50 protein-coding genes, 2 pseudogenes and 1 riboswitch are annotated in these 56405 nt (G+C 70.2%); of the genes and pseudogenes, 23 read left to right on the top strand and 29 right to left on the bottom strand.

What is annotated here, in order from left to right:
• Positions 1-107 precede the first annotated feature (107 nt).
• On the bottom strand, positions 108-1067 hold the full coding sequence (locus STSP_RS21070; protein ID WP_067280341.1) for an NADPH:quinone oxidoreductase family protein: 960 nt from the start codon (positions 1065-1067) through the stop codon (positions 108-110).
• A gap of 169 nt (positions 1068-1236) precedes the next feature.
• Entirely contained in the window at positions 1237-1947 is a 711-nt protein-coding gene (locus STSP_RS21075) for a PIG-L deacetylase family protein (RefSeq protein WP_067280518.1), read from the bottom strand.
• A gap of 195 nt (positions 1948-2142) precedes the next feature.
• Between STSP_RS21075 and STSP_RS21080 the strand changes: the two genes are divergently transcribed.
• The gene (locus STSP_RS21080; RefSeq protein ID WP_067280342.1) at positions 2143-2712 is read left to right on the top strand and encodes a cupin domain-containing protein; all 570 of its coding nucleotides are present in this window, start codon (positions 2143-2145) and stop codon (positions 2710-2712) included.
• A 68-nt stretch (positions 2713-2780) separates the two neighbouring features.
• Here the strand turns inward: STSP_RS21080 and STSP_RS21085 are convergent, their stop codons facing one another.
• The 7 genes from STSP_RS21085 to STSP_RS21115 all read right to left on the bottom strand — a co-directional run bounded on the left by STSP_RS21085 (position 2781) and on the right by STSP_RS21115 (position 10467).
• Positions 2781-3806: a LacI family DNA-binding transcriptional regulator gene (locus STSP_RS21085; protein WP_067280344.1), complete on the bottom strand. Its 1026-nt coding sequence runs from the start codon at positions 3804-3806 to the stop codon at positions 2781-2783.
• A gap of 112 nt (positions 3807-3918) precedes the next feature.
• Positions 3919-5346 carry a BNR repeat-containing protein gene (locus STSP_RS21090; protein ID WP_067280346.1) on the bottom strand — a complete coding sequence of 476 codons (1428 nt, stop codon included), beginning with the start codon at positions 5344-5346 and terminating at the stop codon, positions 3919-3921.
• Positions 5347-5375: 29 nt separating this feature from the next.
• Positions 5376-5696 (bottom strand): L-rhamnose mutarotase, encoded by a 321-nt coding sequence (locus STSP_RS21095; RefSeq protein ID WP_067280349.1) that lies wholly within the window; start codon positions 5694-5696, stop codon positions 5376-5378.
• A gap of 45 nt (positions 5697-5741) precedes the next feature.
• Complete coding sequence (gene rhaS / locus STSP_RS21100; RefSeq protein WP_067280352.1) at positions 5742-6824, bottom strand: rhamnose ABC transporter substrate-binding protein; 1083 nt, start codon at positions 6822-6824, stop codon at positions 5742-5744.
• A 118-nt stretch (positions 6825-6942) separates the two neighbouring features.
• Complete coding sequence (locus STSP_RS21105; RefSeq protein ID WP_067280355.1) at positions 6943-7920, bottom strand: ABC transporter permease; 978 nt, start codon at positions 7918-7920, stop codon at positions 6943-6945.
• On the bottom strand, positions 7913-8953 hold the full coding sequence (locus tag STSP_RS21110) for an ABC transporter permease (RefSeq protein ID WP_067280358.1): 1041 nt from the start codon (positions 8951-8953) through the stop codon (positions 7913-7915). The genes STSP_RS21105 and STSP_RS21110 overlap by 8 nt, the downstream gene beginning before the upstream one ends.
• Positions 8950-10467: a sugar ABC transporter ATP-binding protein gene (locus STSP_RS21115; RefSeq protein WP_067280359.1), complete on the bottom strand. Its 1518-nt coding sequence runs from the start codon at positions 10465-10467 to the stop codon at positions 8950-8952. The genes STSP_RS21110 and STSP_RS21115 overlap by 4 nt, the downstream gene beginning before the upstream one ends.
• Before the next feature lie 268 nt (positions 10468-10735).
• On the opposite strand from STSP_RS21115, the gene rhaI reads away from it, so the two are divergent.
• The 7 genes from rhaI to STSP_RS21150 all read left to right on the top strand — a co-directional run bounded on the left by rhaI (position 10736) and on the right by STSP_RS21150 (position 19773).
• Positions 10736-11896, top strand: a complete 1161-nt coding sequence (rhaI, locus tag STSP_RS21120; protein ID WP_067280362.1) for an L-rhamnose isomerase — start codon at positions 10736-10738, stop codon at positions 11894-11896.
• Positions 11897-12040: 144 nt separating this feature from the next.
• Positions 12041-14080, top strand: a complete 2040-nt coding sequence (locus STSP_RS21125; protein WP_067280366.1) for a bifunctional rhamnulose-1-phosphate aldolase/short-chain dehydrogenase — start codon at positions 12041-12043, stop codon at positions 14078-14080.
• A complete protein-coding gene (locus STSP_RS21130) occupies positions 14077-15528 on the top strand; it encodes a rhamnulokinase (protein ID WP_067280369.1) in 1452 nt (483 codons plus the stop codon). The genes STSP_RS21125 and STSP_RS21130 overlap by 4 nt, the downstream gene beginning before the upstream one ends.
• A gap of 118 nt (positions 15529-15646) precedes the next feature.
• A complete protein-coding gene (locus tag STSP_RS21135) occupies positions 15647-16402 on the top strand; it encodes a (Fe-S)-binding protein (RefSeq protein WP_067280372.1) in 756 nt (251 codons plus the stop codon).
• On the top strand, positions 16399-17877 hold the full coding sequence (locus STSP_RS21140) for a LutB/LldF family L-lactate oxidation iron-sulfur protein (protein ID WP_067280373.1): 1479 nt from the start codon (positions 16399-16401) through the stop codon (positions 17875-17877). Before STSP_RS21135 ends, STSP_RS21140 begins: the two co-directional genes overlap by 4 nt.
• Positions 17874-18524: a LutC/YkgG family protein gene (locus tag STSP_RS21145; protein ID WP_067280376.1), complete on the top strand. Its 651-nt coding sequence runs from the start codon at positions 17874-17876 to the stop codon at positions 18522-18524. Before STSP_RS21140 ends, STSP_RS21145 begins: the two co-directional genes overlap by 4 nt.
• 169 nt (positions 18525-18693) lie before the next feature.
• Complete coding sequence (locus STSP_RS21150; protein ID WP_067280377.1) at positions 18694-19773, top strand: sugar ABC transporter substrate-binding protein; 1080 nt, start codon at positions 18694-18696, stop codon at positions 19771-19773.
• Positions 19774-19804: 31 nt separating this feature from the next.
• Here STSP_RS21150 and STSP_RS21155 read toward each other — a convergent pair whose 3' ends face one another.
• Entirely contained in the window at positions 19805-20824 is a 1020-nt protein-coding gene (locus STSP_RS21155) for an LLM class flavin-dependent oxidoreductase (RefSeq protein WP_067280521.1), read from the bottom strand.
• A gap of 224 nt (positions 20825-21048) precedes the next feature.
• On the opposite strand from STSP_RS21155, the gene STSP_RS21160 reads away from it, so the two are divergent.
• Positions 21049-21495: a hypothetical protein gene (locus STSP_RS21160; RefSeq protein ID WP_067280379.1), complete on the top strand. Its 447-nt coding sequence runs from the start codon at positions 21049-21051 to the stop codon at positions 21493-21495.
• A 9-nt stretch (positions 21496-21504) separates the two neighbouring features.
• On the opposite strand, the gene STSP_RS21165 is transcribed toward STSP_RS21160, so the two are convergent.
• Positions 21505-22527: a GlxA family transcriptional regulator gene (locus STSP_RS21165; protein WP_107441363.1), complete on the bottom strand. Its 1023-nt coding sequence runs from the start codon at positions 22525-22527 to the stop codon at positions 21505-21507.
• A 72-nt stretch (positions 22528-22599) separates the two neighbouring features.
• On the opposite strand from STSP_RS21165, the gene STSP_RS21170 reads away from it, so the two are divergent.
• Positions 22600-23973, top strand: coding sequence for an APC family permease (locus tag STSP_RS21170; protein WP_078067379.1), 1374 nt, complete (start codon positions 22600-22602; stop codon positions 23971-23973).
• Positions 23974-23986: 13 nt separating this feature from the next.
• Here STSP_RS21170 and STSP_RS21175 read toward each other — a convergent pair whose 3' ends face one another.
• Both STSP_RS21175 and STSP_RS21180 read right to left on the bottom strand, forming a co-directional pair.
• Complete coding sequence (locus STSP_RS21175; RefSeq protein WP_067280381.1) at positions 23987-24751, bottom strand: ABC transporter ATP-binding protein; 765 nt, start codon at positions 24749-24751, stop codon at positions 23987-23989.
• Positions 24748-25401 carry an ATP-binding cassette domain-containing protein gene (locus STSP_RS21180; protein WP_232789737.1) on the bottom strand — a complete coding sequence of 218 codons (654 nt, stop codon included), beginning with the start codon at positions 25399-25401 and terminating at the stop codon, positions 24748-24750. Before STSP_RS21180 ends, STSP_RS21175 begins: the two co-directional genes overlap by 4 nt.
• A 98-nt stretch (positions 25402-25499) precedes the next feature.
• Here STSP_RS21180 and STSP_RS39725 point away from each other — a divergent pair, with 98 nt between their 5' ends.
• Positions 25500-25697, top strand: coding sequence for a hypothetical protein (locus STSP_RS39725; protein ID WP_067280383.1), 198 nt, complete (start codon positions 25500-25502; stop codon positions 25695-25697).
• A 15-nt stretch (positions 25698-25712) separates the two neighbouring features.
• Here STSP_RS39725 and STSP_RS21190 read toward each other — a convergent pair.
• Positions 25713-26153, bottom strand: a pseudogene (locus STSP_RS21190) (DUF1684 domain-containing protein); the annotation flags it as partial.
• A gap of 4 nt (positions 26154-26157) precedes the next feature.
• Here STSP_RS21190 and STSP_RS40350 point away from each other — a divergent pair.
• Positions 26158-26316: pseudogene (locus STSP_RS40350) on the top strand (RNA-guided endonuclease TnpB family protein); the annotation flags it as partial.
• 172 nt (positions 26317-26488) lie between these two features.
• Here the strand turns inward: STSP_RS40350 and STSP_RS21195 are convergent.
• From STSP_RS21195 to STSP_RS21230, 9 genes are all read right to left on the bottom strand, one after another.
• Positions 26489-27874 (bottom strand): NtaA/DmoA family FMN-dependent monooxygenase, encoded by a 1386-nt coding sequence (locus STSP_RS21195; protein WP_067280385.1) that lies wholly within the window; start codon positions 27872-27874, stop codon positions 26489-26491.
• 20 nt (positions 27875-27894) lie between these two features.
• Positions 27895-29139, bottom strand: a complete 1245-nt coding sequence (locus STSP_RS21200; protein WP_232789738.1) for an LLM class flavin-dependent oxidoreductase — start codon at positions 29137-29139, stop codon at positions 27895-27897.
• A gap of 73 nt (positions 29140-29212) precedes the next feature.
• A complete protein-coding gene (locus STSP_RS41010) occupies positions 29213-29365 on the bottom strand; it encodes a putative leader peptide (RefSeq protein ID WP_332835386.1) in 153 nt (50 codons plus the stop codon).
• A 28-nt stretch (positions 29366-29393) separates the two neighbouring features.
• Positions 29394-30131, bottom strand: coding sequence for a GNAT family N-acetyltransferase (locus STSP_RS21205; RefSeq protein WP_067280387.1), 738 nt, complete (start codon positions 30129-30131; stop codon positions 29394-29396).
• A 122-nt stretch (positions 30132-30253) separates the two neighbouring features.
• Positions 30254-31279 (bottom strand): ABC transporter substrate-binding protein, encoded by a 1026-nt coding sequence (locus STSP_RS21210; RefSeq protein WP_067280390.1) that lies wholly within the window; start codon positions 31277-31279, stop codon positions 30254-30256.
• 78 nt (positions 31280-31357) lie between these two features.
• The gene (locus STSP_RS21215) at positions 31358-32152 is read right to left on the bottom strand and encodes an amino acid ABC transporter ATP-binding protein (RefSeq protein WP_067280392.1); all 795 of its coding nucleotides are present in this window, start codon (positions 32150-32152) and stop codon (positions 31358-31360) included.
• Positions 32149-33213: an amino acid ABC transporter permease gene (locus tag STSP_RS21220; protein ID WP_078067370.1), complete on the bottom strand. Its 1065-nt coding sequence runs from the start codon at positions 33211-33213 to the stop codon at positions 32149-32151. The genes STSP_RS21215 and STSP_RS21220 overlap by 4 nt, the downstream gene beginning before the upstream one ends.
• A 362-nt stretch (positions 33214-33575) precedes the next feature.
• Positions 33576-34340 (bottom strand): amino acid ABC transporter ATP-binding protein, encoded by a 765-nt coding sequence (locus STSP_RS21225; RefSeq protein WP_067280399.1) that lies wholly within the window; start codon positions 34338-34340, stop codon positions 33576-33578.
• On the bottom strand, positions 34340-35308 hold the full coding sequence (locus tag STSP_RS21230; RefSeq protein ID WP_067280402.1) for an ABC transporter substrate-binding protein: 969 nt from the start codon (positions 35306-35308) through the stop codon (positions 34340-34342). Before STSP_RS21230 ends, STSP_RS21225 begins: the two co-directional genes overlap by 1 nt.
• Positions 35309-36004: 696 nt before the next feature.
• Here STSP_RS21230 and STSP_RS21235 point away from each other — a divergent pair.
• Together STSP_RS21235 and STSP_RS21240 are read left to right on the top strand one after the other, a co-directional pair.
• The gene (locus STSP_RS21235) at positions 36005-37099 is read left to right on the top strand and encodes an amino acid ABC transporter permease (protein ID WP_067280404.1); all 1095 of its coding nucleotides are present in this window, start codon (positions 36005-36007) and stop codon (positions 37097-37099) included.
• 26 nt (positions 37100-37125) lie between these two features.
• Positions 37126-39156, top strand: a complete 2031-nt coding sequence (locus STSP_RS21240; RefSeq protein WP_232789739.1) for an FAD/NAD(P)-binding protein — start codon at positions 37126-37128, stop codon at positions 39154-39156.
• Between the two features lie 5 nt (positions 39157-39161).
• Here STSP_RS21240 and STSP_RS21245 read toward each other — a convergent pair whose 3' ends face one another.
• From STSP_RS21245 to STSP_RS21260, 4 genes are all read right to left on the bottom strand, one after another.
• On the bottom strand, positions 39162-40334 hold the full coding sequence (locus STSP_RS21245) for a CU044_5270 family protein (RefSeq protein ID WP_067280406.1): 1173 nt from the start codon (positions 40332-40334) through the stop codon (positions 39162-39164).
• Positions 40334-40873 (bottom strand): RNA polymerase sigma factor, encoded by a 540-nt coding sequence (locus STSP_RS21250; RefSeq protein ID WP_067280408.1) that lies wholly within the window; start codon positions 40871-40873, stop codon positions 40334-40336. The genes STSP_RS21245 and STSP_RS21250 overlap by 1 nt, the downstream gene beginning before the upstream one ends.
• 162 nt (positions 40874-41035) lie before the next feature.
• Positions 41036-42193 (bottom strand): phosphoribosylaminoimidazolecarboxamide formyltransferase, encoded by a 1158-nt coding sequence (locus STSP_RS21255; RefSeq protein ID WP_067280410.1) that lies wholly within the window; start codon positions 42191-42193, stop codon positions 41036-41038.
• 29 nt (positions 42194-42222) lie between these two features.
• A riboswitch (ZMP/ZTP riboswitch) is annotated at positions 42223-42306 on the bottom strand.
• 48 nt (positions 42307-42354) lie between these two features.
• Positions 42355-43014, bottom strand: coding sequence for a YceI family protein (locus STSP_RS21260; protein WP_067280412.1), 660 nt, complete (start codon positions 43012-43014; stop codon positions 42355-42357).
• A 517-nt stretch (positions 43015-43531) separates the two neighbouring features.
• On the opposite strand from STSP_RS21260, the gene STSP_RS21265 reads away from it, so the two are divergent.
• Positions 43532-44536 carry a sugar ABC transporter substrate-binding protein gene (locus STSP_RS21265; RefSeq protein WP_067280414.1) on the top strand — a complete coding sequence of 335 codons (1005 nt, stop codon included), beginning with the start codon at positions 43532-43534 and terminating at the stop codon, positions 44534-44536.
• 91 nt (positions 44537-44627) lie between these two features.
• Here the strand turns inward: STSP_RS21265 and STSP_RS21270 are convergent, their stop codons facing one another.
• Positions 44628-45629: a LacI family DNA-binding transcriptional regulator gene (locus tag STSP_RS21270; RefSeq protein WP_067280415.1), complete on the bottom strand. Its 1002-nt coding sequence runs from the start codon at positions 45627-45629 to the stop codon at positions 44628-44630.
• A gap of 215 nt (positions 45630-45844) precedes the next feature.
• Here STSP_RS21270 and iolC point away from each other — a divergent pair, with 215 nt between their 5' ends.
• The 8 genes from iolC to STSP_RS21310 all read left to right on the top strand — a co-directional run bounded on the left by iolC (position 45845) and on the right by STSP_RS21310 (position 55561).
• Entirely contained in the window at positions 45845-46828 is a 984-nt protein-coding gene (gene iolC, locus STSP_RS21275) for a 5-dehydro-2-deoxygluconokinase (protein WP_067280536.1), read from the top strand.
• 4 nt (positions 46829-46832) lie between these two features.
• Entirely contained in the window at positions 46833-47705 is an 873-nt protein-coding gene (locus STSP_RS21280; protein WP_067280417.1) for a Cgl0159 family (beta/alpha)8-fold protein, read from the top strand.
• A gap of 76 nt (positions 47706-47781) precedes the next feature.
• Positions 47782-49671 (top strand): 3D-(3,5/4)-trihydroxycyclohexane-1,2-dione acylhydrolase (decyclizing), encoded by a 1890-nt coding sequence (gene iolD, locus STSP_RS21285; RefSeq protein ID WP_067280419.1) that lies wholly within the window; start codon positions 47782-47784, stop codon positions 49669-49671.
• Between the two features lie 27 nt (positions 49672-49698).
• Positions 49699-51189, top strand: coding sequence for a CoA-acylating methylmalonate-semialdehyde dehydrogenase (locus STSP_RS21290; protein WP_067280421.1), 1491 nt, complete (start codon positions 49699-49701; stop codon positions 51187-51189).
• Between the two features lie 44 nt (positions 51190-51233).
• On the top strand, positions 51234-52184 hold the full coding sequence (locus STSP_RS21295) for a TIM barrel protein (RefSeq protein ID WP_067280431.1): 951 nt from the start codon (positions 51234-51236) through the stop codon (positions 52182-52184).
• 9 nt (positions 52185-52193) lie between these two features.
• On the top strand, positions 52194-53627 hold the full coding sequence (locus tag STSP_RS21300) for a sugar porter family MFS transporter (protein ID WP_067280433.1): 1434 nt from the start codon (positions 52194-52196) through the stop codon (positions 53625-53627).
• Between the two features lie 51 nt (positions 53628-53678).
• A complete protein-coding gene (locus STSP_RS21305; protein WP_067280434.1) occupies positions 53679-54695 on the top strand; it encodes a Gfo/Idh/MocA family oxidoreductase in 1017 nt (338 codons plus the stop codon).
• Positions 54692-55561: a sugar phosphate isomerase/epimerase family protein gene (locus STSP_RS21310; RefSeq protein WP_067280436.1), complete on the top strand. Its 870-nt coding sequence runs from the start codon at positions 54692-54694 to the stop codon at positions 55559-55561. The genes STSP_RS21305 and STSP_RS21310 overlap by 4 nt, the downstream gene beginning before the upstream one ends.
• 93 nt (positions 55562-55654) lie before the next feature.
• Here STSP_RS21310 and STSP_RS21315 read toward each other — a convergent pair whose 3' ends face one another.
• A complete protein-coding gene (locus STSP_RS21315; protein ID WP_067280438.1) occupies positions 55655-56338 on the bottom strand; it encodes a CPBP family intramembrane glutamic endopeptidase in 684 nt (227 codons plus the stop codon).
• Between the last annotated feature and the right edge of the window lie 67 nt (positions 56339-56405).

Raw genomic sequence — 56405 nt, forward strand, 5'->3', positions numbered from 1 at the left:
CGCCCGGGCTCGACCGAGTTCGGAGTGGAGAGGGCGTCAGGCCGCCCGGAGGTCGACCTGCTCAGCCGGCTACTCCCGCTCCCTGCCAGCCGCGCCGAAAGCGGCCCTCAAGACCCCGGGACGACCGCGATACGACCGGTCGTGACGCCGTCGGCGACGCGTTGTACGGCCTCGGCCGCGGCCGTGAGTGGCACGCGGTCGCTGACGAGCGGCTTGATCGCGCCCTTCGCGGCGAGCTCGGTCAGCTGCTCGTCGCAGTGCAGGACCGCTTGCGGGTCCTTCGTGTTGTACAGGCCCCAGTGCAGGCCGAGGATCGAGTAGTTCTTCACGAGCGCGTGGTTGAGCGCGGGTGACGGAATCGTGCCGCTCGCGAAGCCCACGATGACGATCCGGCCTTCGAAGGCCACGCACTTGGCCGACTGCGCGTAGGCGTCGCCGCCCACGGGGTCGTAGATCACGTCCGCGCCCCGGCCACCGGTGGCCTCCTTGACGGCGGCGACGACATCGTCATTGTGCCGGTCGAGCACGAGGTCGCATCCCAGCTCTCGGGCGACCTTCGCCTTCTCCGCGCCGCCCGCGACGCCGATGACGGTGGCACCCGCGGCCTTTCCGAGCTGCACGGCCGCGCTGCCGACGCCGCCCGCGGCCGCGTGCACGAGCAGCGTCTCGCCCGCCTGGATGCGGGCGCGGCGATGCAGGCCGAACCAGCCCGTCTGGTAGCCGATGTGCAGTGCCGCCGCCTCGGCGTCGTCCAGCGCGTCGGGCGCGGGCAGCAGGGCGGCCGCATCGGCGACGGCGTACTCGGCGAAACCGCCGTACGGGAGCACGGGGTTCGCGAGGACGCGGCGGCCGTCCTCGGTCTCGCCGCAGATCTCCACACCGGGCGTGAACGGCAGCGCGGGCCGGATCTGGTACTGCCCGCGGCACAGGAGCGCATCGGGGAAGTTGACGTTCGCGGCCCGCACCCTGAGGAGGACCTGGCCCTCGCCGGGTACCGGTTCGGGCGTCTCCTCGAGGCGCATCACCTCCCGCGGCTCGCCGTTCTCGTGCACGTGCCATGCCTGCATGCGGGGCCTCCACGGGAGTGTTCGCAGAACCGGACTGAGAACCGCATACTAAGCAGTTGCTTGGACATGTGGGAACCGTCGCGTCCGTCACTGGGCGCGAGAGCTGCAGGATCCGAGGATCCGAGGGGGCCCATGGCGGCGCGAGCGCCGCCCACCCCGGGCCCGGGCCTCAACGGCTGAACAGCTCGAACGCCACCGCGGGCTTTCCGCCGAAGCGCCGGCCCGTGGCCTCGGCGTTGCCGAGGAGGAAGGTGCGGCAGTACGTCTCCGGGTCCTCGTCCGTGAGCGCCTCGATGTAGGTGCGGTGTTCGAGCAGGGAGCGGACCGACCGCTCGAGACCGGGCGTGGCGTCCACGGCGTGGGTCGGCTGGGCGGATCCGGCGACGGCCACCCAGCGCACACCGTTCCACGGTTCGAGGCCCTGGTCGGCCAGCTCCGGGAAGATCCAGCGGTTGCCGGCGTCCGAAGCGGCGTCGAGCGTGGCGCGCCCGACGGCGACATGGTCCGGCGTGTTCCAGGCGACGCCGCCCCAGGTGTCGCGGTGGTTGAGGGTGATGACCAGCTCGGGCCGGTGGCGCCGGATGGCCGCGGCGATGTCCCGGCGCAGCCGGAGCCCGTACTCGATCACGCCGTCCTTGTGGTCGAGGAACTCCACACTCGACACCCCGACGACGGCGGCACTCGCCCGCTGCTCCTGTTCCCGCAGGGGGCCGCATGTGGCGGGCTCCAGCGTGTCGATGCCCGCCTCGCCGCGAGTGGCCAGGACGTACGTGATCTCGCGTCCGGCGTCGGTCCATCCGGCGACCGCGGCCGCGCAGCCGTACTCCAGATCGTCGGGGTGGGCCACGACGGCGAGGGCGCGTTGCCAGTCGGTGGGCATGGGTTCGAGCGGGGGCTCGGTCGCCGGGCCGTTGTGCGGCTCGGTCGTCAGGTCGGGCTGCGGCTCGGTCATGGAACGGAGCCTATGCGCCACGGCCGGTCGGGAGTGCCTGTCCCGAGTACCTTCGCACTACAGGTAACATCCGCCTCCGCGCATCCTGTACCTGCTGTAGCTGCTGTACCTGGGAGGAAATCGGTGGCCCCGCCCTCGGAACCCGGCGTGCTCGCCCGGATGGCCGATCTGCTCGGTGAGACGCCCGCGGAACAGGGCGGCGCCGTGTGGCGGCTGGCCGGCCCGGGACGGCAGTTGGACGCGAACGTGGTGCGTCTGGCGCCCGGGGCCGATGTCGGCGCGCACGCCGAGCCGGATCTCGACGTCCTGCTGTACGTGACGGACGGCGGCGGGCGACTCGACATCGACGGCGGGCGGCACACGCTGGGGCCGGGAAGCCTCACCTGGCTGCCGCGCGGCACGAGCCGGTCGCTGTCGGCGGGTCCGGACGGCATGGTCTATCTCACCGTGCACCGCCGCAGGCCCGGCCTCAGGATCCGTTCGGCCGCACCGGAGCACGAGCCGCAGCGCGAGCCGCGGCGGCAGATCGAGCCGCAGCTCGAGGGCGGACCACAGCCGAAGGGCGGGCCGCAGCCGGAGGGCGGCGAGGCCGCCTGCCTGCTGCACCGTGTCTGCCCCGACTGCGGGCGCCTGGCGCCGGAACGCGACGCCCTGTACTGCAGCCGGTGCGGCACCCGCCTGCCGTCGGAGTGACGCCCCGGCCGGCGTCAGCGCGCGTGACCGCCCCGCCCGACGCCAGCGCGTGACTGCCCCGCCCGGCGTCAGCGCGCGGACAGGCTGGAGCGGCGCACCACGAGCTCCGGCTGGAGCACGACCCGCCTGTGCTCGTGCGGCGCCGACGCCGTCTCCGCCTCCGTCTCCTCGAGCAGGAGCTCGGCGGCCAGCGCGCCCAGGGTCACCGCGGGCTGGCGGACCGAGGTGAGCGGTACGGCAGCGGCGGCCGCGAACTCGATGTCGTCGTAGCCGACGATCGCCAGGTCGTCCGGCACGCTCACGCCGGCCGCGAACATGGCCTGCAGGACACCGAGCGCGAGCAGGTCGTTGGCGCAGAACACGGCCGTCGGGCGATCGGCGAGCCCGAGCAGCCGGGCCCCGGCGTCACGGCCCGCGGCCACGTCGAGCCGCTCGGTGGGCAGTTCGCGCAGCGCGTCGGGACCCAGGCCGGCCTCGGCGAGCGCATTGAGGGCACCTGTCCGGCGGTCCGCGACCTGGTTGAGTCCGGGCGGCCCGCTCACATACGCGATGGAGCGGTGCCCCGCGTCGACGAGATGCCGTACGGCCAGCGCGCCGCCCACCACGTCGTCGACCGAGACCGAGCACTCGGTGGTGCCCTCGGCGACCCGGTCGACGAGCACGAACGGGATGCCGTGGCGGCGGAACGTCTCGATGTTGCGTCCCGTCGCGTCGGCAGGCGTCAGCAGCACGCCGCGCACCCGCTGCTCGGCGAAGAGCGACAGGTACTCGGCCTCCTCGCCTGCGCTCTGCGCGCTGTTGCAGACCATGACACCAAGACCGGCGTCCCGCGCGGCCCGCTCGGCGCCACGTGCCACGTCCACGAAGAAGGGGTTGCCCATGTCGAGGACGAGCAGGCCCATGATCCGGCTGCGGCCGGCCCGCAACTGGCGGGCCGACTCGCTGCGCACATAGCCGAGCCGGTCTATCGCGGACAGCACCCGCGCCCGGGTCTCCGATGCGACGCTGTCCGGACGGTTGATGACGTTCGAGACCGTGCCGACGGACACTCCGGCGGCGCGGGCGACGTCCTTGATACCCACCGACTGGGCCATCGGGCGAGGACCTCCAAGAGGATGCGGAGCGGCGGGTGCGCGTTCACATTACCTTCGTGGCGCACCCGCCACGGTCACGCCGGTCACGGTTTCCCGATCACGACGTTTCCGTTCAGGTGGGCAGGCGGAAGTTGAGGTTGCGCAGCGCCGAGGGCGTCGTACCGCTGGACTTCTCCTGGTACATGATCGACAGGAAGTTGTCCTGCGCGATCCGCGTCTCGTCGATCACGACCTCGCCGAAGGCGTTGAGCCCGGCACTGACGCCGTCGTACAAGATCGTCCAGTCCGTGTACCCGGACGCCTTGGACGCTCCGGCTATACGGCAGAAGGGGAAGATCGCGTACGCGTTGTCGTACTTGTCGAGGATCAGCTTGGTGCGCTGGCTGGAGTTCAGCGGGACCGGGATCTCGGTCTTCTGCCAGGTGCCGGAGGAGTTCTTGCGGACGTGGAAGGCACGGCCGTTGGCGGTGCGATCGGCAACGTAGTTCGTCGTGCACTGACCGAACCGGCCGGGCACATAGCTGATGATCGCGTGCGGCAGACCGGCCGAGTCGGTGAACTGGCTCTCCTGGTTCATCAGCGAGTGGTCCGGGTTGAGCGGGTCCACGACCAGCCCGGAGTCGGTGACGGCGACCTTGTCGGAGCCGCCGGTGGTGCCCACGACGGTGCCCGCGTTGTTGCGCCAGGTGCGGCCGCGGTCGTCGGAGTAGACGTAGCCGGTGTCGTGGTTGGTGATGCCGCCGCTGCTGCACATCACTGCGCCGTTCTGCTCGCGCCACGTGAAGAAGGAGTGCAGGCGGCCGTTCCTGTCGTAGTCGATGCCGTGCAGGTACATGTTGCGGGCCGTGCTGGAGCCGTGCTCGCTGGTGTACGTGCCGGTGGAGCTGGTCCACTCGCCGAGGTTGGTCCAGGACGTGCCGTCGTACTCGGCGAGGGCGTTGCGGCCGTTGCCGGAGATGGCGACGCGGTAGCTCAGCTGGAGCTTGCCCTCGGGCGTCGAGATGAACTGCGGGTAGGTGAACTGCGAGGTGAGCGCGAGTCCGTCGAGGGTGGACTGCGGTGCGCCGAAGCGGCTCGCGGTCCAGCTCAGTCCGGACGGGTTGTCCACGAGCCCGGCCACCGACTTGACGTAGGTGAAGCCATCGCTGTGGGAGTCCATGTTGAGGTGCAGCCGACCGTCGACCTTGGAGATCCCCATGGAGATGACATTGTGGGAGTCGTTGTACCGCAGGGTGTGGCCCACCTTGACGGTGGACCAGGTGCTCGAACCGAGCACACGGCGGCCCACGACGGCGTTCCGGTCGGCGGTGTACCAGACGGCGTACTGGTAGCCCTTGTAGGTCAGCAGCCCGTTCTTCTGGAACGAGTTGTTGTTGACCAGGCCGTCGTAGGAAACGAAGTAGATGGCCTGGGTGTCGAGTGTGGTGCTCCCGGTCAGGGTGACCGAGGGGCCGGGGTCGGCGGCCCGTGCCGTGCTAGTGACTGCCACGGCACTGAGCCCCGACGCGAGAGCGGTGGCCAGCAGGGTACGTCGTCTCATGTCCGCTTGCTCCTGAGATGCGGGGTGTGTCAGGCAAGGTGGAACACTTCGGTGAGGGGTTTCATGGCCTCGTCGGGCCGGGCGCCGTCCAACGACTCGAAGAACGGCGCCATCTCCGCCTGCCAGCGGGCGTTGACGTCGGTGGCCTCCATGCCGGCCTGGGCGGCCGCGAAGTCCTCGGTCTCCAGATAGCCGACCAGCAGGCCGTCCTCGCGCAGGAACAGCGAGTAGTTGTGCCAGCCGGTGGCCGAGAGCGCTTCGAGCATCTCGGGCCACACGGCGGCGTGCCTCTCGCGGTACTCGTCGAGGCGGTCCGCCCGGACCTTCAGCAGAAAGCACACGCGCTGCATCAACGACCCTCCGGGTCCTAGAAGGTGAGTCCTAGTGGGTGAGGCCTAGAAGTTGAACTGGTCGATGTTCTTCTTGTCGAACACGGTCGGCTTGCCGAGGCTGATCACGCCGTCCTTGCCGATGGTGAACGTCCCCATGTCACCGGCCTTGAAGGTCTCGCCCTCCTTGCCCGTGATCTGCCCGGAGACCAGGGCGACGGCGGTGCGGGCGGCGAGCTCGCCGAGCTTGGCCGGGTCCCACAGCTCGAACGCCTCGACGGTGCCGTTCTTGACGTACTTGCGCATGTCGTTCGGGGTGCCGAGGCCGGTCAGCTTGACCTTGCCCTTGTACTTCGAGCCGGACAGGTACTGGGCCGCGGCCTTGATGCCGACCGTGGTCGGGGAGATGATCCCCTTCAGGTTCGGGTACTCCTGGAGCAGGCCCTGGGTCTGCTGGAAGGACTGCTGGGCGTCGTCGTTGCCGTACGCGACCTTGACCAGCTTGATGTCCTTGTACTTGGGGTCCTTCAGCTCGTCCTTCATGTAGTCGATCCAGAGGTTCTGGTTCGTCGCGGTCTGCGCGGCGGAGAGGATCGCGATCTCGCCCTTGTAGCCGATCTGCTCGGCGAGCAGCTGCACCTCGGTGCGGCCCAGGTCCTCGGCGGATGCCTGCGACACGAAGGCGTTACGGCAGTCGGCCTTGGTGTCGGAGTCGTACGTGACGACCTTGATGCCGTTCTTCATGGCCTGCTTGAGCGCGGTGCACAGGGCGCCCGGGTCCTGCGCGGAGACGGCCATCGCGTCGACCTGCTGCTGGGTGAGCGTGTTGACGTAGGAGACCTGTCCGGAGGTGTCGGTGGCGCTGCTCGGCCCGACCTCCTTGTAGGTGGAGCCCAGCTCCTTGAGGGCCGCCTCGCCGCCCTTGTCGGCGGAGGTGAAGTACGGGTTGTTGACCTGCTTGGGCAGGAACCCGACGGTCAGGCCCTTCTTGAGCTCCGCGTTCGGGTCGGCCTTGCCGGCGGAGGCGGAGGAGCCACTGTCGTTCTTGACGTCGTTCTTGGTGGTGCCGCCGCAGGCGGTGGCCGCGAGGGCGAGGGAGGTGACGGCGGCGAGGGCCGCGCAGGTACGGCGGATGGATGCCTTGCGCATGACGGGGTCCTTTACGGGGTGAGTGGGTGCGCCCCAAAGGGGCGCGGGGCGGTATCGATATGCGGCTCCGCCGCGCGGGCGCGACCAGCCACAGACGGCCCGCAGATTTTCGAACTGCCTATCCAGCGGAGCGTGCCGCCCTCGCGACCGAGATCTGACGTGCGACCCGGGGGCCGAGCACGGAGAGGACGAGCAGGACGCCGGTGACGACGATCTGCGACTGGGCGGAGACGTCCTGGAGACTCATCACGTTCTGCAGCGCGCCGAGCAGGAAGACTCCCGCGATTGCACCGCCGAGCGTGCCCTTGCCGCCGTCGAAGTCGATGCCGCCGAGGAGCACCGCGGCGATGACGGCCAGTTCGAGGCCGGTGGCGTTGTCGTAGCGGGCGCTGGCGTAGTGCAGCGCCCAGAAGACACCGGTGAGCGAGGCCATCAGGCCGGTCATGGTGAACAGGATCAGCTTCTGCCGCTTGACGCGGATGCCCGCGAACCGGGCGGCCTCCTCGCTGGCGCCGATGGCGAACAGCGACCGGCCGAACGGGGTTGCGTGCAGCACGACCACGGCGATCGCCAGCAGCACCAGGAAGGGCAGGAACGCGTACGGGATGAAGGTGTCGCCGATGCGTCCGGCCGCGAAGTCCAGGTACTGCGTGGGGAAGTCGGTCACGGCGTCCGAGCCGAGGACGATCTGGGCGATGCCGCGGTAGGCGGCGAGCGTACCGATCGTGACGGCGAGAGACGGCAGCCCGAGCCGGGTCACGAGCAGGCCGTTGATCAGACCGCACACCGCACCGAGCAGCAGGCACAGCGGGATGATCGTCTCGATCGTCATCCCCTGGTTCCACAGCGCGCCCATCACAGCGCCCGACAGTCCGGCCGTGGAGGCGACGGAGAGGTCGATCTCGCCGGAGACCACGAGCAGGGTCATCGGCAGGGCGATCAGCGCGATCGGCAGCGTGTTGCCGATCAGGAACGACAGGTTGAGGGCGTTGCCGAATCCGTCGACGAAGCCGAAGGACAACAGGAGCACGACGATGAGGAGGGCGCCGACGACCGTGTCCCAGCGGACGGCGCGCGCGAGCGACGAGTCAGCCATGGCGGGCGTTCCTCTTCTTCAGGGCGGACGCCACGCGCAGTGCGACCACACGGTCCACGGCGATGGCGAGGATGAGCAGGATGCCGTTGATGGCGAGCACCCAGACGGAGCTGACGCCGAGGGCGGGCAGCACGCTGTTGATCGAGGTCAGCAGCAGCGCGCCGAGGGCGGCGCCGTAGACGCTGCCGGACCCGCCGGTGAAGACGACGCCGCCGACCACGACCGCGCTGACGACGGTGAGTTCGTAGCCGTTGCCCGTGCCGGAGTCCACGTTGCCGAACCGGGCGAGGTACATCGCGCCCGCGAGGCCGGCGAGGGCTCCGCAGAAGGTGTACGCGGCCAGGATCCGCTTGCGGACCGGGATGCCGGCGAGCCGCGCGGCCTCCGGGTTGGAACCGAGAGCGTACAGCTCTCGTCCGCTGCCGAAGTGCTTGAGGTAGTACGCGGTGGCGACCAGGACCGCGAGGGCGATCAGCGCCAGGTACGGCACAGCGGAGATGCCGCCGGAGCCGAAGTCGACGAATCCGCCCGGGAGGTCGGCCGCGGTGATCTGGCGGGAGCCGACCCAGATGGAGTCGATGCCGCGGATGATGTAGAGCGTGCCGAGGGTGACGACGAGCGCGGGCACCTGGCCGAGGCTGACGAGCAGCCCGTTCAGGAGGCCGAAGCCGACGCCGAGCAGCACCGCCAGGACGATCGCCACGACGGAGTTCCCGCCGCCCTGGAGATAGGTGCCGGCCGCGAAGGCGCTGATGCCGAGCGTCGAGCCGACCGAGAGGTCGACGTTCCGGGTGATCACGACCAGCGACTGGCCGGTGGCGACCAGCACCAGGATGGTCGCGTTCAGCAGCAGGTCCTTGATGCCCTGCTCGGACAGGAACTCGCTGTTGCCCGCCTGAGTGATGGCGATCATCACCAGGAAGACCAGCAGGATGGCGAGTTCGCGCATCTTGAAGACGCGGTCGACGAGGCGGGTGCCGCTGGACTTGGGTATCTCGGCTGCGGGTGCGGGGTTGGGAGCGGTCACCGTCACGCGGCTGCCCTCCCGGTTGCTGCGGCCATCACGGATTCCTCGGTGGCTTCGGAGCGTGGGATCTCGGCGGTCAGCCGGCCCTCGTGCATCACGAGCACGCGGTCGGCCATGCCGAGGACCTCGGGCAGGTCGGAGGAGATCATCAGGACGGCGACCCCGTCGGCCGCCAGCTGGCTGAGCAGGCGGTGCACCTCGGCCTTCGTGCCGACGTCGATGCCGCGGGTCGGCTCGTCGACGATCAGCACCTTGGGGCCGGTGGCCAGCCACTTGGCGAGGACGACCTTCTGCTGGTTGCCGCCGGACAGCGTGGACACCGCGTCGGCGATCCGCGCGTACTTCACCTGCAGCTTGACCGCCCAGTCGAGGGAGCGGCTGCGCTCGGCGCCCCGGTTCATCAGGCCGGCCTTCACGGTCGTGCGCAGGCCGGTGAGCCCGATGTTCCGCTCTATGGACATGTCCATCACCAGGCCCTGGGCGCGCCGGTCCTCGGGCACGAGGGCCAGCCCGGCGGCCATGGCGGTGGACGGTGCGCCGTTCGTCAGTGCCTTGCCGTCGACCTCGACCTCACCGGCGTCCCAGCGGTCGACGCCGAAGACGGCCCGGGCGACCTCGGTGCGGCCGGCGCCGACGAGCCCGGCGAGGCCGACGATCTCACCGCGCCGCACCTCGAAGGAGACGTCGGTGAACACGCCCTCGCGGGTCAGACGGCGCACGCTCAGCGCCACCTCGCCCGCCTGCACCTCCTGCTTGGGGTACAGCTCGTCGAGATCGCGCCCGACCATCCGCCGTACGAGGTCGTCCTCCGTCATGCCGTCCAGCAGCTCGCTGGAGATCCAGGCGCCGTCCCGCAGGGTCGTGACCCGCTGGCAGATCTGGAAGATCTCCTCCAGGCGGTGCGAGATGAACAGCACCGCGGCGCCCTGCTCGCGCAGGGTGCGGACGACGCCGAAGAGGCGTGCCACCTCGCTGCCGGTGAGGGCGGCCGTCGGCTCGTCCATGATCAGGACGCGGGCGTCGAAGGAGAGCGCCTTGGCGATCTCGACGATCTGCTGGTCGGCGATGGACAGGCCGCGCGCCGGGCGATCGGGGTCGAGTTCGACACCGAGGCGCTGCATCAGGGCCAGGGTCGCGGCGTTCGTGGCCTTGTGGTCGATGCGTCCGAGGGCGCGCCGGGGCTGGCGGCCCATGAAGATGTTCTCGGCGATCGACAGGTCGGGGAAGAGCGTGGGCTCCTGGTAGATCACGGCGATGCCCGCGTCGCGGGCGTCGGCCGGACCGTGGAAGACGGTGGGCTCGCCGTCCAGCAGCACCTGACCGGCGTCCGGTCGGTGGACGCCGGCGAGCGTCTTGATGAGAGTCGACTTGCCCGCGCCGTTCTCGCCGGCGAGTGCGTGCACCTCGCCGGGGAACAGTTCCAGGGACACGTCCCGCAGAGCGCGCACGGCGCCGAAGGACTTGGACACGTCCTTGAGCGCCAGCACGGGGGACGGACCCGTGTCGGACCGTTGGGTCATGGGGGGCTCCTCAACGACGCGGGCGGAGCGGCCTCACGACGTCGTGAAAGGTTTCAACTAGGTTGCCGGGACGTTAGGCATGCCCTGGAGGTCGCGTCAATGGGTCCGAGTCCAAATTTTCGACGCCATAAGGTCACAAGGGAGTCACGAAGGCCCGTCTTTGCCAGAAGGGTTGACAGCCCCTCGGGGTGCTCATAGCTTCCCTCTCTGAATCGATTCAGATTATTCAGAATGCGTCTTCCAGACCCGACGTCACAGGAGCCCCGAAGTGACCGAGCTCGCCGCGGTGAAGGCCGCGCTCAAGACCCAGGCCGTCGAGACGCCGTCGTGGGCGTACGGGAACTCAGGGACCCGCTTCAAGGTGTTCGCCCAGCCCGGGGTCCCACGGAATCCGCGGGAGAAGCTGGACGACGCGGCGAAGGTGCACGAGTTCACGGGGGTCGCGCCCACCGTGGCTCTGCACATCCCGTGGGACAAGGTCGACGACTACGGGGCTCTTGCGAAGCACGCGGAGGAGCGCGGCCTGAAGCTGGGCGCGATCAACTCCAACACCTTCCAGGACGACGACTACAAGCTCGGCAGCATCTGCCACCCCGATGCGGCGGTGCGCCGGAAGGCCGTTGATCACCTGCTGGAGTGCGTCGACATCATGGACGCCACCGGGTCGAAGGACCTGAAGCTGTGGTTCGCGGACGGCACGAACTATCCCGGCCAGGACGACGTCCGCGAGCGCCAGGACCGCCTCGCGGAGGGCCTGGCCGAGGTCTACGAGCGGCTCGGCGACGACCAGCGCATGCTGCTCGAGTACAAGTTCTTCGAGCCCGCCTTCTACACGACGGACGTCCCGGACTGGGGCACGGCGTACGCGCACTGCCTCAAGCTCGGCCCGAAGGCGCAGGTCGTCGTGGACACCGGGCACCACGCGCCCGGCACCAACATCGAGTTCATCGTCGCCACGCTGCTGCGCGAGGGGAAGCTCGGCGGCTTCGACTTCAATTCCCGCTTCTACGCGGACGACGACCTGATGGTGGGCGCCGCGGACCCGTTCCAGCTGTTCCGGATCATGTACGAGGTGGTGCGGGGCGGGGGGTTCACGCCTGATGTGGCCTTCATGCTCGACCAGTGCCACAACATCGAGGCGAAGATCCCGGCGATCATCCGGTCGGTGATGAACGTGCAGGAGGCGACGGCGAAGGCTCTGCTCGTCGATCGCGAGGCGCTCGCCGCGGCTCAGCGGTCCGGTGACGTGCTGGGGGCGAACGCCGTGCTGATGGACGCGTACAACACGGACGTGCGGCCGCTGCTGCGCGAGGTCCGCGAGGAGATGGGGCTGGACGCCGACCCCATCGCGGCGTATCTCGCCTCCGGCTGGGCGGAGAAGATCGCCGAGGAGCGCGTCGGAGGGCAGCAGGCGGGTTGGGGAGCCTGATCTTCGTCTGCCGGGTCAGGCCGGTGGCAGTCTGCGGGCCGTGTCTGGCTGGTCGCGCAGTTCCCCGCGCCCCTATAGGGCGCCCTCTCTCAGAGCGCATCTGAGCACACGTACCCACGTTTCATGAAGGACTGATCACACACCATGGCACCCCACCCCGAAGCCGCCGCCCTCCTGGCGCGGTCCCATCGGCTTGGCTCCGACCCTCGCAACACCAACTACGCCGGCGGCAACGCCTCCGCGAAGGGCACCGACACCGATCCCGTGACCGGCGGTGACGTCGAGCTGATGTGGGTCAAGGGTTCGGGCGGCGACCTCGGCACGCTCACCGAGGCGGGCCTGGCCGTGCTGCGGCTGGACCGGCTGCGCGCGCTCGTCGACGTCTACCCGGGTGTCGAGCGCGAGGACGAGATGGTCGCCGCGTTCGACTACTGCCTGCACGGCAAGGGCGGCGCCGCCCCGTCCATCGACACCGCGATGCACGGCCTGGTGGACGCGGCCCATGTCGACCACCTCCACCCCGACTCCGGTATCGCACTCGCCTGCGCCGCCGACGGCGAGAAGCTGACCGCCGAGTGCTTCGGCGACAGCGTGGTCTGGGTGCCGTGGCGCCGGCCCGGGTTCCAGCTCGGCCTGGACATCGCGGCGGTCAAGGAGGCCAACCCGCAGGCCATCGGCTGCATCCTCGGCGGGCACGGCATCACGGCGTGGGGCGCCACGGCCGAGGAGTGTGAGCGCAACTCGCTGCACATGATCCGCACCGCCGAGGCGTTCCTCACCGAGCGCGGGAAGGCCGAGCCGTTCGGTCCGGTCATCGAGGGATACGAGGCGCTGTCCGAGAGCGAGCGCCGTGAGCGGGCGGCGGCCCTGGCGCCGTACGTCCGGGCCGTCGCATCGCAGGACCGCCCGCAGGTCGGCCACTTCACCGACTCCGACGTCGTCCTCGACTTCCTCGCGCGCGCCGAGCACCCGCGCCTCGCGGCCCTCGGCACGTCCTGCCCGGACCACTTCCTCCGTACGAAGGTCAGGCCGCTCGTCCTCGACCTGCCGCCGACCGCTCCCCTCGACGAGGCGATCGCCCGCCTCAAGGAGCTGCACGCCGAGTACCGCGAGGAGTACGCGGCCTACTACGAGCGGCACGCGGAGCCCGACTCGCCCGCGATGCGCGGCGCGGACCCGGCGATCGTGCTGGTCCCGGGCGTGGGCATGTTCTCGTTCGGCAAGGACAAGCAGACGGCCCGCGTGGCCGGCGAGTTCTACGTCAACGCGATCAACGTGATGCGGGGCGCCGAGGCCGTCTCGACGTACGCGCCGATCGAGGAGTCGGAGAAGTTCCGCATCGAGTACTGGGCCCTTGAGGAGGCGAAGCTCCGGCGGATGCCGAAGCCCAAGCCGCTCGCCACGCGCGTGGCGCTCGTGACCGGCGCGGGCAGCGGCATCGGCAAGGCGATCGCGCACCGGCTGGCCGCGGAGGGCGCGTGCGTGGTGGTCGCGGACCTCAACGCGGAGAACGCGGCCGCCGTCGCCGAGGAGCTGGGCGGTCCCGACAAGGCCGTCGCCGTCACCGTCGACGTGACCAGCGAGGAGCAGATCGCCGAGGCGTTCAAGGCCGCGCTGCTCGCCTTCGGCGGCGTCGACCTCGTCGTCAACAACGCCGGTATCTCGATCTCCAAGCCGCTCCTCGAGACCACGGCCAAGGACTGGGACCTGCAGCACGACATCATGGCGCGGGGTTCGTTCCTGGTCTCCCGCGAGGCGGCGCGCGTCATGCGGGACCAGGGCCTGGGCGGCGACATCGTCTACATCGCCTCCAAGAACGCGGTCTTCGCCGGCCCGAACAACATCGCGTACTCCGCGACCAAGGCCGACCAGGCCCACCAGGTGCGGCTCCTTGCGGCCGAGCTGGGCGAGCACGGCATCCGCGTCAACGGCGTCAACCCCGACGGTGTGGTGCGCGGCTCCGGCATCTTCGCCGGCGGCTGGGGCGCACAGCGCGCGGCGACGTACGGGATCGAGGAGGAGAAGCTCGGCGAGTTCTACGCCCAGCGCACCATCCTCAAGCGCGAGGTGCTGCCCGAGCACGTGGCGAACGCCGTGTTCGCGCTGACGGGCGGGGACCTGACGCACACGACCGGGCTGCACATCCCCGTGGACGCGGGTGTCGCGGCCGCCTTCCTGCGATGAGCGCGAGGACGGCGGGGTCGTTCGCCGCGGTCGACCTGGGCGCGTCCAGCGGACGCGTCATGGTCGGCCGCGTCGGCCCCGGCACCCTGGAGCTGACGGAGGTCCACCGCTTCCCCAACCGGCCGGTGCGGCTGGCCGAGGGGCTGCGGTGGGACATCCTCGCCCTGTACGCGGGCGTGCTGGACGGTCTGCGGGCGGCCGGGCAGATCGACTCGGTCGGCATCGACAGCTGGGCTGTCGACTACGGGCTGCTGGACGCGGACGGCGCGCTGCTCGGCAACCCGGTGCACTACCGCGACTCCCGTACCGAGGGCATTGCGGAGAAGGTGTGGGCGACGGTCCCGGCGGACGAGCTGTACGCGGCGACCGGGCTGCAGTACGCGCCCTTCAACACGCTGTACCAGCTGGTGGCGGCCCGGGACACCGCTCAACTCGCCGCCGCCGAACGCCTGTTGTTGATCCCCGACCTGATCTCGTACTGGATGACCGGCGAGGCGGGCACGGAGCTCACCAACGCCTCCACCACGCAGCTGATCGATCCACGCACGCGTGACTGGTCGTATGACACGGCGGCCCGGCTCGGCATCGACCTCGGCCTCTTCGCCCCGCTCCGGAACCCCGGCGACCCGGCGGGCCAGCTGCTGCTGCACGTCCTGGAGGAGACGGGGCTGACCGGCCCGGTGCCGGTGACCGCGGTCGGCTCGCACGACACCGCGTCCGCCGTGGCCGCAGTACCTGCGACGACGGACCGGTTCGCCTACATCTGCACCGGCACCTGGTCGCTGGCCGGCCTGGAGCTCGACGCGCCCGTGCTGACCGAGGCGAGCCGCGCGGCGAACTTCACCAACGAGCTCGGGCTCGACGGCACGGTCCGCTACCTGCGCAACATCATGGGCCTGTGGCTGCTGCAGGAGTGCCTCCGCTCCTGGGGCAATCCGGATCTGACCGCGCTGTTGCGGGATGCGGCCGCGGTGGAACCGCTGCAGGCGGTCGTGGACGCGGGGGACGCCGTGTTCCTCGCCCCGGGGCGGATGCCGGAGCGGATCGCCGACGCCTGCCGGGCGACCGGCCAACCGGTGCCCGCGACGCCCGCCGAGACCACGCGCTGCATCCTCGACTCACTCGCCCTCGCCCACCGCCGGGCGATCGCGGAGGCCCAGCAACTCGCCGACCGCCCCGTCGACGTCGTGCACATCGTGGGCGGCGGCGCGCACAACGAGCTGCTGTGCCAGCTGACGGCCGACGCGTGCGGGCTGCCGGTGGTGGCGGGCCCGGCGGAGGCCGCAGCACTCGGCAACGTCCTGGTGCAGGCGCGGGCCCACGGCCTCGTCGGCGACCGCACGGCAATGCGTGAACTCCTCGCTCGTACACAGCCGTTGCGGCGCTACGAGCCCATGGGCGACGCTGCCGCGTGGCGTGCGGCGGAGGCCAGGATCGCCGCACCGTGACTCGGGGAACAGGAGGGGACGGCGGGAGGGTGTCACAGCGGGTCTCCCGCGGCACCCTCCCGCCGCGTACTCTGCACTCATCCGATGATCCATTTCAGAGGAACACGAAGGAGCCGCGATGCGTGTCGCACTGTTCCTGACCTGTGTCAACGACACGCTGTATCCGGATACCGGCCGCGCCGTGGTGAAGCTGCTGACCAGGCTCGGTTGCCAGGTCGACTTCCCGATGGCGCAGACATGCTGCGGGCAGGCGCACTACAACACCGGGTACCGGCATGAGGCCGAGCCCCTCGCCCGGCATTTCTCCGATGTCTTCCGCGACTACGACGCGATCGTGACGCCGTCCGGCTCCTGCGGGGCGATGGTGCGCGAGCTGTATCCGCGGATGGGTGAACGGGCGCGGGCGGAGGGCCGCGGCGACGGACTCGCGACCGCGCTGGCACCGGTGGTCCCCAAGACGTACGAGCTCACCGAGTTCCTGGTGGACGTCCTGAAGGTGACGGACGTGGGCGCGTACTACCCGCACAAGGTCACGTACCACCCGACCTGTCATGGTCTGCGCGGTCTCGGCCTGGGCGATCGGCCGCACAGGCTCCTGCAGGCCGTCAAGGGGCTGGAGCTGGTCGAGCTGCCCGGCGCCGAGGAATGCTGCGGCTTCGGCGGCACCTTCGCGCTGAAGAACTCCGACGTGTCGGCCGCGATGGGTGCCGACAAGGTGCGCAACGCCGAGTCCACGGGTGCCGAGGTGCTGTGCGCGGCGGACAACTCGTGCCTCATGCACATCGGCGGCACGATGGGACGGCTGCGTACGGCGATGCGTCCGGTCCACATCGCGGAGATCCTGGCGAGCACGGAAGAGGAGCCCCTGGCATGAGCGGGACCTTCGTAGGCATGCCCGCGTTTCCGAAAGCCGCGCACGACGCCGTGCGCAACAAGACCCTGCGCGGCAATCTGCGGCACGCGACGCACACCATCCGCGACAAGCGCGCCCGCGCCGTCACCGAACTCGAGGACTGGGCGCGGCTGCGCGAGGCGGGCAAGCAGATCAAGGACCACACGCTGCGCCATCTCGACCGCTACCTCGTGCAGTTGGAGGAGGCGGTCACCGCGGCGGGCGGCATCGTCCACTGGGCGGCCGACGCCGACGAGGCCAACCGCATCGTCACGTACCTCGTGAAGGCCACCGGCGAGACCGAGGTCGTCAAGGTCAAGTCGATGGCGACCCAGGAGATCGGGCTGAACGAGGCCCTCGAGGCCGAGGGCATCCACGCCTACGAGACCGACCTGGCCGAACTCATCGTGCAGCTCGGCAAGGACCGCCCCTCGCACATCCTCGTCCCGGCCATCCACCGCAACCGGGGCGAGATCCGCGACATCTTCAAGCGCGAGATGGGCGAGTGGGGCCGACCGGCCCCCGAGGGCCTCACCGACACACCCGCCGAACTCGCCGAAGCCGCCCGCCTGCACCTGCGGGAGAAGTTCCTGCGCGCCAAGGTCGGCATCTCCGGCGCCAACTTCATGGTCGCCGAGACCGGCACCCTCGTGGTCGTCGAGTCCGAGGGCAACGGCCGTATGTGCCTGACCCTCCCCGAGACGCTGATCTCGGTCGTCGGCATCGAGAAGATCGTGCCCACCTGGCAGGACCTGGAGGTGTTCCTCCAGACCCTCCCCCGCTCGTCGACGGCCGAGCGCATGAACCCGTACACGTCGATGTGGACCGGCACCACGGACGGGGACGGACCTCAGACCTTCCATCTGGTCCTGATCGACAACGGCCGCACCGACACGCTCGCCGACCAGGTCGGCCGCCAGGCGCTGCGCTGCATCCGCTGCTCGGCGTGTCTCAACGTCTGCCCGGTGTACGAGCGGGCGGGCGGCCATGCGTACGGCTCGGTGTATCCAGGCCCGATCGGCGCGATCCTGAGCCCGCAACTGCGCGGCACGGAGAGCGAGATCGACGCCTCGCTGCCGTACGCCTCGTCGCTGTGCGGCGCCTGCTACGAGGTGTGCCCGGTGGCGATCGACATCCCGGAGGTGCTGGTGCATCTGCGGGAGCGCGTGGTCGAGGGCGGCCCGGTCACCCGGAAGGGTGCGAAGGTCGTGCTGAAGCCCGCGAAGGGGCACGCCGCCGAGCGGGCGGCGATGCGTGCGGCACGCTGGGCGTTCAGCCACCCGGGCGCGCTGCGCACGGGTCAGCGGCTGGCCTCGCGCACGCGCCGGCTCCATCCGCGGTCGCTCCCGGGCCCTGGCCAGGCATGGAGCGCGAGCCGGGACATTCCGGCGGTACCCGCGGAGCCGTTCCGCGACTGGTGGCAGCGTACGCACGGTGGGAAGGACGACGCGAAGTGAGCAGCAGGGACCTGATCCTGGGCCGGGTGCGTCGCGCGCTGGCCGACGTGCCGCAGGACGACACGCCGTACGAGCAGGCCATCGACCGAGCGTATCTGCGCGAGCACGGCGACCGCACGACGGAACAGACCGTCGACCTGCTCGCCGAGAACCTCGCGGACTACCGGGCGATCGTGCACCGCACTGACGCCGACGGCCTGCCCGGTCTGATCGCGCGGCTGCTCGCCGAGCGCGGCTCGCGGACGGTCCTGGTGCCGGACGGCCTGCCCCCGCAGTGGCTGACCGAGGCGGCCGACGCGACGCGTGTCCCCGACCGCGCGGCGAGCACCCCGCACGAGCTGGACGAGATCGACAGCGTCGTCACCGGCTGCGCGGTGGCCGTCGCCGAGACCGGCACGATCGTTCTCGACGGGGGCCCCGACCAGGGCCGCCGCCGTATCACCCTCGTCCCCGACCACCACGTCTGCGTCGTACGCGTGCCCGGCCAGGTCGTCTCCTCGGTCCCCCAGGCCCTGGAGCGGCTGACCCCGGGGCGTCCGCAGACCTGGATCTCCGGTCCGTCCGCGACCAGCGACATCGAACTGGACCGGGTGGAGGGCGTACACGGTCCGCGGGCGCTGGAGGTCGTGCTGGTCAGCGAGGAGTGACGACGCGGCCGACCACGACGTCCTCACCGAATGTGCCACTCTGGTGTGTAGGTGCCCTACCAGTCCTGGACGGCTGGTCCCCCAGCGCAGGGGTTCGGCGCCCTCACCGTCGCCGAGTGTGTCCGGGACCTCCACCTGCCGATACTGACGGCATCGGACGGGAGGCAACATGAGGACCCGCAGGTTGCACGCCATCGCCGCCATGGCCGCGGGACTCATGGTCACAGCCCTCGCAGGCTGCGGTGGAAACGGCGGGGCAGGCGGTGACAGCTTCACGATCGGCCTGCTGCTTCCGAGCTACGGGCGCCCTCGTTTCGATCACTTCGACCGGCCCCTGATCGAGAAGAGGCTGAAGGAACTGTGCGCTCGTTGCAAGGTCGAGTACGCCAACGCCGGCGACGATGCGGCAGTCCAGCGGCGCCAGATCGACACCATGATCACCAAAGGTGCGAGCGTCCTGATCCTCGATGTCGTCGACCCGAAGGCGCTCCGCTCCTCGGTCGAGGCGGCCCACAAGTCGGGTGTCCCGGTCGTCGCCTACGACCGGCTCGCCCAGGGCCCTGTCTCGGGCGTGGTCACCTTCGACGGTATGCAGGTCGGCAGGCTGCAGGGTGAGGCGCTGCTCAAGGCCCTCGGCGACAAGGCGGACCGCAGCCAGATCGTCATGATGAACGGCGATCCGACCGGCCCCAACGCGGAGTGGTTCAAGAGGGGCGCACTGTCCGTCCTCCAGGGCAAGGTGAAGATCGGCAAGTCCTACGACACCGTCGACTGGCAGTCGGAGAACGCCCACGACAACATGTCCCGCGCCCTGGCCGCCCTGGGCCCGGGCGGGATCGACGGCGTCCTGGCGGCCAGCGACTCCATCGCCACCGGCGCCATCTCGGCGCTCAAGGGGGCCCACGTCACACCGCTGCCGCCTGTCACAGGTCAGGACGCCGACCTGGACGCTGTGCGGCGCCTCGTCAGCGGTGAGCAGTACATGACGGTGTACAAGCCCTTCAGGAACCAGGCCGGCGCCGCTGCCGCCATGGCCGTCGCCCTGGGGCGCGGCGATGACGTGGGCGGCATCGCCACAGGCACCATCGACAACGCCACCACCAAGGACATCCCGAGCGTACTGCTCACCCCTGTCCCCGTGACCGTCCGCGACATCAAGGACACCCTCATCAAGGACGGCCTGTACACGATCGACCAGATCTGCATCCCCAAGCTCCGGGCCGCCTGCGACAAGGCCGGGCTCACCTGACACCACATACCCGGGAACAGGCCACCGCCGTTCAGGCGGCTGCCCGCCAGCCGAGTGCCGGGCCCAGCTTGGTGGCGATGTCGGTGAGGATCTGCACGTAGTCGTCGTGGTCGAAGGTGAACGGCAGCGCGAACGCGACCTCTTCGATCTCCCGGAACGCGGCGTGGGCGTAGAGCTGCTCGGCGATCTCCGCGGACGTGCCGACGAGGTCGGGCGCGAACATCATGCGCGCCGGGCCCTGGGGCGCCGCGGTTCGCGGCATCCGCTTCTCGGCGTACGCCTCGTACTTCGCGCGCTGTTCCGGCGATGCGGAGTCGGTGGGGATGACGACGAGTCCCTGTGAGACCCGGGCCCGGTCGCCGTCGGGGTGGTGGGCGCGGAAGGTCCGGATGTGCGACAGCTGGGTCTCGGCGAAGTCCTCGGACTCCTCCGCCTTGACGACGCTGCTGGTCAGGAGGTTCATGCCGTGCTCACCGGCCCACTGAGCCGACCGGAGGCTGCCACCGCCATACCACATGCGGCGGCCCAGGCCGGCGGAGTGCGGCTGGACGCGGTCCGAGAAGACCTCGAACCCCTCGACGCCGCTGAAGTCGGTGGCGGGCTTGCCGCGCACGAAGTCCAGCAGCCGCTGCACGCGGTCGTAGCTGAAGTCCTCGATGTCGGCGGTGTCTGGGTAGAGCGCGTGCTTGACCTGGTCGTAGTGCATCGGCGGGCCCACGCTGACGCCCGGATTGAGGCGGCCCCCGGACAGGATGTCGACCGTCGCGAGGTCCTCGGCCAGGCGCAGCGGGTTCTCCCAGCCCAGGGGGATGACCGCTGTGCCGAGCTCGATGCGGCTGGTGCGCTGTGAGGCCGCCGCCAGGACGGCGACGGGCGAGGAGATGCCGTACTGCAGGTGACGGTGGCGCACCCAAGCGCTGTCGAAGCCCAGCTGCTCACCCAGTTCGATGATCTCGAGTGTCGACTCGTGGCCGCGGCGGGGGTCGCCCTCGTCGAACAGCCCGATGGTCAAGAAGCCCAGCTTCCGCAGGGGTTCCGAGGTCGGCGGCACGGGCTCCTCCATCGTCCGCGGCATGTTCGTACACCAGTGCAGTGCAGTACTGTGCCGATTCTGGCAGGCCGTCCCGGCGGGGACCCACGCGGAATCCATCGCTTCATCGTCTATTCATATTTCACACCTTGCATGGTTATGCGTGTTAATGCGTGTCGCAGTGGTGCATCTCCAGGTGCGGTCGTAGCGTCGACACAGGAGCCAAGCTGTGGAGGGGAGCCACCATGCAGACACACAAGCGGAGGACAGCGGCCACGCTCTGTGCGGCTGCCGCACTCGCAGCAGTCGTGCCGGCATCCGCCTCCGCAGGAGCATCGTCACCACCGCCCGAACCCGATCCGGTCCTGGTCGACTGCTTCTTCGACCCGCAGGTCCGCCCCGAGGACTTCATCCTCGCCTGCGGGGACGGCAACAACCGGCTCGTCGACCTCCGATGGTCGGCCTGGGGACCGGCGTTCGCCGAAGCCCGCGGGGTCGACCTCGTGAACGACTGCCAGCCGTACTGCGCAGCGGGCAAGTTCCACGCCTACCCGGTCACCGTGCGGCTCGACCGCCCCCAGCCGTGGGAGAGGGATCCCCAGCAGGATCGCTACACCCGGATGCGTCTCGTGTACACGGACGACAGGCCGGCTCAGGCGCAGAAGGAAGAGACGTTCAAACTCTGGGACTGACGCAGGCCCTCACGTGGATCGAGGTGAGTCCGGAGCGGTGGCCGTGCGCTGCGCGGCCGCGGCACGGTGCCGGAAGACGTGGCGGTACGCCTGCGGCGAGATGGTGGTGAGGCGCCCGAAGTGGTGCCGCAGGTTGGCCGCGGTGCCGAAGCCGGTGCGCCGGGCGATGGACTCCACGGGGTCGTCGGTGGTCTCGAGGAGTTCCTGGGCCAGCCGTACCCGCTCCTGGAGGATCCACTGCAGCGGGGTGGTGCCGAGCACCTCGCGGAAACGGCGGGCGAAGGTCCGCTCGCTGAGGTGCGCGGCGCGGGCGAGCCCGGCGACGGTCAGCGGCTCGTGCAGGCGCTCGCGTGCCCACTCCAGTACGGGCGCGAGGCTGTCGTTCTTGCGTTCACGGGCCAGCGGCTTGGCGTACTGGGTCTGGCCTCCCTCGCGGTGCGGCGGTACGACCATGCGGCGCGCGACCTCGTTGGCGACCGCGGAACCGTGGTCGAGCCGGACCAGATGCAGGCAGAGGTCGATGACGGCGCCCGTGCCGGCCGAGGTGTAGACGGTGCCGTCCTCGATGTAGAGCGCAGTCGGGTCGTACTGGACGTCGGGGAAGCGGTGCCCGAAGTCGACGGCGTTCATCCAGTGGGTGGTCGCCCGCCGGCCGTCGAGGAGCCCGGCGGCGGCGAGCACGTACGCGCCGCTGCACAGGGACACGATGCGCCGGCCCCGCTCGTGAGCCGTACGGACCGCCTCCACCAAAGGCCCCGGTGGGGCGGTCTGGACGCGGCGGGAGCAGGCGGCCACGACGACGGTGTCGGCCCCGATGAGATCGTCGAGGCCGTAGGGGGTGTCCAGGCTCAGTCCGGCCGTGGTGCGCAGCGGACCCGGTTCGGCGGCGCACAGCCGCAGGTCGTACCACGGGTCGGCGATGTCGCTGCGGTCGGTGCCGAAGACCTCGCAGGGCACGGCGAGTTCGAAGGTGGGGGCGGCGTCGGTCACCGCGACGGCCACGACGTGCCGCATGGGCCGGTCGGCGTTCATGGCAGGAATTTAGCGTATACCGGCGTTTCTGCCGATGGCCGACGAGGACCGGTGCCCGCGAGGCTGATCGGCATGCAGAACACAACGATCAGTGCCACGCGGGGGCGGCTCACCGCGGTCCAGGGCACCGCGCTCTACGTCGGCGCGGTACTCGGCACCGGCGTCATCGCCCTGCCCGCGCTCGCCGCCGAGGTCGCTGGTCCGGCCTCGCTGCTGGCCTGGCTCGGACTCGTCGTCCTGTCCGCGCCGCTGGCCGCGGCCTTCGCCGCCCTGGGCGCGCGGCACCCGGACGCGGGCGGCGTGTCGACGTACGCCCGGCTGGCGTTCGGCGAGCGGACCGCGGCGGTGGTGGGCTGGTGCTTTTACCTGGCGATACCTCCGGGCGCGACGGCCGCCGCTCTCTTCGGCGGGTCGTATGTCGCCGCGGCCCTGGGCGGAGGGACGGTGACCACGGTGGTCACGGGTGGCGTGCTGATGAGCACTGTCACGGCGATCAACATGGCCGGGGTGCGGATGACCGGCCGCCTGCAGTCCGTGCTCTTCGGACTGCTCATCGCCCTGTTGGCGGCCGCCGTCGTGCTGTCCCTGCCGCACGCGAAGACGGAGAACCTGCAGCCGTTCGCGCCGCACGGCTGGGCGGCCGTCGGGCCCGCCGCGGTCCTGCTGGTGTTCAGCTTCGCGGGATGGGAGGCGATCGCGCATCTGGCCGGGGAGTTCCGCGACCCGGCCCGCGATCTTCCGCGGGCCACCTCCTTCGCGGTCGTGATCGTGGGCGTGCTGTATCTGGCGGTGGCGTGCGCCGTGATCGCGGTGCTCGGCAGCGGCGCGGCCCGGTCCGACGCGCCGCTCGGCGACCTCATGGCCCGCGGCCTAGGCGGCGGCGCCCGCCCCCTCGCCGCGCTGGCCGCCGTACTGCTCACCCTCGGCACCATGAACGCGTACTACGCCAGCGCGGCCAAGCTCGGAGCGGCCCTCGGGCGGGACGGCGTGCTGCCCGGCTGGTTCGCGCGGGGCAGTACGGCCGGCGAGACACCGCGCCGCAGCCTCGGCTTCGTCTCCGCCCTCGCCTTCCTCGCCCTGCTCGCGGTGACGGTGACGGGTGTGGGCGCGCGGCCGGTGGTGCTGCTGTCGACGGGCTCCTTCGTCGCGGTGTACGCGATCGGCGTGGCCGCCGCGATCCGCCTGCTGCCGCGGCGCAGTGCGGGACGTGCGGCGGCCTGGGCCGCGCTTGCCGCCGTGGCGCTGCTGCTTGCCCTGTCCGGCGTCTACCTGATCTGGCCCCTGCTGGTGGCAGGCGCCGCCCTGCTGTCCGTGCGTCTGAACCGCAAACGGCGACGCCCGGCCCTCCTTCCCGACGCCGACACCGACTCCGACACCGATCGCGACACCGGTCCGCTGGGGACCACCGACGACGATCCCGTACGGATGGCCGACCCCTGCCCATGAACACCCGTCAGAGTCAGACAGGCAGTCGCGGCACGCTCTCCACCAGACGACGGGTGTAGGGGTGAGCGGGAGCGCCCAGCACCTGTGCTGTGTCGCCCTGTTCGACGATGCGGCCACGCTCGAGGACCGCAGTGCGTTCGCACAGCGAGGCGACCACCGACAGGTCGTGGGAGACCATGACGAGGGTCAGGCCGCGCTCTTCCTTCAACTCGCCCAGCAGCTCGACGACTTTGACGCGGGTCGTGACGTCGAGTGCGCTGACGGGTTCGTCCGCGAGCAGTACGCGCGGGTCGCAGACGGTGGCGCGGGCGATGGCGATGCGCTGCCGCTGGCCGCCGGAGAACTCGTGGGGATACCGCTCGGCGGCGTCGGCGGGCAGCCCGACCCGCTCCAGCGCCTCGGCCACCTTCAGCACGGCCGTCCGCCGGCTGTCGATGCCGAGGGAATGCAGTGGTTCCGACACGATGTCGCCGACGCGCCGGCGCGGGTCGAGCGACGAGTACGGATCCTGGAACACGCACTGCACGCTGCGCCTGAAGCGGCGCATCTGTGCGCGGTCGCGCAGGTTCAGCCGGTCGCCGTCGAAGCGGACGGCGCCCGCGGTGGGCCGGGCGGGCCCGAGCAGCAGCCGCAGCAGAGTCGTCTTGCCCGCGCCCGACTCGCCGACGAGGGCAAGGCTCTGCCCGGCCGCTACGCTCAGGGAGACGTCCTCGACGACGGGCGCGGCGCTTCCCCGGTAGGCGAAGGAGGCGGCGCTCAGCTCCAGTACGGGCGTCATCGCACGCTCCCCAGGTCAAGGGCCGATTCCAGTTGCCGCGCGCTGGCCACCAGCGCCCGGGTGTACTCCTCGCGCGGGGCCCGCACGATCTCGCGCACGCCGCCTTCCTCCACAGCGCGGCCGTCCTTCATCACCAGGACGCGGTCGGTGACCTTCGAGACGACGGCGAGGTCGTGGCTGACGAAGAGGACGGCCATCTCCCGTTCTCGTACGAGGGTGTCGAGCAGGTCGAGCATCTCGGACTGCACCGTGACATCGAGGGCGGTGGTGGGCTCGTCCGCGATGAGCAGCTTCGGGTCGCAGGCCAGCGCCATGGCGAGCGCGGCGCGCTGCCGCTGGCCGCCGGAGATCTCGTGCGGGAAGGCCCGGGCGATGCGGTCGGGCTCGGGCAGCCGCACCTGCTCCAGCGCTTCTGCCACGGCCCGCTTGAGCGCGGTGCCCTTCAACTCGCGCCTTCTGGCGAGCGGTTCGGCGATCTGCTTGCCGACGCGCATCAGCGGGTCGAGTGCGGTGAGCGGCTCCTGGAAGACGATGGCGGCGTCCCGGCCGCGTACGCCGGTGAGCTGCTTCTCGCTCGCGCCCACGATCTGGGTGCCGGCGAGTTCGACGCTGCCGGTGGCCTTCATCCCATCGGGCAGCAGGCCGAGCACGGCGAGCGTGGTCAGCGACTTTGCCGTTGAGGGCCTCGGTGACGCCCTGGCCGCCGCCGGCGGTGTTGTCGACGTTCTGCGGCTCGTAGAGGAAGCCGATGTTGACGGTGGCGTTCTTGTCGTACGTGCCGCCGGAGCCGTCGCCGCTGCCGGAGCCCCCGCCGCACGCGGTGAGAGTCAGGGCGAGGGTGGCGGCCGTGGCGGTGCCGTACAGGGAGGTCTTCTTGCGGCTCAAGGTGATGCTCATGGCGGAACGCACGCTTTCGTACTGCGAGGACGTGAAGGGCGGGGGGTGATCAGCGCTGCGGTGGTCAGTGCTGCGCGAGGAAGCCGCCGCGGAAGACGGGGCGCTTCTCGCCAGCCTCGACGGGCAGGTGGAAGCGGTTCTGCCGCGGCGGCATCGGACAGTTGTACTGATCGGAGAATCCGCAGGGCGGTACGAAGGCACGGTTGAAGTCGAGGAGGACGCGGCCCTCGCCGGCGGTGCGCTCCACGAAGAGGAAGCGCCCGGCGCCGTAGGTGCTGTCACCGTTGGTGGGGTCGCCGAAGACGAGCAGCAGGGTGCCGTCGTCGTCGAAGGCGCTCAGCGTGTAGTCGCGGCCGTCCACGGCGAGAGAGATGTCACCGGGCACGACGAGGACGCGGGTGCCGCCGCTGTCCCGGATGTGCTCGAACGCGACGCGCCGGGCACCCGGCACCGGGGTGTAGGCGGCCTCCAGGACCCACGCCGGGTCGTACGGGAAGGCGTCGATGCAGCACGCACTGCGTGAGCGCACCTACACCTGCACCGCCTGCGGAACCGTGTCCCCACGGGACAAGAACTCCGCACACGTGATGCTCGTCCGGGCTGGTCTCAACCCGGCTGGTGCTGACGGCGGAAGACCTCCCGGAGCGCTGCTCCAGGAGGCAGCCTGAGCCAGGAATCCCCTCCCTTCAGGGAGCGGAGGTTTCAATCATTCACGTAGGCGTTCGTCGGCAGTCACGCCACGACTGTCACGCTGCGTGAAATTGATGCCCAAAGCACCTTCTTTATCTCCGCAAAGCCAAGCTAATGTCAAATCGAGCCCCCGGGTGTGCCCCGCGCGCGTCACGACGCCACCCGCTCACCCGGCGCGCCGGCGTCGGGGTGTGCGACGCCGAGGTGGTCGCGCAGCGTGGTGCCCTCGTACTCGGTGCGGAACACGCCGCGCTCCTGCAGCAGCGGCACGACGGTGTCGGCGAAGATGTCGAGACCGCCCGGCGTGATGTGCGGGACGAGGATGAAGCCGTCGCTGGCGTCGGCTTGCACGAAGTCGTCGATCGTCTTGGCGACGGTGGCCGGGGAGCCGACGAAGGCCTGGCGGTTGCCGGTCTCGATGACCAGGTCGCGGATCGACCACTTGTTGGCGGCCGCGAGCTCCCGCCATTCGCGGGCGATGGCCAGCGGGTCGCGGTACATCCGCACCTGGGCGCGGCCGCGGGCGATGGTGTGCTCGCCGGGGTCGGGGTCGATGTCGGGAAGCGGGCCGTCCGGGTCGTACGCGGACAGGTCGCGGTTCCAGACGAACTCCAGGTGCTTGATCGCGGTGGCGCCGCTGACCTGCTGCCGGCGTACCTCGTGGGCCAGCTCCTGCGCCTCGGCGTCGGTGTCGCCGAGGACGAAGGTGGCGGCGGGCAGGATCAGCAGCTGGTCGTGCGTGCGGCCGTACTCCGCGAGGCGGCCCTTGACGTCCGCGTAGAACGCCTGGCCTTCCTTGAGGGTGCTGTACCTGCTGAAGATCGCGTCCGCGCTGGACGCGGCGAATTCCCGGCCCTCGTCCGAATCGCCCGCCTGGAAGATCACCGGGCGGCCCTGCGGACTGCGCGGGACGTTGAACTGCCCCTCGATGTCGAAGTGGTAGCCCTGGTGCACGAAGGCTCCGGCCTTCGCGTCCCGGAGGAAGGTGCCGGTCGCCTGGTCGGCGATGATCTCGTCCCCGTGCCAGGAGTCGAAGAGTTCGTTCGCCGTGCTGAGGAACTCCTTGGCCCTCGAGTACCGCTCCTCCTGCGGGAGGAAGCCGCCACGGCGGAAGTTCTCGCCGGTGAAGGCGTCCCACGAGGTGACGACGTTCCAGGCGGCGCGCCCGCCGGAGAGGTGGTCGAGGCTGGCGAACTGGCGGGCCACCTCGTAAGGCTCGTTGAAGGTGGAGTTGATGGTGCCGGTCAGGCCGAGACGTTCCGTGACGGCGGCCAGGGCGGACAGGACGGTGAAGGTGTCGGGGCGTCCCACGACGTCCAAGTCGTAGATATTTCCGCCCTGTTCGCGCAGCCGGAGTCCCTCGGCGAGGAACAGGAAGTCGAACTTGGCGCGTTCGGCGGTCCGCGCGAAGTGCGCGAAGGAGCTGAACTCGATGTGGCTGCCGGCCTCGGGGTCGCTCCACACGGTGGTGTTGTTGACGCCGGGGAAGTGGGCGGCCAGATGGATCTGCTTCAGCGGCTTGCTCGGCTTGCTCATGGTCGTACGGTCCCTCCGGCTCAGGCGGTGGCAGCGGCTGCATAGCGGTTGGCAGGGCGGGCGAGTCCGAGGAGCCCGCGGAGGGTGTCGGCCTCGTACGCGGTCCGGAAGGCGCCGCGGCGCTGGAGTTCGGGGACCAGGCCCCGGGTGATCTTCGGGAGGTCGTGGCCGACGACGGCCGGGCGCAGCCGGAAGCCGGTCAGTCCAGCGGCCGCCAATTCCTGTATCAGATCGGCGAGTTCCCCCGGCGTTCCGGTGAAGATCCGGGCATCGCTGGTGTACGGCTGGCCCGCGAGCTCGTCGAGGCGAGCACGGCGGGCGGCCGCCTCGGCCGGGTCGTCGTCCAGGAAGACCACGAGGTCCCCGAAGACGTGCACCGGCTCGTCGGCTCGCCCCGCCGCCTGCTGTTCGCCGCGGATCTCGTCGACGATGGCGCGGGCCTGCGCGGTGTTGTGTGGGGTGACGTACCCGATGTCGGCTGAGCGCCCGATCAACCGATACGGGACGGTCTCGTGCCCCAGCGCGCTGACAATGGGCTGTCCCTGAGGCGGGCGAGGGGTGATGGAGGGTCCCTTGACGCTGAAGTGCCGCCCCTCGAAGTCGATGTAGTGCAGCTTGTCCCGGTCGATGAAGCGGCCGGTGGCGACGTCGCGGATCTCGGCGTCGTCCTCCCAGCTGTCCCACAGCCGACGGACCACCTCGACGTAGTCGGCGGCCTCGTCGAAGAGTTCGGCGACCAACTCCCGTATGCCGGGCATGTCCAGATCCTCGATGCCGAATCGCGGAAACGTACGGCGGCCGAAGTGGGCCGCCTCGTTCTGCCGCCCCGACACCTGGATACGCAGCCCCGCGCGACCGGTGCTGACGTAGTCGAGTGTGGCGATGGCCTTGGAGATGTGGAACGGCTCGGTGTGGGTGGCCACCACAGTCGGTACGAGTCCTATGTGCCGCGTGAGCGGAGCGACACGGGCGGCGATGAGTACCGCGTCGAGCCGACCACGCACCTGGTCGGTACGACCGTCCGGCTCCGCGAAGTGTGAGGACTGGAGCCCGAGGCCGTCCTCGAACGTCACGAAGTCGAGCAGGCCGCGCTCGGCCTCGATGACCAGGTCGGCCCAGTATCCGGCGGTGAACAGGTCCAGCGGCCGGGCCTCCGGCTCGCGCCAGGCAGCCGGGTGCCAGCCTGCGCCGTCGAGCGCGACGGCGAGGTGGAGAGAAGTGGAGGACAGGGGTGAAGCAGGCAGCGAAGAAGACGATGAGGACACGGGAAGTGCCTTCCTGATCGATCGTACGAGAGAGCCGAACCTCACGCGCCGGGTTCGGCTTCGAGGCAACAGGTCAGGAGCAACAGAGCGCGCCGGCCACACGCTGCAGGTCGATGTGGGGCCGGGAGTACAGACGAAGGCGGTGGCGCGGGGCGAGTTTCATGACGCGGCGGCAGGAAGCGAGTCGCACGTGCGTCACCTCCGCCCTTCGGGATCGGTGGGGCATCGCGCCCCGCCTGCAGAGAACAGCACGACTACGCCGTTTGTTCCGGGTGGGCGCCCGGAGTCCGCAGGAACAGGAAGTGGGGGCGTCGGCGCAGGGTGAAGCCGATCGACTCGTAGAGGCGGATCGCGTTGGTGTTGCTTGCGGCCGCGTGCAGGAAGGGCGTGTCGCCGCGTTCCCTGATGCCCGCCGCGACCGCACGCACAAGGCGGGTCGCGAGCCCCCGGCCGCGGTGGTCGGGGTGGGTGCACACCGCGCTGATCTCCGTCCAGCCGGGCGGGCGGAGCCGTTCGCCCGCCATGGCGATGAGCCGCCCATGGTGGCGGATGCCGAGGTAGGTGCCGAGTTCGACGGTGCGGGGCAGGAAGGGGCCCGGCTTGGTCAGGGCGATCAGCCCCAGGATCTCGGGCACGTCGTCGAGGCCGAGCCGCACCGCTGCCGCCGTCGGTTCGGCGTGCAGTGCCGTGTCGACGAGTTGCACGCCCTGACCGCTCTCCACGACCTCCCACCCGTCCGGAGGGCCCTGTACTCCGGTGACCGCCACAGAGGTGCCCGGTCCGACGAGGGCGGCCAGGTCGTCCCAGGCGCCCGGGTCGTCCGGGTCGGCCAGGGCGGTGAACGGGGATACGTCCGCGGGGTAGCGGGCGGCGCGGCCGACGCGCTCGGCGAACAAGGCGTGGGGGCCGGTCAGTGCGGCCCAGGCGGGGTTGTCCAGGATGTGCGGTGCCGCGGGGCTCTGCGCCTCGGCCGGGTGGACGCTGGTGGACATGGCGGTTCGGGTCTCCGTATGCGACGTGTGGGGAGCATCCCCACGGCCCCGCCACCGGCGATGGTCGTCGTGCCACGGTGGCGGGGCCGTTCAACGGGCTGCACGAGTCATGCGATGGGCTGTCAGGAGTTGTCGAGGGGCAGTCCGGGCGGGTTGACCTCTGCCTTCTCGACGGCCTCGTTGGACAGGTTCCAGGCGGCCAGCCACTTCGCGTACTGACCGTTCTTGATCAGGTGGTTGATGGCGTCGGTGACCGGCTTGGCGATCCCGCTGTCCTTCTTCGTGGTCGCCGCGATCAGGCCCTGGAGCGTGGCGCCGGCGCCGGAGAAGGTGCCCGCGCTGCGCGTCGGGTTGGGTGACTTGGCGGTCTGCGTGATGTGGTAGGCGACGCCGGGGTTGGCGGCGAAGTAGGCGTCGATCTTCCCGCCCGTCAGCGCCAGGTAGGTGCTGTTCTTGCTGGCGAAGTGCTTGACGGTGAGCTTCTTGCCCTCCTTCTTCAGCTTCGCCTGCCACTCGAGGAGGATCTTCTCCTGGTTGGTGCCGTTGTCGACGGCGACGGTCTTCCCGGCGAGGTTTTCGTAGTCGCCGTCGAAGTTCCACGTGCTCGACTTCAGCACCTCGAAGCCGACGTTGTCCTTCCGGTAGGAGGCGAAGTCGTACTTCCGCTTGCGCTCCTCGGTGTCGGTGATGTTGGAGAAGGCGACGTCGACCTTGCCGCTGTCGATGCCGACGAACATGTTCTCCCACGTGGAGTTCTTCAGCTCCGGCTGCAGCCCGAGGACCGCGGCGACCAGGCGGCCGAAGTCGGGTTCGGCGCCGGTGAGGGTCTTCTGGTCCGAGCCGACGTAGGCGAGAGGCGGGAAGCCGTCGGGCAGGGCGCCGACACCGATCACGAGCTTGCCGCTCTTGCGGACGGACTCCGGTAGCTCGGCGCTGATCGACTTGACCTCGGAGACCTTCAACTCGGCCTGCTGTGCGGCCCGGTTGGACAGCTGACCCACGGTCACGGTGCCCGTGGCGGCGGCATCGGTGGTGGTGGCGGCATCGCTGTCTCCCCCGCAGGCGGTGAGACCGGTGGCGAGGGTGGCCACGGCGGTCGCCGCGGTGATGCCGCGCAGCAGGCTGCGTCGAGAGAAGTGGGTAGGCATGGCTGTCCTTGTCGCTGAGTAAAGGCGGTGGAAGGGGTACGGAGGTTGTTGCGGGGAGTACGGGGATACGGAGGCGGGTCAGAGCACCTTGCTGAGGAAGTCCCTGGTCCGCTCGTGCCGCGGGTTGTCCAGCGCCTCGGCGGGCGGGCCCTGTTCGACGATGCGGCCGCCGTCGATGAAGACGACCCGGTCGGCGACCTCGCGGGCGAAGCCGATCTCGTGGGTGACGATGACGAGGGTGGTGCCGCTGGTCGCCAGGTCCTTGATGACCTCCAGGACCTCGCCGACGAGTTCGGGGTCGAGCGCCGACGTGGGCTCGTCGAACAGGATGATTCCCGGGCGCAGGGCGAGTGCGCGGGCGATGGCCACCCTCTGCTGCTGCCCGCCGGACAGCTGCCGCGGGTAGGCATCGGTCTTGTCGCCGAGGCCCACGCGGCCCAGCAGTTCGCGCGCCAGCTCCTGAGCCTCGGGCCTGGTGAGCTTCCTGGTGGCCACGGGTGCGGCAGCGACGTTGTCCATGACGGTCAGATGCGGGAAGAGGTTGAAATTATGGAAAACGAAGCCGATCCGGCTGCGCTGGGCGAGGATGGCCCGTTCGCTGAGCTCCTTCAGCCGCTCGCCGTGCCGCCGTACGCCGATCAGCTCGCCGTTGACGCTGACGTAGCCGATCTCGGGCTTCTCCAGGTGGTTGATGACCCGCAGCAGGGTGGACTTGCCGGAGCCGGACGGGCCGAGGATCACGGTGACCTCGCCGGGCTGCACGGTCAGGTCGATGCCGTCCAGCACCCGGTGGGCGCCGTACCACTTGTGCACGTCGTGCACCTCGACGGCGGCGGGGCGTATCGCCGGCGTCTCGAGCGTCTCGGCGGTCATACGGCGGCCTCCTTGCGCGCACGCTCCCGCAGGCCGGTGCGCAGCTTCTGCAACGGAGTCGGCGGCAGGGTGCGCGTGGCGCCCCGGGCGAAGTGCCGCTCGACGTAGAACTGGACGACGGACACGGCGCTGGTGAGGATCAGGTACCACACGGTGGCGACAAGGAGCAGCGGCACGATGTCGCCGGGATAGGTGCTGCCCATCGTCTGCACCGAGCCGAACAGGTCGAGCAGCGACACGTAGAAGACCAGGGACGTGCCCTTGATGAGGCCGATCAGCTGGTTGACGTAGTTGGGGGTGATGGAGCGCAGGGCCTGCGGGAAGACGATCCGGGCGAACTGGTAGCGCTTCGGCAGCCCCAGCGCGGCTGCCGCCTCGTGCTGTCCCTGGTCGACCGAGAGGATGCCGGCCCGCACCACCTCTGCGGCGTAGGCGGCCTCGTTGAGGCTCAGTCCGACGACCGCCACGACGATGTCGGTGGCCAGCCGCGACTCGTCGAAGGTGAAGAAGGCCGGCCCGAACGGCACGCCGATGCTCAACGTCTTGTACAGCGCACTGAAGTTGTAGAGGAAGATCAGTACGACGATCAGCGGTATCGAGCGGAACAGCCAGGTGTACACCCAGCTGACGGCCCGTAGCACCGGACTGCCGGAGAGCCTGCCGAGCGCGATCAGGATGCCGCCGAGCAGCCCCAGCACGGCGCTGTACGCCGTCACTTCAAGGGTGATGACCAGGCCGTCGAGGATCACCGGGCGCAGGAACCAGTACTGGAAACGGTCCCACTGGTAGAAGGGGTTGGTCAGCAGCCCGTGGCCGATCTGGGCGACCAGTACCAGCACGACCGCCGTGGCGATCCACCGGCCGGGGCGCCTGAGGGGAAGCACCCGCTGCGCCGACAGCAGCCGCGTCTGGGCGTCGCCGCCGGACCCTTCGGTCTCTTCAGCGGGGCCCTGAGACCGCGGTGCGGTGTGCAGCACGGCGGAGGAGGGTTCAGGGCGGGGTATCGCCTCGGCGGGGGGTGCTGAGCCGGAGGACACAGCAGAGCCGGGACGTTCACTCATGGAGGACTCCAGCAGATTCGGACACCCGGACCCGCAGGCGACTACGGCGCGGCAGAGCGGGAGGATCTCTGCGCGACGAAGCGCACTGGAGCGGGCGGAACCGGGGGTGGTTCGGGGGAGAGAACGCCGCGACGGCGGCGAACGTCAGTGATGCAGCAAGCCGTCAGCGGTGACGGGATTCAAAAAGCCGTCAGCCCTGACAGAGAACGCGACAGGGGACGCAACACAGTGCACTGTTGACGCGGAGCAGATCGACGGGACGGTTGGCATACGTCGACACGCGACCGTGGCGCCGCCAAGCGGCCATCCCCGGAGCTGCGTACGTCGCCGTCACCATCAGCTCGACCCAGCGGCGAGAGCGCTCACAGGACCTTGGAGAGGAAGGCCCGGGTGCGCTCTTGCCGCGGATCGTCCAGGACGGCCGCGGGCGGTCCCTGCTCCACGACCACTCCCCCGTCCATGAACACCACGGTGTCGGCGACCTCGCGGGCGAACCCGATCTCATGGGTCACCACGATCATGGTGGTCCCGGTGAGGGCCAAGTCCTTGATGACATCCAGTACTTCGCCGACCAGCTCCGGGTCGAGCGCGGAGGTGGGCTCGTCGAACAGCAGCACCTTCGGTTCGAGGGCGAGGGCGCGGGCGATGGCCACCCGCTGCTGCTGCCCGCCGGACAGCTGGCGCGGGTAGACATCGGCCTTGTCGGCGAGACCGACCCGCTCCAGCAACCTCCCGGCCGCCGCCACCGCGTCCTTGCGTGGGCGTCGCAGCGCCGACACCGGGGCCTCGACGAGGTTCTCGAGCACGGTGAGGTGCGGGAAGAGGTTGAAGTTCTGGAAGACGAACCCGATATGGGTACGTTGCTTCAGAACCTCCTTCTCCTTCAGTTCGTGCAGCTTGCCGCCGGACCGGCGGTAGCCGATCAGCTCCCCGTCGATGCTGATCCAGCCGCGGTTCAGCTTCTCCAGGTGGTTGATGGTGCGCAGCAGCGTGGACTTCCCCGAGCCGGACGGGCCGAGGATCACGGTGACCTCGCCCGCCCGGACCTGCAGGTCGACGCCGCGCAGCACCTCGAGCGGCCCGAAGCTCTTGTGGACGCCGTGCACGTCCACCATGACGTCGCTCATCACCTCTCCTCGGGCGGGTTGATCCGCGATTCCTCGATCGCGGAGGCCGACGTGCCCCACTTCTTGAGGATCCTGTCGTACGTGCCGTCCTTGATCAGCTGGTTGACCGCGGCCTGGAAGGCGGGGGTGAGCTTGGAGCCCTTCTTGAAGGCGAAGCCGACGTCGAGCCGGTGGAACTCGCCGAGGAAGGTGGTCCCGGCGGCGGGCTGAGCGGCCTGGTAGCGCAGGCCGTTGATGGTGGACATGATCACGTCGATCCGGCCCTGCTGGAGCGCGGTGAGGGTCGCAGCGTTCTCCGAGAAGACCTTCACGTCGTACGGCTTCTTGCCCGCCTTGGCGCAGACGCCCTTCTGCGCCTCGAGCGTCGCCTCGAACGTGGTGCCGGCGCCGGTGCCGATGGTCAGCCCGCACAGTTGCGTGAGTCCGGTGACCTTCGTTCCCAGCTTCGTGTCGCCCTTCTTCACGGCGAAGCCCTGGCCGTCGTTGATGTAGGTGACGAAGTCGATGGTCTTCAGGCGTTCGGCGGTGACGCCGAAGTTGCCGGTCCCGAAGTCGTACTTGCCGCTGCCGAGGGCCGGCAGGATCGTCTCGAAGGAGGCGTCCTGGCGCTCCAGTCTGACGCCGAGGACCTTGGCCACGGCGTTCGCGATGTCGATGTCCTGGCCTGCGGGGGGCTTGCCCGTCCCGTCCGGGTAGTACGCCGCGGGCGGGGTTCCGGTCGAGCTGCCGACGCGCAGGGTGCCCGCCTTGCGTACGTCGGCGGGCAGCAGGGCGGCGATGGAGTCCACCTTCTGGACGGAGGCGACCGGGTTGTCGCTGGGCGCGGGTGAGGCCTTGGCACCAGCCGCCGACGCGGCTGCAGTGTCGTCGGCCGTTCCCGAGCCGCACGCGGTCAGTGCCAGCAGGGGCAGCAGCGCGACGGAGGCGGCGAGCAGGCGCAGAGGGGTTCTGATCCCTGGGAGGTTCACGGAGCCGGGAGCCTTTCAGGTGCGTATGTGCGTATGCCTGTGGCGGAGTGGGTCCAGCAGTGATGACGCCTGGGGCATGGGCCTCGGGCGGAGGTGGTGAGGCGGCAGCGTGCGCCCGGCTGCGCAGAACCGCCGGTACGACGTGTCAGCGCACGTGTACGGCGGCGGTGCGAGGGCAGAACTCGGCCCGCGACGGGTTCACCGAGGGAGGGAAGGGCCGGTCAGACAGCCCGCTGCCGGGTCAGGCGCAACACGCTGCAGACCACACTCGACCGAAGTCGATGTGATCGCGCGTGACCAGACGCTGATCGGCATTCATGCGGCCAATTGAGCAGTACATTCGGCGTCCCGTCAACCAGTGCCCGGATGCCGGACGGGAGTTGACCGGTTCCCGGGCCCTCTTCCCGGGCTCTGTTGACACATCCATGGCGGTTGACAGATCCATGCTGGCGGCACATACGATCGAGGGCGGACCGGCTCCGCCTCGCGCGGGGCCCCTCCGGCCGCGTTGAGGGACGCGGCGAACGTGATGACGCCGGCACCCGGTCGCACACCGTACGCGGGCAGTGTCGCCTGCACCGTATCCGCGCAGTGTCCGCCTGCTCCGATGCCTGCTCGTATCCGCGCGATGTCTGCGTACGTGTGCCACCGCATGGTCACCCACGCCCCGCCACTCCCTCTCCCGGAGAACCTCCGATGGTCTCGCCTTCCGAAGTCACCACTGCTCAGGCCGAATCCATCCCGGCCGCAATCCCGGCCGCAACAGGCATTGCCGCCAAAGGCATGGGCACCAAGGGCCCGGCTGCCGAAGACCCCGCCACGCATGACCTGACGGCCGTCACCCCCGGCCGCGACGACCTGCCGCGGATCGTGCCGCGCCGCCGCGTCGGCCGCTGGCTCGCGGCCGCCGCGGCTCTGCTGGTCTTCGCGATGGTAGTCAACTCCGTCGTGCGCAACCCCGCGTTCCAATGGGGCGTGGTGGGCCGGTACTTCACCACGAGTGCCGTGCTCGATGGGCTACTGCTGACGCTGTGGCTGACCGGCGCGGTGATGGTGCTCGGCTTTCTGCTCGGCACGCCGCTGGCGGTGATGCGACTCTCCGGCAACCCGGTGCTGCGCACGCTCAGTTGGGGCTATGTGTGGATCTTCCGCTCCACCCCGCTCCTTGTGCAGCTGCTGTTCTGGTTCAACATCGGCGCGCTCTACCCGACGCTCGGCTTCGGCATCCCCTTCGGCCCGGAGTTCGTCACCGTCAAGACGGTGAACCTGCTCGGTCCCACGCTCACCGCCGTGATCGGACTCACCCTGCACGAGGCGGCGTACGCGGCCGAGGTGGTGCGCGGCGGCATCCTCTCCGTGGACTCCGGCCAGACGGAGGCCGCCCAGGCTCTCGGTCTCAGCAGGGCGCGCACACTGCGCCGGATCGTGATCCCGCAGGCGATGCGGTCGATCGTGCCGACCGCCGGCAACATGCTGATCGGCACGCTCAAGGGCACCAGCATCGTCAGCGTGCTGGCCGTGCACGACCTGCTGTACTCGGTGCAGCTGGTCTACAACCAGACGTACCAGGTCATCCCGCTGCTCATGGTCGCCACCCTCTGGTACATCGCCGTGACGACGGTGCTGAGCGCGGGGCAGTTCTACGTCGAGCGGTACTACGCGCGCGGCAATGCCCGGGAGCTGCCGCCCACCCCGCTGCAACGGCTGCGCGGGCAGCTGGCCGCCGTACGCATCCGGCTGCGCGCGGCGACCGCCGCCGACGCCCGGCCCGCGACCGGCGGTGACCGGTGACCGACGCGCCAGTGACCGACGTACCGGTGACCGACGCACCAGTGATCACCGCACCGGCAGCCACCTGGCCCGCCGCCGTCCTTGCCGTCGTCGGCGCGGGCCCGCGCGCCACGGGCGTACTGGAACGCATCGCCGCCAATGCGCCCGAGCTGTGGGATGGCCGGCCCCTGCACATCCACCTGATCGACCCTCACCCACCGGGGCCCGGCAGAGTATGGCGGCACGAGCAGTCGCCGCTGCTGCGGATGAACTCCATGGCCGAGGACGTCACCATGTTCACCGACGAGTCCTCGGTCATCGACGGTCCGGTGCGGCCTGGTCCGACGCTGGCCGAGTGGGCTGCCCAGTTCTCCGGTGGCGACGTGCGTTTCGCGCCGTACGCGGAGCCCGCCGATCCGGACGTCCTCGGCGAACTGCGCGAGCTCACCGGGACCGACTTCGCCACCCGGCGCGCCCAAAGTGCCTATCTGGACTGGGTCTTCCGGCGGACGCTGACCGAACTGCCGCCGTACGTCACGATCGAGTGGCACCGCACCACGGCGACCGCCGTCACCGGCACGCCGGACGGCCCGCAGCAGGTACACCTGGCCGACAGTGCGACACCGGTCGAGGCCGACCTGGTCCTCCTCACCCAGGGGCACCTGGATGCCGTGCCCGACGCCGGGCACCGCAAACTGACCCGGTTCGCCCGCCGCCACGGGCGCTTCCACCTTCCGCCGGCGTTCTCGTCCGATGTCGACCTGTCGGCGCTGCGGCCGGGCGAGACCGTCATCCTGCGAGGCTTCGGGCTGGCCTTCGTCGACCTCATGGTGCTGCTGACCGAGGGACGCGGCGGCACGTACCGCACGGAGGCCGACGGCAGCCTCACATATCTGGCCTCGGGCCACGAGCCCGTCCTGTACGTCGGGTCGCGCCGGGGCGTCCCGTACCACTCCAAGACCCGCTACCAGCTCCAGGGCCCGCGGCCGCCCCTGCCGCGCCACTTCGGGCCCGATGCCGTAGACGCCCTGCTCGCCTTGGGCCGTCCGCTCGACCTGCGCCGCGACGTGTGGCCGCTGATGGCCAAGGAGATCGGCTTCGCCCATTACCACGAGCTGTTCCACGCCCACCCCGAGCGCACCGCACTGCCGTGGCCGGAGTTCCTCGCCGCGTACGACCGCCTCGGCTGGTACTCCGACGAGATGACCACACTCGTCGCCCGGGCCGTGCCCGATCCGGCGGACCGTCTGGACTTCGAGGCGCTGGACCGTCCGCTCGATGGCCTGGCCTTCGCCACGCCGGACGCCTTCCAGGAGCACCTGCGCGACTACATCGCCCAGGACGTCGCCCGCCGCGAGGACAGCGCCCACAGTGCCGACCTCGGTGCGTTCCTCGCCCTGCTCTCCGTCTACGGGCAGCTGCCCCGCCTTGTCGACTCGGGACGGCTGACCGCCCGTTCCCTCGCCGAGGGGCTGGACGGCTGGTGGCACGGTTTCTTCAGTTTCCTGGCGTCCGGGCCGCCCGGCTTCCGGCTGCGCGAACTGCTCGCCCTGTCCCGGGCGGGTGTCGTCCGCTTCCTCGGTGCGGGCCTGCGGGTCGGCACCGACGAGGACAGCGGCACCTTCACCGCGTCCAGCCCCACCGTTCCCGGGCACACCGTCACGGCGACCGCGCTGATCGAGGCGTACCTTCCGGGCGCCTCCCTCGGCCGTACCGAGGACCCGCTGCTGCGGGGCCTGCACCGTGCAGGCGCCCTCAGCGAGGAGGTCATCAGCGACTCCACGCACACCCACCGTTCCGGTCTGCTGACGGTCACGACAGACGGCGCGAGCCATGTCGTCGACCCCACGCTCGGCGGCCCTCATCCCCGCCGGATCGCGCTCGGCGCCCCGACGAACGTCCGCGGCGTCGCCGCCTTCGCCCGTCCCCGCACCAACGCCCCGGCCTTCCGGCAGAACGACGCCGCGGCACGCGCCTTGTTGAGGGCGCTGTCCGCGGGGCGCGGTGAGGACCTCGACCCGACCGGAGCAGGACCGGTGACCTCGTGGCCGCCCCCGGGACGCGTGCTGTCCGAGTAGCCCGGTCAGCGCTTGGCTCGCTCCGTGGGCAGCTCTTCCGCGGGCCACTTCTCGGGGCCCTTGTCCGTCGAGTCCGTGCTGATGACGGCCATCGAAGCGCGGACCGTGCCGGGCTGGAAGCCCTTGGTCCACTTGTCGTCCGGCTTCACCACCACCGTCTCGTAGGCCAGCCCTGCGGAGGTGGTCTCGTCGAAGACCAGCCGGTTCTCGACCTGCCCGCCGTCCTTTCCGCCGCTGCTCGCCTTCAGGGCGACGGCCGTGCCCGAACGGCCTTGGGCGTCCTTGACGTGGTCGATGACGGTGAGCCCCTTCAGCCCGCTGAGCATCCGGAAGGTCGCGGCCCTCACGTCCGGTGTGACGGGAAGGTCGAGGACCAGACCTTGAGACACGGAGAACAGCCACTCGTTCCTGGACTGCCCCTGTGCCGCCTCACGGTCGTATCCCTTGAGCAGTTCGGCCTTGAGTCGCTGCGGATCGGTGGGCAGGGAACGCAGCGCCTTCAGCGACACGAAGCGCCCGATGTAATACGGTTTCAGGTTCTTGGGCGTGGTGATGTGCGGGGAGCGGTTGGAAGCGTAGTCAGGTTCCTTCAGCCGCAGGTTGGCCTTTCCGAAGGGCGCCCAGATCTTGATCCGCTCCGGCGATCCGGCTCGCTTCCACGCCGCCACGTCCGCTGGTCCGGTCGGGCTGAAGCCCAGGTCGTAGCTGGTCTGGAAGCTGCGGCCCGTTTTGGTGTCGGTCCACTCCGTCGCACGGTGCCCTCCCTTGATGGTGTACGGGTCGTCCTCGGCCACCGCCGCCGTCAGGTACCGCTCGATGCGCACCGCCTTCCAGTAGCGCCCGTCGAGTTCCGGCTGCCGGCTCGCTCGCTCCGCGGCGGCGAGCAGGACGCGCGTGGCCGGGCTCGCCTGCGCGGCCCCGCCGGGGTCTCCCGTCCGGCTCGGGTGGGTGGCCGTGGTAGCCACCACCAGAGCCGCGGCGGCCGCCGCGCCCACCAGGCCCAGCCCCCAACCCGGCCTGGCGAAGCGCCACATCGTGCGCGGCAGTGACCTGCGGCGGCGTGGCTGCGCCAGCGCTCGGGCGAGCTCCGTGCGCCGCGTGGCCTCGTCCACGGGGCGATCGGGGTCCAGATACGCGGGCCGGGCAGCGGCGAGCAGCCCCATCACGTCCTCGTCCATCAGGATTCCTCTCCAACTGCGATCCGCACCCGAGCCGTTGTGAGGGTCACTGCACGTGCCGTGTCGAGCGCCTGCGCGAGCCTCTTGCGCGCCCGGTGCAGCCGGACCCGCATCGTGGTGGCCGAGCAGCCGACGACCTCGGCGGCCTCATGGGAGCGCAGCCCGTGCCAGGCGACGAGGATGAGCGCCTCGCGGTCGTCCTCGCCGAGTGAGGCCAGAGCGCGCAGAACGAGGTTGCGGTCGGCCACCCCGTCGGCGAAGTCCTCCTCGGTGAGTTCGGCCCCGCCCTGCAACTCGGCGGTCAGCGCCTCCCGGCGTGCCTGTGCACGGACACTCTCGCGCAGCACGTTGCGGGCCACGCCGAGCAGCCACGGCAGCGGCGGCTCGGGAACGTCGGCGAACCGCCGCCACGCGACGACGAACGTCTCGCTCACCACCTCGTCGGCGACCTGCCGACCCGCGCGGCTGGCCGCGTATGCCCATACGTGCTGTCGACAGGCGTCGTACAGCGCCGTGAAGCGCTCTGCCTCGTCGGCCACCGCCTGCACCTCCGTTGGTCCGGGTGTTGCTGTCGAAAGGTAGTGGTCCGTGAGGCCTGAGGTGTTACAGCCCGCCATGGGGAAATCCGTGGGCAGGCGCCCGAGGATACGACGGGGCTCCCGGGGTTCCGCACTCGGTTGCGGGGACCCCGCTGTTCGCCGTCAGTGGTGGAACAGTCTGAGGCCGGTGCGTGCGAGCGTGATCCCGTGCTCGCGGCAGGCGGCCTCGACCTCGTCCGACCTGATGGATCCGCCCGGCTCGGCGATGTAGTCGACGCCGTGGCGGCGGGCATGGTCGACGTTGTCACGGAACGGCAGTGCGCCGTCGGAGGCGAACGCGACGCCGGTGAGACGCCGCCTCCACCGCTCGCGCTCGTCGGCGGTCAGCTCCTCGGCGGGTGTGGACAGCGCCTGAGCGAGACGCACGCTCTCGTCCGGGGTGAGATCGCCCTCGATGAACCGGATCTGCCAGTTGATGCGGTCCTGGCGCCGGATGCCCGGCCGGAAGGTGAGGCCACGGACGGCCGGGTGGCGCCGCAGCCACCAGGTGTCGGCCTTGGCCCCGGCAAGACGGGTGCAGTCGACGCGGGACTGCTGACCGGCACCGATCCCCAGCGTCATCCCGCCGCGCACATAACACACCGAATTGGACTGGGTGTAGCGCAGTACCGCCAGACCCAGCACCAGATCGTCCACGGCGGACCGCGGCAGGACACCGCCCACGGTATCGCCGAGCAGGGCGGCGGAGAGTCGCACCGCGTCGCGTTCCTGGGTCAGGCGCAGGCCGAAGACCTCCCGCTCCTCGTGCGGTGGAGGCACGAACGTGTCGTCCGCCTCCAGGAGCAGGAAGCGGCCGTTCTTCTTCTTGCTGAGCGTTGCCACCGTGCCCGGCGCGTACCCGGGGGCGATGATGCCGTCGCAGACCACGCTGGTCAGCAGCTCTGCGAGTTCGGTGTCGACAGGGTGTGAGAGGGCCGCGAAGTCGCCGTAGGACGACTTGGGATCGGCGTCCCGAGCACGCAGATAGGCGCTGGTCAGGGCGCCGACGCGGTCGCCGGTGACTCCATAGAGCTCTGCCGTGACCTCGTCGACGGGTCCGGAGACGGCGGCGCCGGCGGGTGAGACGTGCTTGAACGAGGCGGCCGCCGGCCCGCCCAGCGAACGGCTCGCCTCCTGCACGAGCTGGCACCCGTTGAGCGCATCGAGCAGGTTGATGAAGGACGGTTGTCCATGCAGCACCCGAACCGGCCATCTGCCCTGCGTCACCGGTACGACGCGTGCCGCCGCCTGGTGCGGGTCGGTTCCGTACCGCAGGTCCATGTCTGGCCTCCTCAGCGGGACTTCGCTGACGGAGGCGCCCAGGCGGTCGACGCTCACATCGGATCGGGCCGCTCCCCGGTGGTCGTCCACCCTCGCCAGTCGCGGCCGGGCACAAGTGTATCGGCGTACCGGCGGTGGCGGCAGTGGCGGGCAGTGGCGGTCTACGCCACCGGCGCGGACCGGATCGCGGAGATGTCGAACTGCAGCCGGATCTTCTCGCTGACCATGGTTCCGCCCGCCTCCAGCCTCTGGTTGTAGACCAGACCCCACTCGGTGCGGTCGATGGTGGTCGTACCGTCGAAACCGGCGCGTTCGAAACCGAACGGGTCCACGACCGAGCCGAGGTAGGTGAGGTCGAGCTCGACGGGCCTGGTGATGTTGCGGATGGTCAGGTCCCCGGTCATGCGGTAGCTGTCATCGCCTGCGTGCACCGTGGAGGTGCTGCGGAAGACCATCTCCGGGTACCTGTTCGCGTCGAAGAAGTCGGCGCCGACCAGATGCGCGTCGCGCTGTTCCACACCGGTGTCCACGCTGGCGACCTGGATCACCAGCTCGGCACGGGACCGGGAAGGCTGCTCACCGTCGAAGTACAGAGCGCTCCGGTAGTCGGCGAACGCCCCGCGCACGGTGGTGACCATGGCGTGGCGCACCGAGAAACCGATCCTGCTGTGCGGGCGGTCGATGGTCCAGTGGCCGGTCAGCGCCGCGAGTGCCGGGTCCAGGACGGCGGCAGCCGCGCCGGGGGCTGCGGGAGCGGTACGAGGGCCGACAGCCGGCGAAGACTCGGTGGTGGCGCTATGGCGACGGCTGAAGAAACCCATGATGACGTCGTCTCCTTCTGATGTGATCACCACCGTGCTATCACGCCCTCGCTCTCACCCTCGGTACGGGATGGGGCCGTCGTCCGGATTCCAGGGCTCCGCCTGCAAAGATCCACAGCATCGACACGATTTTCCCTTCGGGGACCCTCGGGGACGGCAGCCATGACGCTCATGGATGGCAGTCGGCGGCGCCTCCTGATTCCGGCCTCGCGACGCACTCTCCTCACCCGCGTGGCTTTGTGGAAAGTCATGACAAAGCAGTTGACATCCCCTCTGGGCCACCTCATAGTACGTGCCACTAGAGCGCGCTAATAAAGCGCTCTAGTGACGCCAGCAGGTGGTCGTACCCGTGACCGCCTCAGACAGCGCTCGCCGCACAAGGCATCCCCACTGCACCGCTCGCTCACGCCGACTCAGCGGGCCCTGCCACCGACACCCCATGACCTGCCCCGACTTGCCCCTTTCTGACATCCACCTCTGACACCCACCCCGACCAGTACAGCGAGGTACAAGGGACATGCACAGACACCACCGAGCCGCCACCCTGACCGCCACCGTCCTCGTGGGCACCCTGCTCGCCGCCGGCTGCTCCAGCAGCTCCGGCGGCAAGAAGTCCGAGGAAGGCGGTGCGGACGCCTCGGCGGGTAAGGCCAGCACTCCTCGCATGACCGTGGCCATGGTCACCCACGCGGCCCCCGGCGACACCTTCTGGGATCTCATCCGCAAGGGTGCCCAGGCCGCCGCCGCCAAGGACAACATCAAGCTCGTCTACTCCAGCGACCCCAGCGCGGGCAACCAGGCCAACCTTGTGCAGAACGCCATCGACCAGAAAGTCGACGGCATCGCGCTCACCGCGGCCAAGCCGGACGCCATGAAGGAGGTCGTGGCCAAGGCCAAGGCGGCTGGCATCCCGGTCGTCGGCTTCAACTCCGGCCTGGACGACTGGAAGAAGCTCGGCATGCTCGAGTACTTCGGCCAGGACGAGAACATCGCAGGCCAGGCCTTCGGCCAGCGGCTCAACAAGCTCGGCGCCAAGCACGCTGTGTGCGTCATCCAGGAGCAGGGGCAGGTCGCTCTGGAGGCCCGCTGCGCGGGCCTGAAGAAGGGCTTCGACGGCAAGACGGAGACCCTGTACGTCAACGGCACCGACATGCCGTCCGTGAAGTCGACGATCACCGCCAAGCTCAAGCAGGACAGCTCCATCGACCAGGTGGTCACGCTCGGCGCGCCGTTCGCGCTGACCGCCGTGCAGTCGGTGTCCGACGCGGGCAGCAAGGCCAAGGTCGCGACGTTCGACCTCAACAAGGACCTGGTGAAGGCCGTCCAGGACGGCCAGGTCGAGTTCGCGGTCGACCAGCAGCCGTACCTGCAGGGCTACCTCGCCGTCGACGCCCTGTGGCTGTACAAGACCAACGGAAACTTCAGCGGCGGCGGCACCGCTCCCGTCCTCACCGGTCCGGCCTTCGTCACCAAGGACAACATCGACGACATCGCCGAGTTCGCCGCGAAGGGCACGCGGTAACCGTCAGGAACACGTTCACACAGACATCCGTTTGACCAGGCCGGCATCGCCTCCATGGTGCCGGCCTGGTCTTACGGTTCGTTCTGTGGTCTCAGGCCGACGCCTCCGGAGCCGGTCCGCTGGACCCCCGTACCACCAGCTTCGGATCCAGCACCGCCTCCCGCGGCTCCAACGCGTCGTTCTCCAGCCGCTCCACGGCGAACCGCACCGCGTGCTCCGCCATGAGGATCGCGTCCTGGCGGACGGTGGTCAGGCCGATCGGCATCAGGTGCGCGAGGTGGCTGTCGTCGTAGCCGACGACCGACATGTCGCGCGGGACGTCGACGCCCGCCCGGGTCAGGGCCATCAGGAGGCCCCACGCACAACGGTCGTTGCCCGCGAGGACCGCCGTCGGCAGGGGGTGCCCCTGGTCGCGCTCCGCCAGGAGCAGGCGGCCCGCCTCGATGCCCGACTCCTCGGTGTGGTCGCCGGGGATCACCCGCAGCTCGGACTCCAGCCCGTGGCGGCGCATCGCGGCACGGTAGGCCCGCCGCCGCTCGGACGAGCCGGGGCCCCGGCCGCCGTCTATGTGCACGATCCGGCGGTGCCCCAGTTCGAGGAGGTGCTCCATGGCCTGCCGTACACCCTTGCCCTCGGCGGAGTGCACGAAGTCGACGTGGGCCTGGGGCACGCGGCGGCTGACCGAGACGGCGACCGTGCGCCGTCCGAGCTCGTCGAGGTAGGCGGGCTCCGAGTCGGGGCCGAGCAGGATCACCGCCTCGCAGCGGTGGCTGAGCAGCGCCTCGACGGCCTGGCTCTCGCTGCGGCCCTTGGTGGCCCCGGAGAGCAGTACGTCGTAGCCGAGGCGTTCGGCCTCCGGATAGATGCCCTCGATGAGGTCCGTGTGGAAGGTCTGGTGGACGGTGAACATCACGCCGAGCGTGCGGCTGCGGCCGCGGGCCAGCAGCCGGGCCGCACCGTCGGGGCGGTAGCCGATCTCGTCGGCGACGCGCAGCACCCGCTCGCGGGTCTCCTGGCTCGCCCCCGGCTGGCCGCGGAAGATGATCGAGACGAGCGCCCTGGACACGCCCGCCTTCGCGGCGACGTCCGCCATCGTGGGCCGTTGCCTGCCCGATGCATCCACCTGTGACCCCACCTTTCGACGCCGCCCACCTTACGGGCCGTCGTTGAAATCTCCCGGCAACAAGCTATTGACATGACATTTGGACAGGGCTCATCGTACTCGTCTAGAGCGCTCTAGTAGAGCGCGCCAGTCGCATCGTCCCCCAAAACTCCCCGGAGTCTCCGGAGCGAAGGGAAGCCAGCGTGATCCCGTTCGAAGTGCTGACCATGGGCCGCGTGGGAGTGGATGTGTATCCGCTCCAGACAGGCGTGGGGCTGGCGGAGGTCACCTCGTTCGGCAAGTACCTGGGCGGCAGCCCGACGAACGTGGCCGTCGCCGCCGCCCGCTACGGGCACTCCGCGGCCGTGATCACCAAGACGGGCCGCGACCCGTTCGGGGACTTCGTCCGCACGGCCCTGGACGGCTACGGCGTCAACAGCCGCTTCGTCGGTACGTCGGACATCGCGCCGACCCCGGTGACCTTCTGCGAGATCTTTCCGCCGGACGACTTCCCGCTGTACTTCTACCGGCTTCCGAAGGCCCCCGATTTGGACATCCAGCCGGGCGAACTGGACCTGGACGCCGTGCGCGACGCGCGGATCTTCTGGGTCACCGGCACCGGCCTGAGCGAGGAGCCGAGCCGCTCGGCCACCCTCGCCGCCCTGGCGCACCGGGCGAAGTCCGGCCCGACCGTCTTCGACCTCGACTGGCGGCCGATGTTCTGGAAGGACCCGGCCGAGGCCCGTGCGTGCTACGCCGAGGCCCTGCGCCACACCACTGTCGCCGTGGGCAACCTCGACGAGTGCGAGGTCGCCACCGGTGAACGCGAGCCGTATGCCGCCGCGAAGGCGCTGCTCGCCGCCGGTGTCGAGCTGGCGGTGGTGAAGCAGGGGCCGAAGGGCGTCCTGGCCGTGGACCGGGACGGCTCGGCCGCCGAGATCCCGCCGGTCCCGGTGGACGTCGTCAACGGCCTCGGCGCCGGTGACGCCTTCGGCGGCGCGCTCTGCCACGGCCTGCTGTCCGGCTGGGACACCCGCCGCACGGTGACCTTCGCCAACGCCGCCGGCGCCATCGTCGCGTCCCGGCTGTCCTGCTCCGACGCCATGCCGACCGAAGCCGAGGTGGCGGCGAAGCTGCGCGCGACGGGGCCCGGCGACGGGGCGACCGGCGACTCCGACCGAGAGGTGTGACGACGTGCTGTCCGACAACATGAGCCGGATCGTGGACGCCCGGGTCAACGACCCCGGCGCCGTCGCGGCGGCGGCCGCACGCCGTGTCAAGGCCGCCTCGCTGCTCGGCGAGCACGGCAAGGCGATGATCATCGCCGCCGACCATCCGGCGCGCGGCGCCAACGGCGTCGGCGCCGACCCCACCGCCATGGCCGACCGCTTCCAGCTGCTCGACCGCCTGTGCGTCGCCCTGGAACGGCCCGGCGTGACCGGCGTCCTGGCCACCGCCGACATCCTCGAGGACCTGCTGCTGCTCGGCGTCCTGGACGGCAAGAGCGTCTTCGGCTCCATGAACCGCGCCGGACTCGCGGGCTCCGTCTTCGAGATCGACGACCGCTTCACCGGCTACGACGCCGAGACGATCGCCGCGATGCGCTTCGACGGCGGCAAGATGCTCACCCGCATTGCCCTCGACGACCCGGCGACCCCGTCCGCCCTGGAGAACACCGCCCGCGCCGTCGACGAACTGAACGACCGTCGCCTCATCGCGATGGTCGAGCCGTTCATGTCGGTGTGGCAGGACGGCAGGATCCGCAACGATCTCTCCCCCGACGCCGTCGTCAAGTCCATCACCATCGCCTCGGGCCTCGGCCGCCGCACCGCCTACACCTGGCTGAAGCTGCCGGTCGTCGACGACATGGAACGCGTCCTGGCCTCCTCCACACTGCCGGCCCTCCTGCTCGGCGGCGAGGTCACCGACCCCGACACGGCCTTCGCCTCCTGGGGCAAGGCCCTCAAACTCCCCACCGCGCAGGGGCTCGTCGTGGGCCGCTCCCTGCTCTACCCCGCGGACGGCGACGTCGCCGGCGCCGTGGACCGGGCGGTGAGCCTGCTGTGACCGACACCTCCACGTACCGCCTGCCCTTCAGGGCCTTCAGCGCCTTCAGTGCCTTCGGGGCCAAGGAGAACGACCGATGACCGAGACGACCGTCCGCCTCACCACCGCCCAGGCCCTCGTGCGCTTCCTCGCGAACCAGTACAGCGAGCGCGACGGCCAGGAGCAGCGGCTGATCCCCGGTGTGTGGGGGATCTTCGGGCACGGCAACGTGGCCGGGATCGGCCAGGCGCTCCTGCAGGCCGCCGTCACCGGTGAGGCCGACCTGCCGTACTACCTGGCCCGCAACGAGCAGGGCATGGTGCACGCGTCGGTGGCGTACGCGAAGATGCGCGACCGGCTGGCGACCTTCGCCTGTACGGCGTCGACCGGCCCCGGTTCGACGAACATGATCACGGGTGCGGCGCTCGCCACCACCAACCGCCTGCCCGTGCTCCTGCTGCCCAGCGACATGTTCGCCACCCGCGCCGCCGATCCGGTGCTGCAGCAGCTGGAGGACACCCGCGGCGGGGACGTCACCGTCAACGACGCTTTCCGGGCCGTATCGAAGTACTTCGACCGCGTCTCGCGTCCCGAGCAGCTGATCCCGGCCGCGCTGGCCGCGATGCGGGTGCTGACCGACCCGGTGGAGACCGGCGCCGTCACGATCGCGCTGCCGCAGGACGTCCAGGCGGAGGCGTACGACTGGCCGGTGTCGTTCTTCCGGCGCCGGGTGTGGCACATCGGCCGTCCGGTGCCGGAGCCGGCCGCCGTCGAACGGGCCGCACGTCTGCTGCGCGGCGCCCGCAGGCCGTTGATCGTGGCCGGTGGCGGGACCGTGTACTCGGGCGCCGAGACCCAGTTGCGCGCCTTCGCCGAGGCCACCGGTATCCCGGTCGCGGACACGCACGCCGGCAAGGGCGCGGTGCCCTGGGACCACCCGTGCGCGGTCGGCGGTATCGGCTCCACCGGCTCCTACGCGGCCAACGAACTGGCTCGCGAGGCCGACGTCGTCCTCGGCATCGGCACGCGGTACTCCGACTTCACCACCGCCAGCCACACCATCTTCGCCAACCCTGACGTCACGTTCGTCAACCTCAACGTGGCCCGCCTGGACGCGGTCAAGCACTCGGCCGAGCCGCTGGTGGCCGACGCCCGGCTGGGCGTCGAAGCCCTCGCGGGAGCGCTGGCGGACTGGGAGGTCGACCGGTCCTACCGTGCCCGCACCCACGAACTGATCGCCCGCACACGGGAGATCGAGGATGAGTGCTTCGACCCCGACCGGAACACCGGCGACCTCCCCGCACAGACCCAGATCCTCGGCGCACTCAACGACGTGCTCGACGATCGCGCCGTCGTGATCAACGCGGCCGGTTCCATGCCCGGTGACCTGCAGCAGCTGTGGCGGGCCCGGGACCCGAAGGCCTACCACGTGGAGTACGCCTACTCCTGCATGGGTTACGAGGTCGCCGCGGGCGTCGGTGCGAAGATGGCCGCCCCGTCGCGCGAGGTCGTCGTCCTCGTCGGCGACGGCTCGTATCTGATGATGGCTCAGGAGATCGTGACCATGGTCGCCGAGGGCCTGAAGGTCATCATCGTCCTCGTCCAGAACCACGGCTTCGCCTCCATCGGCTCGCTGTCGGAGGCGCTTGGCTCGCAGCGGTTCGGCACCAAGTACCGCTTCCGCGACGGCGATTCGGGTCTGCTCGACGGCGATGTCCTCCCCGTCGACCTGGCCGCCAACGCCTCCTCGCTGGGCGCCGACGTCCTGCACGCCTCCTCCGTGGAGGAGTTCCGTACGGCGATCGAGAAGGCGACGGCAGCCGACCGCACCACCGTCGTGCACGTCGAGACGGACCTGTACGGGCCCAACCCGCCCGGCCACGGCTGGTGGGACGTCCCGGTCAGCCAGACCTCCTCTCTGGACTCCACCCAGGCCGCCTACGCGACGTACGCCGCCCACAAGCAGGCCCAGCGCCACTACCTGTAAGCCCCGGCTGCAAAGGAAACCCTCACCGTGAAGACCATTCCGCACTGGATCGACGGCTCGCCCGTCCTGGGCACGGACACCGCTCCGGTGTTCAACCCAGCCACCGGCCAGGAGCAGGCCCGGGTCGTGCTCGGCGGGTCCACCGACGTGGACACCGCCGTCGCGGCCGCCGCTCGGGCCTTCGAGACCTGGTCCGAGTCGTCCCTGACCCAGCGCACCCAGGTGATGTTCGCCTTCCGCCAGCTCCTCGTCGAGCACGAGGAAGAACTCGGCCGGATCATCAGCGCCGAGCACGGCAAGACGGTCGACGACGCCCGCGGCGAGATCGTGCGCGGCCGTGAGGTGGTGGAGTTCGCCTGCGGCCTCGGCGACGTCCTCAAGGGGTCCTTCTCGGACCAGGTCTCGCGCGGTGTGGACGTGCACAACTTCCGCCAGCCGCTGGGCGTGGTCGCGGGCATCACGCCCTTCAACTTCCCCGCGATGGTGCCGCTGTGGATGCACCCGATCGCCATCGCCACCGGCAACACCTTCATCCTCAAGCCCAGCGAGCGCGACCCCTCGGCCGCCAACTTCGCCGCCGAGCTGTACAAGAAGGCCGGGCTGCCGGACGGCGTCTTCAACGTCGTGCACGGCGGCAAGGACGCGGTCGACGCGATCCTCGCCCACCCCGGCATCGAAGCGGTGTCCTTCGTCGGGTCGACGCCGATCGCCAAGTACGTGCACGAGCAGGCCACCGCCTGCGGCAAGCGCGTCCAGGCACTCGGCGGCGCCAAGAACCACGCCGTCGTCCTGCCCGACGCCGACCTCGAGTTCGCCGCCAACCACATCACCGCGGGCGCCTACGGTTCCGCCGGTGAGCGCTGCATGGCCGTGTCGGTGGCCGTCGCGGTCGGCTCGGCGGCCGACGGGCTGGTCGAGGTCCTGGAGCGCAAGGCCCGCGAGGTGAAGGTCGGCCCCGGTGACGCCCCCGGCACCGAGATGGGTCCGCTGGTCACCAAGGCCGCCCAGGAGCGCGTCGAGAACGCCGTCGGCACGGCCGCCACGCAGGGCGCCACCGTCGTCGTCGACGGCCGCGGCCTGAAGATCGACGGCCACGAAGAGGGCTTCTTCACCGGCCCCTCCCTTCTCGACCACGTCACGACTGACATGGACGCCTACAAGGAGGAGCTGTTCGGCCCGGTCCTCGCCATCGTCCGCGTCGACACGCTCGACGCGGCCATCGACCTCATCAACGCCAACCCCTACGGCAACGGCACCGCCCTGTTCACCGGCTCCGGCGAGGCCGCCCGCCGCTTCCAGCGCAAGGTCAAGGTCGGCATGATCGGCGTCAACGTGCCGGTGCCCGTGCCCATGTCGTACTACTCCTTCGGCGGCTGGAAGGACTCGCTCATCGGCGACTCCCCCATCCACGGCCCTGAAGGCGTCCGCTTCTACACCCGCCCCAAGGTCGTCACCACCCGCTGGCCGCAGCCCGCCCAGCACGTCGCCGCCGGGTTCACCTTCCCCACCTCCAGCTGAGCACCAGCGGAATTCATCCCGTCCCCTCCCTCGAAGGACACGTCATGGCAACGGCGCCCATCCCGCTCCGCACCACCGCAGGCAACCTGTGCCTGGGCTCCGCCCCCGACTCCTGGGGCGTCTGGTTCCCCGAGGACGAGCACCAGGTGTCGTACACCCGCTTCCTCGACGAGCTGGCCGAGGCCGGCTACAAGTGGCTCGAACTCGGCCCGTACGGCTATCTCCCCACCGACCCGGAGCGGCTGAAGGAGGAGCTGGCCGTTCGCGGGCTGCAGGTCTCCGGCGGGACCGTGTTCGGCGCACTGCACCGCCCGGAGGCCTGGGACGACATGCTCGCCCATGTCCGGCAGGTGGCCGCGCTGACCGCCGCCGCGGGCGCCCACCACCTCGTCCTCATCCCGCCGATGTACCGGGACGAGAAGACCGGCGCGTTCACCGAGTCGCCGGAGCTGACCGCCGAGCAGTGGGCGGGCTTCGGCCGGGCCGCCGTCCGGCTGGGCAAGCTGCTTCTCGACGAGTACGACGTACGGCTCGTCATCCACCCGCACGCCGACAGCCACATCCAGACCCAGCCGGAGATCGAGCGGCTGCTGAACGAGTCCGACAGCCGCTACACGAACCTGTGCCTGGACACCGGTCACGTCGCCTACGGCGGCGGTGACAACCTCGACCTGATCCGCCGCTTCGGCGAGCGCGTCGGCTACGTCCACATCAAGCAGATGGACCCGGAGATCCTCGCCCAGGTCGCCGCCGAGAACCTCTCCTTCGGCGAGGCCGTCAAGCGCGGCGTGTGCGTCTCCCCGCCCGCGGGCGCACCCAAGCCCGCCGACGTGGTGGCGGAACTCGCCCGGCTCGACGCCGAGTTGTTCGTGATCGTCGAGCAGGACCTGTACCCGTGCGCTCCCGACGTGCCGCTGCCCATCGCCGTCCGCACGCGTGAGCACCTGGCCGGCTGCGGCCTCACCGGAACCCAACGCCCGCACATCGATCGCTAGGAGACGGCCATGGACGTCAGGGACGACGCGACACAGGCCCCCGGCCCGGCCACCACCGCCACGGACGACGCCCCTCCGGCGGTCTCCCGGCGGCTGCGGCTCATCACCGTCATCGCCACCTTCGGCGGACTCCTCTTCGGCTACGACACCGGCGTCATCAACGGCGCGCTGCCCTACATGACCGACGACCTGGGCCTGACCCCGGTCACCGAGGGCATGGTGACCAGTTCGCTGCTGCTCGGCGCGGCCCTCGGCGCCGTCACCGGCGGCCGTCTGTCGGACGCGCGCGGACGGCGCCGTACGATCCTCGCCCTCGCCGTGCTGTTCTTCGTCGGGGCGCTCGGCTGCACGCTCGCGCCGACCACCGCGGTCATGGTCGTGGCCCGGTTCGTGCTCGGCCTCGCGGTCGGCGGCGCGTCGGTGACCGTGCCGGTCTACCTCGCGGAGGTGTCCCCTGCCGAGCGGCGCGGTGCACTCGTGACCCGTAACGAACTCATGATCGTCAGTGGTCAGTTGCTGGCCTTCACCAGCAACGCGATCATCGCCGACGTGGGCGGCGAGTCGGGTGGCGTGTGGCGCTGGATGCTGGTGGTCGCCACCCTGCCGGCGGTCGTGCTGTGGTTCGGCATGCTGGTGATGCCGGAGAGCCCGCGCTGGCTGGCCTCCCAGAGCCGCTTCAGCGACGCCCTGGAGGTGCTCAAGCAGGTGCGGTCGCAGGCGCGGGCCGAGGCCGAGCTGAGCGAGGTGTCCGCGCTGGCCGTCAAGGAGGAGCAGCAGAAGCTCGGCGGCTGGCAGGACATGAAGGCCACGCCCTGGGTGCGCAAGCTGATGTTCGTGGGCTTCGGCATCGCGATCGTGCAGCAGATCACCGGGGTCAACACGATCATGTACTACGGCACGCAGATCCTCACCGACGCCGGCTTCACCTCGGACAGCGCCCTGACGGCGAACATCGCCAACGGCGTGATCTCGGTGCTGGCCACCTTCGTCGGCATCTGGCTGCTCGGCCGGGTCAATCGCCGCCCGATGCTGATGACGGGTCAGATCGGTACGACCGCCGCCCTGCTGCTGATCGGCGTCTTCTCGCTGGCCCTGCCTGCCGGTGAAGGCCGTGCGTACGCCGTGCTGGCGATGACCGTCACCTTCCTCGCGTTCCAGCAGGGCGCGATATCGCCGGTGACCTGGCTGATGCTGTCGGAGATCTTCCCGATGCGGATGCGCGGCTTCGGCATGGGTGTCGCGGCCGTCGTGCTGTGGCTGACCAACTTCGTGATCGGCCTCGTCTTCCCGTCCCTGGTCTCCGGCATCGGGATCTCCAACACCTTCTTCCTCTTCGTGGCGGCGGGTGTCCTCTCGATCACCTTCGTCAAGCTCTTCGTCCCCGAGACCAAGGGCCGCACGCTCGAAACCCTCGAAACGGAACTCCGGGCCCGCTTCTCCTGAACCGCCTGCCCCGGGCCGACGGCGGCCCGGGGCCGTAGAAAGGACCAACCCATGACTGTGCGCGTAGGCGTCATCGGCGCCGGCTGGATCGGCAAGGAGCACATCCGGCGCCTGACCGACACCGTCACCGGCGCCCGCGTCACCGCGGTCACCGACATCGACGCCGCCCGTGCCGAGGAGGCCGCGGCTCCGATCGGCGCCCGAGTGCTGCCCGGCGGTGCGGCCGTGGTCGCGGCGGACGACGTCGACGCCGTCCTCGTGACGTCCTGGGGCCCGACCCACGCCGAACACGTGCTGAACGCGATAGCCGCCGGAAAGCCCGTGTTCTGCGAGAAGCCGCTGGCCACCACGGCCGAGGACTGCCTGAAGATCATCGAGGCCGAGGTCGCCCACGGCCGCCGCCTGGTGCAGGTCGGCTTCATGCGCCGCTACGACGCCGGCTACCGGCAGATGAAGCAGGTCATCGACTCCGGCCGCATCGGTGAGCCGCTGATCGTGCACTGCGCCCACCGCAACCCGACCGTCCCGGAGTCGTACACCTCCGGCATGGCCGCCCTGGACACGGCGGTGCACGAGGTGGACGTGCTGCGCTGGCTGCTGGACGACGAGATCGTCTCCACCCAGGTGATCACCCCGCGCCCCACGAGCAAGCGGTTCGAGCACCTCAAGGACCCGCAGATCATGCTCTTCGAGACGGCCAAGGGCGTCCGCATCGATCTGGAGGTCTTCGTCAACTGCCAGTACGGCTACGACATCCAGTGCGAGGCCGTCGGCGAGGAGGGCCTGGTCCGGCTGCCCGACCCGGCCGCCGTCGGTGTCCGCACCGCAGCCCAGCACAGCACCGAAGTCCTCACGGACTGGGTGGGCCGCTTCCGGGACGCCTTCGACACCGAGTTCCGCGAGTGGATCGCGAACCTCGCCGCCGGCAACGAGCCCACCGGGCCCTCGGCCTGGGACGGCTACGCCGCCACCGTCATCACCGCCGCGACCGTCGAGGCCCTGGAGTCGGGCCGCGTCGTCGCCACGGACCTCAAGCCCCGCCCTGCCTTCTACGGAGGTGCCGCGTGAAGATCGCCCTCGACCCGTACATGTTCCGCGCACTGCCCATCGACGACATGGTGCGCACGGTCGCCGAACTCGGCTACCAGTACATCGAGTTGTCGCCGCGCGACGACTTCATGCCGTTCTTCCTGCACCCGCGGGCGGACGACGAGCGCATCGCCGCGCTCAAGAAGTCCCTGCGCACCCATGGCGTCCAACTGTCCTCGGTCCTCCCGCTGTACAAGTGGTCGTCGCCCGACGAGACCGAGCGGCAGGCCGCCGTCCGCTACTGGAAGCGGATGATCGAGATCACCGCGGAGCTCGAATGCCCGCTGATGAACTCGGAGTTCAACGGACGCCCCGAGCGCGCCGCCGAGAGCGAGGCCGCCTTCTGGCGCTCGATGGAGGAGCTGCTGCCGCTGTTCGAACGGGAGGGCATCGCGCTCAACCTGGAGGCCCACCCGGACGACTTCTGCGAGGAGAACACGCCCGCGGTCGACCTCGTCCGCGCGATCAACAAGCCCTGGGTGAACTACCTCTACTGCGCCCCGCACTCCTTCCACCTCTCCGGCACGTCGGAAGTCGGCGCCGACATCGCGCAGATGATGCGCTACGCGGGCGACAAGCTGCAGCACGTGCACATCGCGGACTCCTTCAACCACAAGGGGTCGTCCGGCCTGCGGTACATCCTCAACCCGCCCGGCACCCCGGCCCGTATCCACCAGCACCTGGACATCGGCCAGGGCGAGGTCGACTGGGACGCCTTCTTCGGCACCCTGCGCGAGCTGAAGTTCGACGGCGTCGCCACGGCGTGCGTTTTCGCCTGGGAGGAACGGGCCTGGGAGTCCTCGGCGTTCATGCTGGACCGCATCACCAAGGAGCTCGCCGTGTGAGGCGGTGTGCACGGTTCCGGGAGCGGCACCGCGGCCCGTCCCCGTCGGCGGCCATCTCGTCTACCGATAGCGCCAAGGCTTTCAGCCTTGGCGCTAACGCCGTGACACGGCCCAGGCGAGTGCGTAGCCGAACCCGTTGACGGCCCAGTGCAGCGCCGCGGGAGCCAGCAGGCTGCCGCTGCGGCGCCGCAGCTCACACAGGACCACCCCGGCGGCCGCCGTGACCGCGATGGCCGCCGCGACGGTCGGCGCCACACTCGCCGGCCCGCTGCCGAGCGCGGACTGAACGGCGGCGTTGGAGCGGTTGAGTCCCCGGGAGGGCAGCAGATGCCAGAGCCCGAAGAGCAGTGACGACACCGTAGTCGCCCAGGTGGTGCCGCACCGGCGCCGGATCATGGCCCACAGGACGCCCCGGAAGGCGGTCTCCTCCAGCAGGACGGTGCCCAGCGGCACACGTACCAGCACGCTCCACAGCAGCTGCTCCACGGACAGACCTGCGGCCCTGTCGTCCCGGAAGGCCTCCCTGCCCGCCGGGACGGCCAGCGCGAGGAGGAAGGCGGCGAGGACGGCGCCGGCCAGGACGAGCGCCCACCGCAGCCCCCGGCGCAGCGTCGGCGCCCCGAGCCCCAGATCGGCCGGGGTGAGGCCGTCCCGGCGGGCGATCAGCAGCAGCACGGCAGTGGAGATCACGCACGTGAGCACGTAGGCGCCCGGCGCGAGCCAGTTGTTGAGCAGGTTCGCGGCGACGAGCACGACGACGACAGACAGACACCGCATCCTGTTTCCAGGATTCCCCCGTCACCGCCCGAGCGCAGGCGACGGGAGCGGCGCGGTGCAGCAGTCG

Origin of the sequence: Streptomyces jeddahensis (genome assembly GCF_001642995.1) — a bacterium.
Lineage (GTDB): Bacteria > Actinomycetota > Actinomycetes > Streptomycetales > Streptomycetaceae > Streptomyces > Streptomyces jeddahensis.

What these genes read in the sequence shown, in the direction of transcription:
- STSP_RS39725 (WP_067280383.1), top strand. Translation starts at nt 25,500, where the DNA reads ATGTTGACGGTGGCGTTCTTGTCGTACGTGCCGCCGGAGCCGTCGCCG.
- STSP_RS21160 (WP_067280379.1), top strand. Translation starts at nt 21,049, where the DNA reads ATGCAGACACACAAGCGGAGGACAGCGGCCACGCTCTGTGCGGCTGCC.
- STSP_RS21165 (WP_107441363.1), bottom strand. Translation starts at nt 22,527, where the DNA reads ATGAACGCCGACCGGCCCATGCGGCACGTCGTGGCCGTCGCGGTGACC.
- STSP_RS21295 (WP_067280431.1), top strand. Translation starts at nt 51,234, where the DNA reads ATGGCAACGGCGCCCATCCCGCTCCGCACCACCGCAGGCAACCTGTGC.
- STSP_RS21090 (WP_067280346.1), bottom strand. Translation starts at nt 5,346, where the DNA reads ATGAGACGACGTACCCTGCTGGCCACCGCTCTCGCGTCGGGGCTCAGT.
- STSP_RS21070 (WP_067280341.1), bottom strand. Translation starts at nt 1,067, where the DNA reads ATGCAGGCATGGCACGTGCACGAGAACGGCGAGCCGCGGGAGGTGATG.
- STSP_RS21260 (WP_067280412.1), bottom strand. Translation starts at nt 43,014, where the DNA reads ATGGGTTTCTTCAGCCGTCGCCATAGCGCCACCACCGAGTCTTCGCCG.
- STSP_RS21210 (WP_067280390.1), bottom strand. Translation starts at nt 31,279, where the DNA reads ATGCCTACCCACTTCTCTCGACGCAGCCTGCTGCGCGGCATCACCGCG.
- STSP_RS21305 (WP_067280434.1), top strand. Translation starts at nt 53,679, where the DNA reads ATGACTGTGCGCGTAGGCGTCATCGGCGCCGGCTGGATCGGCAAGGAG.
- STSP_RS21315 (WP_067280438.1), bottom strand. Translation starts at nt 56,338, where the DNA reads ATGCGGTGTCTGTCTGTCGTCGTCGTGCTCGTCGCCGCGAACCTGCTC.
- STSP_RS21130 (WP_067280369.1), top strand. Translation starts at nt 14,077, where the DNA reads ATGAGCGCGAGGACGGCGGGGTCGTTCGCCGCGGTCGACCTGGGCGCG.
- STSP_RS21125 (WP_067280366.1), top strand. Translation starts at nt 12,041, where the DNA reads ATGGCACCCCACCCCGAAGCCGCCGCCCTCCTGGCGCGGTCCCATCGG.
- STSP_RS21175 (WP_067280381.1), bottom strand. Translation starts at nt 24,751, where the DNA reads ATGACGCCCGTACTGGAGCTGAGCGCCGCCTCCTTCGCCTACCGGGGA.
- STSP_RS21205 (WP_067280387.1), bottom strand. Translation starts at nt 30,131, where the DNA reads ATGTCCACCAGCGTCCACCCGGCCGAGGCGCAGAGCCCCGCGGCACCG.
- STSP_RS21300 (WP_067280433.1), top strand. Translation starts at nt 52,194, where the DNA reads ATGGACGTCAGGGACGACGCGACACAGGCCCCCGGCCCGGCCACCACC.
- STSP_RS21255 (WP_067280410.1), bottom strand. Translation starts at nt 42,193, where the DNA reads ATGGACCTGCGGTACGGAACCGACCCGCACCAGGCGGCGGCACGCGTC.
- STSP_RS21235 (WP_067280404.1), top strand. Translation starts at nt 36,005, where the DNA reads ATGGTCTCGCCTTCCGAAGTCACCACTGCTCAGGCCGAATCCATCCCG.
- STSP_RS21265 (WP_067280414.1), top strand. Translation starts at nt 43,532, where the DNA reads ATGCACAGACACCACCGAGCCGCCACCCTGACCGCCACCGTCCTCGTG.
- iolD (WP_067280419.1), top strand. Translation starts at nt 47,782, where the DNA reads ATGACCGAGACGACCGTCCGCCTCACCACCGCCCAGGCCCTCGTGCGC.
- STSP_RS21115 (WP_067280359.1), bottom strand. Translation starts at nt 10,467, where the DNA reads ATGACCCAACGGTCCGACACGGGTCCGTCCCCCGTGCTGGCGCTCAAG.
- STSP_RS21245 (WP_067280406.1), bottom strand. Translation starts at nt 40,334, where the DNA reads ATGGACGAGGACGTGATGGGGCTGCTCGCCGCTGCCCGGCCCGCGTAT.
- STSP_RS21135 (WP_067280372.1), top strand. Translation starts at nt 15,647, where the DNA reads ATGCGTGTCGCACTGTTCCTGACCTGTGTCAACGACACGCTGTATCCG.
- STSP_RS21195 (WP_067280385.1), bottom strand. Translation starts at nt 27,874, where the DNA reads ATGAGCAAGCCGAGCAAGCCGCTGAAGCAGATCCATCTGGCCGCCCAC.
- STSP_RS21215 (WP_067280392.1), bottom strand. Translation starts at nt 32,152, where the DNA reads ATGACCGCCGAGACGCTCGAGACGCCGGCGATACGCCCCGCCGCCGTC.
- STSP_RS21270 (WP_067280415.1), bottom strand. Translation starts at nt 45,629, where the DNA reads ATGGCGGACGTCGCCGCGAAGGCGGGCGTGTCCAGGGCGCTCGTCTCG.
- STSP_RS21095 (WP_067280349.1), bottom strand. Translation starts at nt 5,696, where the DNA reads ATGCAGCGCGTGTGCTTTCTGCTGAAGGTCCGGGCGGACCGCCTCGAC.
- STSP_RS21225 (WP_067280399.1), bottom strand. Translation starts at nt 34,340, where the DNA reads ATGAGCGACGTCATGGTGGACGTGCACGGCGTCCACAAGAGCTTCGGG.
- STSP_RS21075 (WP_067280518.1), bottom strand. Translation starts at nt 1,947, where the DNA reads ATGCCCACCGACTGGCAACGCGCCCTCGCCGTCGTGGCCCACCCCGAC.
- STSP_RS21220 (WP_078067370.1), bottom strand. Translation starts at nt 33,213, where the DNA reads ATGAGTGAACGTCCCGGCTCTGCTGTGTCCTCCGGCTCAGCACCCCCC.
- rhaS (WP_067280352.1), bottom strand. Translation starts at nt 6,824, where the DNA reads ATGCGCAAGGCATCCATCCGCCGTACCTGCGCGGCCCTCGCCGCCGTC.
- STSP_RS21170 (WP_078067379.1), top strand. Translation starts at nt 22,600, where the DNA reads ATGCAGAACACAACGATCAGTGCCACGCGGGGGCGGCTCACCGCGGTC.
- STSP_RS21140 (WP_067280373.1), top strand. Translation starts at nt 16,399, where the DNA reads ATGAGCGGGACCTTCGTAGGCATGCCCGCGTTTCCGAAAGCCGCGCAC.
- STSP_RS21105 (WP_067280355.1), bottom strand. Translation starts at nt 7,920, where the DNA reads ATGGCTGACTCGTCGCTCGCGCGCGCCGTCCGCTGGGACACGGTCGTC.
- STSP_RS21085 (WP_067280344.1), bottom strand. Translation starts at nt 3,806, where the DNA reads ATGGCCCAGTCGGTGGGTATCAAGGACGTCGCCCGCGCCGCCGGAGTG.
- STSP_RS41010 (WP_332835386.1), bottom strand. Translation starts at nt 29,365, where the DNA reads ATGCCCCACCGATCCCGAAGGGCGGAGGTGACGCACGTGCGACTCGCT.
- STSP_RS21150 (WP_067280377.1), top strand. Translation starts at nt 18,694, where the DNA reads ATGAGGACCCGCAGGTTGCACGCCATCGCCGCCATGGCCGCGGGACTC.